The 57,671-nt window shown below is 71.8% G+C and carries 41 protein-coding genes, 1 tRNA gene and 1 pseudogene (1 of these 43 running past the window's edge); 15 read left to right on the plus strand and 28 right to left on the minus strand.

Annotated features, from left to right (window positions below):
- On the minus strand, positions 1–863 hold the 5' portion of the coding sequence (selA, locus tag ACSDR0_RS19800; RefSeq protein WP_435290318.1) for an L-seryl-tRNA(Sec) selenium transferase. The gene continues 427 nt to the left of window position 1, outside the view; only the first 863 of its 1,290 coding nucleotides appear in the window; the start codon lies at positions 861–863; its stop codon lies off the left edge, out of view.
- Positions 864–876: 13 nt separating this feature from the next.
- Positions 877–970: transfer RNA gene (locus ACSDR0_RS19805), tRNA-Sec, on the minus strand.
- An 85-nt stretch (positions 971–1,055) separates the two neighbouring features.
- Between ACSDR0_RS19805 and selD the strand changes: the two genes are divergently transcribed.
- A complete protein-coding gene (selD, locus tag ACSDR0_RS19810) occupies positions 1,056–2,102 on the plus strand; it encodes a selenide, water dikinase SelD (protein ID WP_435290319.1) in 1,047 nt (348 codons plus the stop codon).
- A 76-nt stretch (positions 2,103–2,178) separates the two neighbouring features.
- Here the strand turns inward: selD and ACSDR0_RS19815 are convergent, their stop codons facing one another.
- The 12 genes from ACSDR0_RS19815 to ACSDR0_RS19870 all read right to left on the minus strand — a co-directional run bounded on the left by ACSDR0_RS19815 (position 2,179) and on the right by ACSDR0_RS19870 (position 21,216).
- Complete coding sequence (locus ACSDR0_RS19815; RefSeq protein WP_435290320.1) at positions 2,179–2,814, minus strand: maleylpyruvate isomerase family mycothiol-dependent enzyme; 636 nt, start codon at positions 2,812–2,814, stop codon at positions 2,179–2,181.
- A gap of 70 nt (positions 2,815–2,884) precedes the next feature.
- Entirely contained in the window at positions 2,885–4,165 is a 1,281-nt protein-coding gene (locus ACSDR0_RS19820; protein WP_435290321.1) for an RNA polymerase sigma factor, read from the minus strand.
- Positions 4,162–4,476 carry a YciI family protein gene (locus tag ACSDR0_RS19825; protein ID WP_435290382.1) on the minus strand — a complete coding sequence of 105 codons (315 nt, stop codon included), beginning with the start codon at positions 4,474–4,476 and terminating at the stop codon, positions 4,162–4,164. The genes ACSDR0_RS19820 and ACSDR0_RS19825 overlap by 4 nt, the downstream gene beginning before the upstream one ends.
- A 102-nt stretch (positions 4,477–4,578) precedes the next feature.
- A complete protein-coding gene (gene nrfD, locus ACSDR0_RS19830; protein ID WP_435290322.1) occupies positions 4,579–5,709 on the minus strand; it encodes an NrfD/PsrC family molybdoenzyme membrane anchor subunit in 1,131 nt (376 codons plus the stop codon).
- Between the two features lie 127 nt (positions 5,710–5,836).
- Complete coding sequence (locus ACSDR0_RS19835) at positions 5,837–6,619, minus strand: 4Fe-4S dicluster domain-containing protein (protein ID WP_435290323.1); 783 nt, start codon at positions 6,617–6,619, stop codon at positions 5,837–5,839.
- On the minus strand, positions 6,612–9,806 hold the full coding sequence (gene fdh, locus ACSDR0_RS19840) for a formate dehydrogenase (protein ID WP_435290324.1): 3,195 nt from the start codon (positions 9,804–9,806) through the stop codon (positions 6,612–6,614). The genes ACSDR0_RS19835 and fdh overlap by 8 nt, the downstream gene beginning before the upstream one ends.
- A 33-nt stretch (positions 9,807–9,839) precedes the next feature.
- Complete coding sequence (locus ACSDR0_RS19845; RefSeq protein WP_435290325.1) at positions 9,840–10,340, minus strand: flavin reductase family protein; 501 nt, start codon at positions 10,338–10,340, stop codon at positions 9,840–9,842.
- A 9-nt stretch (positions 10,341–10,349) separates the two neighbouring features.
- Positions 10,350–11,573, minus strand: a complete 1,224-nt coding sequence (locus tag ACSDR0_RS19850; RefSeq protein ID WP_435290326.1) for a styrene monooxygenase/indole monooxygenase family protein — start codon at positions 11,571–11,573, stop codon at positions 10,350–10,352.
- 192 nt (positions 11,574–11,765) lie between these two features.
- Complete coding sequence (locus tag ACSDR0_RS19855; RefSeq protein WP_435290327.1) at positions 11,766–12,755, minus strand: AraC family transcriptional regulator; 990 nt, start codon at positions 12,753–12,755, stop codon at positions 11,766–11,768.
- Between the two features lie 276 nt (positions 12,756–13,031).
- On the minus strand, positions 13,032–17,258 hold the full coding sequence (locus ACSDR0_RS19860) for a caspase, EACC1-associated type (RefSeq protein ID WP_435290328.1): 4,227 nt from the start codon (positions 17,256–17,258) through the stop codon (positions 13,032–13,034).
- Positions 17,251–17,619 (minus strand): effector-associated constant component EACC1, encoded by a 369-nt coding sequence (locus ACSDR0_RS19865; RefSeq protein WP_435290329.1) that lies wholly within the window; start codon positions 17,617–17,619, stop codon positions 17,251–17,253. The genes ACSDR0_RS19860 and ACSDR0_RS19865 overlap by 8 nt, the downstream gene beginning before the upstream one ends.
- A gap of 3 nt (positions 17,620–17,622) precedes the next feature.
- Positions 17,623–21,216, minus strand: a complete 3,594-nt coding sequence (locus ACSDR0_RS19870) for a hypothetical protein (RefSeq protein ID WP_435290330.1) — start codon at positions 21,214–21,216, stop codon at positions 17,623–17,625.
- Between the two features lie 544 nt (positions 21,217–21,760).
- On the opposite strand from ACSDR0_RS19870, the gene ACSDR0_RS19875 reads away from it, so the two are divergent.
- The gene (locus ACSDR0_RS19875) at positions 21,761–22,738 is read left to right on the plus strand and encodes a dienelactone hydrolase family protein (RefSeq protein ID WP_435290331.1); all 978 of its coding nucleotides are present in this window, start codon (positions 21,761–21,763) and stop codon (positions 22,736–22,738) included.
- Positions 22,739–22,938: 200 nt separating this feature from the next.
- Here the strand turns inward: ACSDR0_RS19875 and ACSDR0_RS19880 are convergent, their stop codons facing one another.
- The gene (locus ACSDR0_RS19880) at positions 22,939–25,077 is read right to left on the minus strand and encodes an amylo-alpha-1,6-glucosidase (RefSeq protein ID WP_435290332.1); all 2,139 of its coding nucleotides are present in this window, start codon (positions 25,075–25,077) and stop codon (positions 22,939–22,941) included.
- A gap of 188 nt (positions 25,078–25,265) precedes the next feature.
- Here ACSDR0_RS19880 and ACSDR0_RS19885 point away from each other — a divergent pair, with 188 nt between their 5' ends.
- The 6 genes from ACSDR0_RS19885 to ACSDR0_RS19910 all read left to right on the plus strand — a co-directional run bounded on the left by ACSDR0_RS19885 (position 25,266) and on the right by ACSDR0_RS19910 (position 31,788).
- Complete coding sequence (locus ACSDR0_RS19885; RefSeq protein ID WP_435290333.1) at positions 25,266–26,402, plus strand: LacI family DNA-binding transcriptional regulator; 1,137 nt, start codon at positions 25,266–25,268, stop codon at positions 26,400–26,402.
- 48 nt (positions 26,403–26,450) lie between these two features.
- Positions 26,451–27,722 (plus strand): sugar ABC transporter substrate-binding protein, encoded by a 1,272-nt coding sequence (locus ACSDR0_RS19890; RefSeq protein ID WP_435290334.1) that lies wholly within the window; start codon positions 26,451–26,453, stop codon positions 27,720–27,722.
- Between the two features lie 69 nt (positions 27,723–27,791).
- Positions 27,792–28,901 (plus strand): carbohydrate ABC transporter permease, encoded by a 1,110-nt coding sequence (locus tag ACSDR0_RS19895; RefSeq protein WP_435290335.1) that lies wholly within the window; start codon positions 27,792–27,794, stop codon positions 28,899–28,901.
- The gene (locus ACSDR0_RS19900; RefSeq protein WP_435290336.1) at positions 28,901–29,785 is read left to right on the plus strand and encodes a carbohydrate ABC transporter permease; all 885 of its coding nucleotides are present in this window, start codon (positions 28,901–28,903) and stop codon (positions 29,783–29,785) included. Before ACSDR0_RS19895 ends, ACSDR0_RS19900 begins: the two co-directional genes overlap by 1 nt.
- 76 nt (positions 29,786–29,861) lie before the next feature.
- Positions 29,862–30,092, plus strand: coding sequence for a zinc-ribbon domain-containing protein (locus ACSDR0_RS19905; protein ID WP_435290337.1), 231 nt, complete (start codon positions 29,862–29,864; stop codon positions 30,090–30,092).
- A gap of 166 nt (positions 30,093–30,258) precedes the next feature.
- Positions 30,259–31,788 (plus strand): N-acetylmuramoyl-L-alanine amidase, encoded by a 1,530-nt coding sequence (locus tag ACSDR0_RS19910; RefSeq protein ID WP_435290338.1) that lies wholly within the window; start codon positions 30,259–30,261, stop codon positions 31,786–31,788.
- 105 nt (positions 31,789–31,893) lie between these two features.
- On the opposite strand, the gene ACSDR0_RS19915 is transcribed toward ACSDR0_RS19910, so the two are convergent.
- The 8 genes from ACSDR0_RS19915 to ACSDR0_RS19950 all read right to left on the minus strand — a co-directional run bounded on the left by ACSDR0_RS19915 (position 31,894) and on the right by ACSDR0_RS19950 (position 42,449).
- Positions 31,894–32,718 (minus strand): carbohydrate ABC transporter permease, encoded by an 825-nt coding sequence (locus ACSDR0_RS19915; RefSeq protein ID WP_435290339.1) that lies wholly within the window; start codon positions 32,716–32,718, stop codon positions 31,894–31,896.
- Positions 32,715–33,689 carry a carbohydrate ABC transporter permease gene (locus ACSDR0_RS19920; protein WP_435290340.1) on the minus strand — a complete coding sequence of 325 codons (975 nt, stop codon included), beginning with the start codon at positions 33,687–33,689 and terminating at the stop codon, positions 32,715–32,717. Before ACSDR0_RS19920 ends, ACSDR0_RS19915 begins: the two co-directional genes overlap by 4 nt.
- Positions 33,686–35,080, minus strand: a complete 1,395-nt coding sequence (locus ACSDR0_RS19925) for an ABC transporter substrate-binding protein (RefSeq protein WP_435290341.1) — start codon at positions 35,078–35,080, stop codon at positions 33,686–33,688. The genes ACSDR0_RS19920 and ACSDR0_RS19925 overlap by 4 nt, the downstream gene beginning before the upstream one ends.
- 284 nt (positions 35,081–35,364) lie before the next feature.
- Complete coding sequence (locus tag ACSDR0_RS19930) at positions 35,365–37,179, minus strand: substrate-binding domain-containing protein (protein ID WP_435290342.1); 1,815 nt, start codon at positions 37,177–37,179, stop codon at positions 35,365–35,367.
- 106 nt (positions 37,180–37,285) lie between these two features.
- Positions 37,286–38,551 carry an enolase C-terminal domain-like protein gene (locus ACSDR0_RS19935; protein ID WP_435290343.1) on the minus strand — a complete coding sequence of 422 codons (1,266 nt, stop codon included), beginning with the start codon at positions 38,549–38,551 and terminating at the stop codon, positions 37,286–37,288.
- Positions 38,552–38,576: 25 nt separating this feature from the next.
- The gene (locus ACSDR0_RS19940; RefSeq protein WP_435290344.1) at positions 38,577–39,452 is read right to left on the minus strand and encodes an NAD-dependent epimerase/dehydratase family protein; all 876 of its coding nucleotides are present in this window, start codon (positions 39,450–39,452) and stop codon (positions 38,577–38,579) included.
- Between the two features lie 186 nt (positions 39,453–39,638).
- On the minus strand, positions 39,639–41,024 hold the full coding sequence (locus ACSDR0_RS19945) for a serine hydrolase domain-containing protein (protein WP_435290345.1): 1,386 nt from the start codon (positions 41,022–41,024) through the stop codon (positions 39,639–39,641).
- A gap of 375 nt (positions 41,025–41,399) precedes the next feature.
- On the minus strand, positions 41,400–42,449 hold the full coding sequence (locus ACSDR0_RS19950; RefSeq protein WP_435290346.1) for an aldo/keto reductase: 1,050 nt from the start codon (positions 42,447–42,449) through the stop codon (positions 41,400–41,402).
- 355 nt (positions 42,450–42,804) lie between these two features.
- Here ACSDR0_RS19950 and ACSDR0_RS19955 point away from each other — a divergent pair, with 355 nt between their 5' ends.
- On the plus strand, positions 42,805–44,043 hold the full coding sequence (locus tag ACSDR0_RS19955; RefSeq protein ID WP_435290347.1) for an alginate lyase family protein: 1,239 nt from the start codon (positions 42,805–42,807) through the stop codon (positions 44,041–44,043).
- Between the two features lie 168 nt (positions 44,044–44,211).
- On the opposite strand, the gene ACSDR0_RS19960 is transcribed toward ACSDR0_RS19955, so the two are convergent.
- Positions 44,212–45,525 (minus strand): hypothetical protein, encoded by a 1,314-nt coding sequence (locus ACSDR0_RS19960; RefSeq protein ID WP_435290348.1) that lies wholly within the window; start codon positions 45,523–45,525, stop codon positions 44,212–44,214.
- A gap of 439 nt (positions 45,526–45,964) precedes the next feature.
- Between ACSDR0_RS19960 and ACSDR0_RS19965 the strand changes: the two genes are divergently transcribed.
- The 3 genes from ACSDR0_RS19965 to ACSDR0_RS19975 all read left to right on the plus strand — a co-directional run bounded on the left by ACSDR0_RS19965 (position 45,965) and on the right by ACSDR0_RS19975 (position 49,447).
- Positions 45,965–46,933: an aldo/keto reductase gene (locus ACSDR0_RS19965; RefSeq protein ID WP_435290349.1), complete on the plus strand. Its 969-nt coding sequence runs from the start codon at positions 45,965–45,967 to the stop codon at positions 46,931–46,933.
- A 400-nt stretch (positions 46,934–47,333) separates the two neighbouring features.
- The gene (locus tag ACSDR0_RS19970) at positions 47,334–48,614 is read left to right on the plus strand and encodes a GTPase domain-containing protein (protein WP_435290350.1); all 1,281 of its coding nucleotides are present in this window, start codon (positions 47,334–47,336) and stop codon (positions 48,612–48,614) included.
- A 14-nt stretch (positions 48,615–48,628) separates the two neighbouring features.
- Positions 48,629–49,447: a hypothetical protein gene (locus tag ACSDR0_RS19975; protein ID WP_435290351.1), complete on the plus strand. Its 819-nt coding sequence runs from the start codon at positions 48,629–48,631 to the stop codon at positions 49,445–49,447.
- A 68-nt stretch (positions 49,448–49,515) separates the two neighbouring features.
- Here the strand turns inward: ACSDR0_RS19975 and ACSDR0_RS19980 are convergent, their stop codons facing one another.
- From ACSDR0_RS19980 to ACSDR0_RS19990, 3 genes and pseudogenes are all read right to left on the minus strand, one after another.
- Entirely contained in the window at positions 49,516–50,448 is a 933-nt protein-coding gene (locus ACSDR0_RS19980) for a site-specific integrase (protein WP_435290383.1), read from the minus strand.
- A 150-nt stretch (positions 50,449–50,598) separates the two neighbouring features.
- Positions 50,599–51,858, minus strand: a pseudogene (locus ACSDR0_RS19985) (RNA polymerase sigma factor); the annotation flags it as partial.
- 48 nt (positions 51,859–51,906) lie between these two features.
- Positions 51,907–52,239, minus strand: coding sequence for a YciI family protein (locus tag ACSDR0_RS19990; RefSeq protein WP_435290352.1), 333 nt, complete (start codon positions 52,237–52,239; stop codon positions 51,907–51,909).
- Between the two features lie 289 nt (positions 52,240–52,528).
- Between ACSDR0_RS19990 and ACSDR0_RS19995 the strand changes: the two genes are divergently transcribed.
- Entirely contained in the window at positions 52,529–53,230 is a 702-nt protein-coding gene (locus ACSDR0_RS19995; RefSeq protein ID WP_435290353.1) for a DUF998 domain-containing protein, read from the plus strand.
- Between the two features lie 831 nt (positions 53,231–54,061).
- Here ACSDR0_RS19995 and ACSDR0_RS20000 read toward each other — a convergent pair.
- Positions 54,062–54,712 carry a DUF998 domain-containing protein gene (locus tag ACSDR0_RS20000; RefSeq protein WP_435290354.1) on the minus strand — a complete coding sequence of 217 codons (651 nt, stop codon included), beginning with the start codon at positions 54,710–54,712 and terminating at the stop codon, positions 54,062–54,064.
- A gap of 182 nt (positions 54,713–54,894) precedes the next feature.
- On the opposite strand from ACSDR0_RS20000, the gene ACSDR0_RS20005 reads away from it, so the two are divergent.
- Positions 54,895–56,178 (plus strand): MFS transporter, encoded by a 1,284-nt coding sequence (locus ACSDR0_RS20005; RefSeq protein WP_435290355.1) that lies wholly within the window; start codon positions 54,895–54,897, stop codon positions 56,176–56,178.
- Between the two features lie 380 nt (positions 56,179–56,558).
- The gene (locus tag ACSDR0_RS20010) at positions 56,559–57,374 is read left to right on the plus strand and encodes an SAM-dependent methyltransferase (RefSeq protein WP_435290356.1); all 816 of its coding nucleotides are present in this window, start codon (positions 56,559–56,561) and stop codon (positions 57,372–57,374) included.
- Positions 57,375–57,671: the final 297 nt, after the last annotated feature.

Consider the following 57,671-nt stretch of genomic DNA (forward strand, 5'->3'; position numbering starts at 1 on the left):
CCCAGCAGCAGCCCGGCCTGCGGACCGCCGAGCAGCTTGTCGCCGCTGGCGGTGACCAGGTCGGCCCCTGCCTCCAGGGCGCCGGCCGCGTCGGGCTCACCGGGCAGCAGCGGCTCCCGCGCCAGCAGGCCGGAGCCGATGTCGGCCACCACGGGCACGCCGAGCCCGGCCAGTTCGGAGATCTCGACCGAGCCGGTGAAGCCCTCGACGCGGAAGTTCGACGGGTGGATTTTGAGGACGAACCCGGTCTCCGGCCCCACGGCCGCCCGGTAGTCGGCGTACGAGGTGCGGTTGGTGGTGCCCACCTCGCGCAGCCTGGCGCCGGTGGAGACCAGCAGGTCGGGGATGCGGAACCCGTCGCCGATCTCCACCAGCTCGCCGCGGCTGATCACGATCTCCCGCCCGGCGGCGAGCACGGTGGCCACGAGCACGAGGGCGGCGGCGTTGTTGTTGACCACGTGCACGTCCCCGGCGGCGGGCACGGCCCGCGCGAGCGCGTCCATCGCCCCCCGCCCCCGGCGGGCGCGGGCTCCGGTGGCCAGATCGAACTCGACGTCGGCGTAGCCCGCCGCGACGGCCGTGGCCTCCGCCGCCGCGGCCGACAGGGGCGCGCGGCCCAGGTTGGTGTGGACCAGCACCCCGGTCATGTTGATCACCGGCCGCAGGCTCGCCGGGTACGGAGGGAGCGCCGCCACGGCCGCGTCCGCGACCTCCCCCGGATCGAGCCCGCCCTGCCGCGCGCGCCGCTGTGCCCGGACCACGGCGTCCTTGACGACCGTCCGCCCGAGCCGCCCCGCCGCCGCGACCAGCCGCGGGTCGGCGAGAACGGAGTCGGTGCGCGGCACGAGCCTGCGTGGATCCACTCTCCGAACATAAGCGGAGGCGGACGGGAATCGAACCCGCCAGGCCGAGGACCTCGGCCTCGACGATTTTGAAGATCGCGAGGGCCACCAGGCGCCCATACGCCTCCGGGGGAGAACATACCCGCGGGCGGGTACGTGCACCGGGACGGCATGCCGGACCTCGGCGTGCGGATCTACCAGGGGAGATGCGGAATGGCGGAGACCACCGCGGAACGGAGCGCCCCTCTCCCGGAGCGGGGCGCGGTGCGGCTGACCCGGTACGCCCACGGGGGCGGCTGCGCCTGCAAGATCCCGCCCGGCGAGCTGGAGGCCGTCGTCGCGGGGCTGCTGGAGGAGGCGGACGGGCCGCGCCCGCGCTTCAACGGCGAGCTGGTCATCGGGCTGGACGACGGCGACGACGCCGCCGTGGTCCGTGTCGAGGGCGGCCGGGCGATCGTGGCCACCGCGGACTTCTTCACCCCCGTGGTGGACGACCCCCGCGACTGGGGGCGGATCGCGGCGGCCAACGCCCTGTCGGACGTGTACGCGGTGGGCGGGAAGCCGCTGGTGGCGGTCAACCTGCTCGGCTGGCCCCGTGACGTGCTGCCGATGGAGCTGGCAGGGGAGGTACTGCGCGGCGGCCTGGAGGTGGCGCGGGCGGCGGGCTGCCACGTCGCGGGCGGCCACAGCGTCGACGATCCCGAGCCGAAGTACGGGATGGCCGTCACCGGGCTCGCCGATCCCGGGCGGCTGCTGCGCATCGACGGCGGCCGGGCGGGCCTGCCGATCTCCCTGACCAAGCCGCTCGGCGTCGGCGTGCTCAACACCCGGCACAAGGCGACCGGTGAGGTCTTCCCGCAGGCGGTGGCCGCGATGACCACGCTGAACCGCGACGCCTCCCGGGCCGCGCTGGCCGCGGGCGCCGGGTGCGCCACGGACGTGACCGGGTTCGGCCTGCTCGGCCACCTCTACAAGCTGGCCAGGGCGAGCGGCGTCACGGCGGTGGTCGACGTGGCGGCCGTACCGTACCTGGCCGGGGCCCGCGAGGCCGTCCGGGACGGCCACGTCAGCGGCGGCACCCGCCGCAACCTGGGGTGGGTGGCGCCGCACCTGGACCCGGGCCGCTTCGGCGAGGAGGACCTGCTGCTGCTCGCCGACGCCCAGACCTCCGGCGGCCTGCTCGTGGCGGGCGAGGTCCCCGGAGCGCCGGTCGTCGGCGAGCTCGTCCCCCGCGAGGGCCGGACCCTGCGGCTGCGCTGACCCGGTCCGGACGCGAGCCGGACGCGGGCCGGCCCGGTCCAGAACAAACCGGGCCGAACCGAGCCGCGAATGGCCTCTACGCGACGAACCGACGGCTCGGCTCGCCGCGCAACCGCCCCTCCGGCAGCTTCCGGCCGCACAGGACCAGGATGAGATCCTGCGCGGCTCCGTACATCGGCGTCCCGTCCCCGATGGACCAGTCGAGGTCGTCGGCGCGCAGTTCGATTCCCCGCACGTCGACCCCGAAGAATTTGAGGCTCTTCGACGTGTCGAAGCCTCCCAGGACGATGCGCAGCCGATCCTCGGGGACGCGCCGGTCGAGGCCCAGGGGCACGGTGAAGTCCAGGCCGTGGATCACCTCGTGGCTCAGCGCGCCCACGAATCCGCCCCCCGGCGGCTTCCACGCGTGGTCCGCGTTGTCCCGGAGCATCGCGGCGAGCTCGCCAGAGGACAGGGAGGCCGCGTCGCGCCGGGCGCATCGGTCGGCCATCCTGGCGAAGTTCCCCCGCGACCTGAGCATCTCGATCACGAAGCGTGGGGCCGAGTAGTGGAACGGCATCGTCATGTGGGCCACGACCTCCCGCACCCGCCACCCGGCACACAGGGTCGGCTCGTCCCACGTCCGCTCCGGCAGGCCGGTGAGCACGTCCGCCAGGTCGCGGCGTTCGGCGGCGATCGCCCTCCTGACCTCGGTCTCCGTCGTCATGTCCATCGGTGTCCTCTCTCCGGGAAGGTGTTCGCCCTACCGACGAACGAGCCCGGCGCCAACGGACACCCCGGGACTACGAACCGGCCACCTCGGCGAGCCTGCGTCCGAGATAGCGGCGTTCGGTGTCGGTCGCCGCCAGCCCCAGCGCCTCGCGGTAGGCGGCCTCGGCCTCGGCGGCGCGGCCCAGGCGGCGCAGCAGGTCGGCCCGGGTCGCGGGCAGCAGGTGGTACCCGGCCAGCGTCCCCGACTCCCGCAACGCCTCCACGAGTTCCAGTCCCGCGGCCGGTCCCGCGGCCATCCCCACCGCCACCGCCCGGTTCAGCTCCACCACCGGAGACGGCGTGAACCGGGCGAGCTGCCCGTACAGCGCGGCGATCTGGGCCCAGTCGGTGCCGGCCGCGTCGGTCACGGTGGCATGGCAGGCGGCGATGGCGGCCTGCACCTGGTACGGGCCCGGGTGGCCGCGCCGCAGGGCGCGGTCGAGCAGCGCCTCGCCCTCGCCGATCGCGGCGGTGTCCCACAGGCCGCGGTCCTGCTCCTCCAGGGTCACCAGGTCACCGGCCGCGTCGAGCCGGGTGGCGCTGCGGGCGTCGTGCAGGAGCATCAGCGCCAGCAGCCCCGCCGCCTCGGGTTCGTCGGGCATCAGCCGCGTCAGGACGCGGGCCAGCCGGATCGCCTCGGCGCTGAGGTCGTGCCGCAGCAGGTCGGCACCCGCCGTGGCCGAGTATCCCTCGCTGAACAGCAGGTACAGCACGGCCAGCACGGCGGGCACGCGCTCCGGCAGCAGGTGCGCGGGCGGCACCCGGTACGGGATCCCGGCGTGCCGGATCTTCAGTTTGGCCCGGAGCAGGCGCTTGGACATCGTCTGCTCACCGACCAGGAACGCCCTGGCGATCTCCGCGGTGGTCAGCCCCGCCAGGGTGCGCAGGGTGAGCGCGACCCGGGCCTCCGGGGCCAGCGCCGGGTGGCAGCAGGTGAAGATCAGCCGCAGCCGGTCGTCCGGCACGCCGCCGTCCTCCTCCGGCCCGGGTCCGTACGACATCGGCTCGGGTTCGTACGACATGACGGCCACCTCTCGCAGCTTGGCGGCGCCGACCGCTTCGCGGCGCAGCCTGTCGACGGCACGATTGCGCGCGACCGTGGTGAGCCACGCGCCGGGCCTGCGCGGGACCCCGTCCTCGGCCCAGCGTCGCAGGGCCAGCGCGAAGGCGTCCTGCGCGCACTCCTCGGCGAGGTCCCAGTCGGCGGTGATCCGGATCAGGGTCGCCAGGACCTGCCCCCACTCGTCCCGGAACGCCTGGGCGACCGCCGCCTCGACCTCCGTGGTCGTACCGGCCGGATCCTCCCTGGTCATGACGGCAGGAGCGGCCGGATCTCGATCGAGCCGTAGCCGGAGACCGGGTGCTTCGAGGCGATCTCGATGGCCTCGTCGAGATCGGCGCACTCGATCAGGCAGAACCCGCCCATCTGCTCCCTGGTCTCGGCGAACGGGCCGTCGGTGAGCAGGAGCGCGTCGTCGCGCACCCGCACGGTCGTGGCGTCGGCCGGTGGCCGCAGCCCGGCGCCGCCCCGCAGCACCCCGCGACGCTCCATCTCCTCGGTCCATCCGCCGCAGCCGTCCTGGGCGTGGGCCTCAGCGGACTCGTCGCCGCACATCAACAGCATGTATTTCACGCGTTCTCCTCCTCGTGGTGCCGCCCCCATGGTGCCGCTCCACCATCACGACGAACGGGAACACCGGCAAAGGACGCCGTCACTCAGGATTCTTCACCCGCCCGCCTCCAGGCGCTCCCGCTGGGGCACCACCGTGTACTTCGGGTCGGCGGCCGAGGCCCTGCCCGCGGCCAGGACGCCGAAGCGGGTGCGGAGGGCACCGGCGCTGAGGGCGAGGCCGGACAGCGCGGTGAGGGCACGGCCGCGCCCGGCGACCGTGGCGAGCAGGGCGCCGCCCACCGTGAGGACGCGGGCCGTCCGCATCAGGCGGCCCGACCTGCCCAGCCGGTACGGCTCGCCGACCAGGCCGAGCCGGTGCTCCATCACCGCGCCCGCGACCGTCTCGACGGCGGCGCCCAGCACCGCGACGGCGCGGGCCGGGCCCGCCTCGCGGCGCGGGGTGGCCAGCATGCCCACCGCGCCCGCGCCGGCCAGCGCGCTCCCGGCGAACAGGAACGGCAGCTCGGGGTGGCCCTCGTGCCAGGCGGGCACGGCGGTGTCGGCCACGAGCACGGCGGTGTACGTCGACATCAGCGGCCCGGTCACCACGGCCGCCAGGGCGGCCGCGTCCCCGACGGCGGGCAGGACACGGGCGATCCTCCCCGGGAGGGCGGGGATCCGCAGGCCAGCCCGGCCGGGAATCCGCGGGACGGGCCAGACCGGGACCCGCGCGACAAACCGGGCCGAGACTCGCAAGATAGACCAGAACGGAACCTGCGGAACAGATCGAGCGGGGACCCGCGAGACGAACCGAACCAAGAGCCGCAGGACAGATCGGGCCGAGACCCGCGGGCCGGACCCGGCGGTGACGAGCGCGGAGGCGGCCGCGAGGGCCGTCAGGCCGCTGTGGGCGGCCAGGAGCCAGGAGCCGACGCTCATCGGCGAGGTGGGCTTGAACACGCGCAGCATGTTGAGGAACCGCTCCGGCCTGCCGAGCTCGGCGACCAGGAAACCGGCACCGGCCGCGGCGCCGGCGGCCGCGGTGACCCTGGCGGTGAGCCCGAGCCGGTCATGCCCGGTGAGCGTCGCCACGGCGGAGATCACCGACGCGGCACCGGACGTTCCGCCCAGGTAGAGGTAGAGCGGCATGTGGGGTTCGTGCCAGATCGGGGCCTTGATGATCGGCTGCCCGTAGTAGGAGCGGAACTCGGCCTCGGGCACCATCACCTCCTCGCCGCGCCTCACCACGACCACCCCCGCCCTGTCCACGGCCGCCCGTCGCCGTCCACGCGGCCCCCGGAAGGACCCGCCACCGGTACCTCCCCGTCCCCGGCGGGAACACCCCGGCCGGGAGGGATCCCGTACCGGCGCATCACCGGTTCCTTCCCGCGCCCAGGAAGGACACCGCCACCACCCCGACCATGGAGAGCGCCGCCCCGGCCGCCCAGCGCCACATGGCGGGCAGGTCCCTGGTGGTGACCACCGGGTCGGGCGGCAGGCCGTACACCTCGGGCTCGTCGAGCAGCAGGAAGAAGGCCCCGTCCCCGCCCACGCCGTCGTCGGGGCTCGCCCCGTACAGGCGGGCCTCCGGCCTGCCCTCTCCGTGCAGCCGCTCCACCCGTTCCCCGGCGCGGGCCCGCAGCTCGTCCAGCGGCCCGAACTGGATGGAGTCGGTGGGACAGGCCTTGGCGCAGGCCGGTTCCAGCCCGCCGAGCTGGCGGTCGTAGCACATCGTGCACTTGAACGCCCGGCCGTCGCGCTCCCTGCGGTCGATCACGCCGTACGGGCAGGCGGGCACGCAGTAGCCGCAGCCGTTGCAGACGTCGGCCTGCACCACCACCGTGCCGAACTCGGTGCGGAACAGCGCCCCGGTCGGGCAGACGTCCAGGCAGGCGGCGTGCGTGCAGTGCTTGCACACGTCCGACGACATCAACCATCCCTCGACGCCCTCCTGGCCGCTCCCGCCGCCCGGCTGCTCGATGAAGGCCACGTGGCGCCAGGTGTCGGCCCCCAGGCTGCCCGTGTTGTCGTAGGAGGTGGCCCGGAAGACGAACCCGTCGTCGGGAACGTCGTTCCACTCCTTGCAGGCGACCTCGCAGGCCTTGCACCCGATGCAGATGCTCGTGTCGGTGAAGAACCCCATCCGCTCAGCCATCGCGGTACTCCTCGATCAGGTCGAGCAGCGCCCCGCCCGTGGGGCGCCTGCCGGGCCGCAGGTCACAGGTCACGGCCTTGCCCTCCTGGATGTAGACGTTCGGGTCGAGCACCAGGGGCATCAGGTCGTTGACGACGTCGCCGGTCACCAGGCCGCCGCCGCCCCAGCCCCAGTGGTACGGGAGGCCGATCTGGTGGACCGTCCTGCCCCGCAGGCGCAGCGAGCGGACGCGCCCGGTCACCAGGACGCGGGCCTCGATCGCGGTGCGGGACGTCACGATCGTCGCCCAGCCCCCGTTGACGAGCCCCAGCTCGGCGGCGAGCTCCGTCGACACCTCGCAGAACAGGGCCGGCTGCAGCTCGGCGAGGTAGGCCAGCGGCCGGCTCATGCTCCCCGCGGTGTGGTGCTCGGTGAGCCGGTAGGTCGTGAGCACGTACGGGAAGCGCGGCGACCCCGGCGGGTTGTAGGGGCTCTCGGGGCGCGGGTAGGTCCGGCGCGCCGGGTTGGCCCGCTGCCCGTACAGCGTGTTGGGCACCGGCGACTCGTGCGGCTCGTAGTGCGCGGGCAGCGGCCCGTCCGCCAGGCCCGCCGGGGCGAACAGCCAGCCCTTGCCGTCGGGCTGCATGATGAACGGGTCGGTCCCGGCCAGCGCGGCCTCGGCCAGGGCGCCCTCGGGCGGCACGTAGCCGGGCGGCTTGTCCCTCTCGAAGTCCGGCACGTCGATGCCGGTCCACTCCCGCTTCTCCTCGTCCCACCACACGCAGGCCTTGCGCTCGCTCCACGGACGGCCCTCGGGGTCGGCGGAGGCCCGGTTGTAGAGGATGCGCCGGTTGGCGGGCCAGGCCCAGCCCCACTCGGGCGCGATCCTGGTCTGCTCGCCCCCGGGCCTGCGCCGGGCCGCCTGGTTGACCTCGTCGGCGTGGACCCCGCAGTAGATCCAGCAGCCGCACCGGGTGGAGCCGTCGGGCTTGAGCTCGGTGTAGGCCGACAGGGTCCGCCCGTCGGGGCCGGTCCCGTTGATCTCGCGCAGCACGGCCTGCGCCGACGGGTCGGCGTGCTCGCCCTCCTCGGGGTAGTCCCAGGTCAGCTCGCGTACCGGCCGGTCGATCTCGTCGTCGGTCATCCGCCGCCTGATCCGCTTGCCGAGGTGGTAGTAGAACGACAGGTCGCTGCGGCAGTCACCCGGCGGTTCCAGGGCCTTCTCCCGCCACTGCAGCAGCCGCTGGGTGTTGGTGAAGGTGCCGTCCTTCTCCACGTGGCTCGCGGCGGGCAGGAAGAACACCTCGGTGGCGATGTCCTCGGTGCGCATCTCCCCGGTTTCGAGCTCGGGGCCGTCCTTCCAGAACGTGGCCGTCTCCACCAGGGTCAGGTCCCGCACCACCAGCCAGTCGAGGTTGGCCAGGCCCAGGCGCTGCGCCCTGCCTCCGGAGGAGCCGACCGCCGGGTTCTCCCCCACCACGAAGTAGCCCTTGACGGTGCCGTCGATCTGTCCCATCACGGTCGTGAAGTGGCCGTGGTCGCCGGTCAGGCGGGGCAGGTTGCCGAAGCGGAAGTCGTTCTCCTCGGTGGCGGCGTCGCCCCACCACGCCTTGAGCAGGCTGACCATGTAGCAGCGCTTCCTGCCCCAGAATCCGGTGTCGGCCCCGGTCTTGGCCAGATAGTCGTCGAGCCCCTCGTGCCGGTGGGCGTGGGGCATCGGCAGGTATCCCGGCAGGAGGTTGAACAGGGTGGGGATGTCGGTGGAGCCCTGGATGCTGGCGTGGCCGCGCAGCGCCATGATGCCGCCGCCGGGGCGGCCCATGTTGCCCAGCAGCAGCTGCAGGATCGAGGCCGTGCGGATGTACTGCGCGCCCACGGTGTGCTGGGTCCAGCCGACCGCGTACGCCCAGGCGGTGGTGCGCTCCCTGCCCGAGTTCGCGGTGATCGCCTCGGCCAGTTCGGCGAAGCTCTCCGGGGGGATGCCGCACAGCTCCGACACCGTTTCCGGGGTGTAGCGGGCGAAGTGCCGCCGCAGGATCTGGTAGACGCAGCGCGGGTGGCTCAGCGTCGGGTCCGTGGGCGGCCTCGACGGCGCGGCGGCGCCGCCGGAGCCGTACTGCTCGGGGCCCGCGGCCTCGGCGTGCCGGGGACCGCCCTCCAGCCGCTCCCCGTCACCCTCGGCCGCCCCCTCCCCGTCGCCCTCGCGCGCGTACGCCCAGCTCGACGGGTCGTACGCGCGCGTCTGCGGGTCGAAGCCGGAGAACAGCCCGTCCAGGTCCTCGGTGTCCCCGAAGTCCTCGGAGACGATCGCCGAGGCGTTGGTGTAGGCCAGCACGTACTCGCGGAAGTCCAGCTCGTTGACCAGCACGTAGTTGATCAGCGCGCCGAGCAGGACGATGTCGCTTCCCGCGCGGATCGGCAGGTGGCGGTCGGCGATCGCGCTGGTGCGGGTGAAACGCGGGTCGATGTGGAACACCTTCGCCCCGCGCGCCCTGGCCTCGACCACCCACTGGAATCCCACCGGATGGCATTCGGCCATGTTGGAGCCCTGGATGACGATGCAGTCGGACTCGGCCAGATCCTGCTGGAAGCCCGTGGCGCCGCCACGCCCGAAGCTGGTCCCCAGACCGGGGACGGTGGAGGAGTGTCAAATACGGGCCTGGTTCTCCACCTGGATCGCGCCGAGGGCGGTGTAGAGCTTCTTCATCAGGTAGTTCTCTTCGTTGTCCAGCGTCGCCCCGCCCAGGCTCGCGATGCCCATGGTGCGCCGGACCGTCCTGCCCTCGTACTCCTGCTCCCAGGTCTCCCGGCGGGTCCGCACCACCCGGTCGGCGATCATGTCCATGGCCGTCTCAAGGTCGAGCGGCTCCCAGTCGGTGCCGTGCGGCCGCCGGTAGAGGACGCGTGTCTGCCGGCCGGGATGGGTGACGAGCTGCCTGCTCGCCGCCCCCTTGGGGCACAGCCGCCCCCGCGAGATGGGCGAGTCGGGATCGCCCTCGATCTGGGTGACCCGGCCGTCCTTGACGTAGACCAGCTGGCCGCAGCCGACCGCGCAGTACGGGCAGACCGACCGCGCGACGCTGTCGGCCTCCTCGGTGCGAGGCCGCAGCGCGTCGGTACGCGCCGAGCGCGCGGCGTCGCCCCTGGCGTCCTCTCCCAAGAGCTGCCGGATCACCGGCCAGCGGGAGATCCCTCTCCCCCGTGTCACAACGGGGCCTTACCCCTCCCCACCTGCTCTGAATCACCTGCCCGGCTCGCAGAGCGCCATCTCGCGGTCCGGCGCGGAGAGCGCGCGGTAGCTTCCCGAGTGGAAGACCAGCGGCTGGCCCTCCTCCCGGTGGAAGTGCTCGACCTCCCCGACGAAGATCAGGTGGTCGCCCCCGTCGTACGTGGCCACCGCGCGGCAGGCGAAGTGGGCGACGGTCCCGGCGAGCACCGGCACCCCGCCCGAGGCGAGACGGGTCTCCACCCCGGCGAACTTGTCGGGCAGCGGCGTGGCGAACCGCCGCGACAGGTGCTCCTGGCCGGCGGCCAGGACGTTGACCGCGAACCGCCCGGCCTCGGCGAAGGCCGGCGCGCTGGGGGCCCGCCGGGACAGGCACCACAGGACCAGCGGCGGGTCGAGCGAGACGGAGGTGAAGGAGTTGACGGTCACGCCCAGCCGGTCACCCCCCGGGGTGGCGGCGGTGACCACCGCCACCCCGGTGGCGAACTGCCCGAGGGCGTCGCGCAGGGATCTCATGACGTCCCCTCACCTCCCGGCCCGCGCCAGGTACTCGGCCGCGCCGGCCGGGTCCAGGAACCAGCCGGCGTAGTCCGACGGGTCGTCGAAGCCGTTGACGAAGCGGGAGGCCACCTCGGGTAGCCCGCCCGCGGCGCCCAGGATCTCCAGCACGTGCGGCGGCGGGGGCGCGAGGAGCGCGTTCGTCCAGGTGGTGACGTGCCGGGCGTCCTCCCAGTAGCGCTCGAAGACCCGCTCCATCCACGCCGCGTCGTACGGCCGCTCGCCGCGCTCCAAGATGTCGGACAGGTAGGAGGCCGCGCACTTGGCGGCGTTGTTGGACCCCTGCCCGGTGATCGGGTCGTTGAGCACGACCACGTCCGCCACGCCCAGGACCGGGGCGCCCGACGGCAGCGTCGCCACCGGCCTGCGCACGACCGGGGTGAAGCGGCCGGACAGGACGCCGCCCTCGTCGGTGAGCTCGACGCCGGCGGCACGCTCGGCCTCCCACGGCAGGAAGGTCTCCAGGATCCGCCTGCTCCTGGCCAGGTGCTCGGCGGGGGTGACGACGTCCGCCCAGCAGTCCATCGGCCCGCCGGGCACGCCCTCGAACACCATGATCTCGCAGGGACCGGTGACGGTGAGCGCGGGGAACACGAAATACTCGCCGATCCCGGGGATCACGTTGAAGCACACCGCGGAGTGGTCGGGCCGCGGCGCGAGGCCGTTGACGTAGGTGAGGGCCAGGGCCCGCTGCGGGGCGCGGTACGGCGAGCGCGGCGCGTCCCGTTCGAAGAGCGAGGCGATCGAGCCCTTGCCCGCGGCGACCAGGACCAGGTCGTACTGGGCGGCGTAGTCCTCCAGGTCCTCCACGGTGGCGTCGTGGATGACGATCTTCCCGCCGAGCCGTTCCACCTCGGCCATCCAGGCGGGCATCTTCAACCGCTGGTCGACCGAGCGGGCGGGGGCGTCGAGCCGGGCGGCCCAGCGGATCACCGGGTCGCCGCCGGGGCCGGCCACCGCGAACTGGATCCCGTCGATCGGCGGGCAGCCGTCCGCCCACAGGTCCAGGCCGAGGTCACGCTCGTGGCGGAGCGCGGTGCCGAACATGGCCTGGCTGGACATGACCCGGCCATCGCGGATGTCTTCCGGGGTCCGGTTGGAGACGACGGTGACGTCGTAGCCGTTCCGCAGCAGGCCGAGGGCGAGGTGGAGGCCCGCCTGGCCGGCGCCGACGACGAGGATTCTGCGCATGGTGACGTGTCCTTTCGAGGAGGCTCCGAGAAGTCCCGAGGAAGGCTTTCGAGGAGACTTCGAGGAAGCGATGGAGGTGAACGATCGAGCGGCGCCTGGTGAAAAAGTACGACGGCCGCCGTCGCCCGTGCCATCCGCTCAGCGCGGGTTCCATCCATCTGGCGCGGACATCCGGCTGCGGGACGCGTACCGTCAGTCGCCGCGCAGCGTCTGTGACGGCGCCCGGCCGTATCGGGCGCGGTAGAGGGCGGCGAAGCGCCCCTGGTGCGGGAAACCCCAGTGGGCGGCCACGTTCGTCACGGTGCACCTGGCGGGATCGCCCGCCGTCAGCTCGTCGTGGACCCTGCCCAGGCGCACATCCCTGAGATAGGTCATCGGGGTCAGCCCGAGATGGCGGCGGAAGCCCTCCTGGAGCGAGCGACCGCTGACCGCCACGGCGCGCGCGACGTCGTCGGTCGTCAGCGGCAGGTGGGCGTGGTCGTCGATGTACCGCGTCGCCCGGCGCACCACCTTGGGCAGGGCGGGGGGCCGGGGGGCGTTCAGCCGCTCCAGGTAGTTGGACGGCTGCCCGGTGAGCAGGGAGGAGAGCATGGCGTTCTCCAGGTGGGCGATCGCCAGCGGCTGCGCGGCGAGCCCGTCGCCGTGCTCGGCCTCCCTGACGATCAGGTCGGCCATGGCCTTCCAGGCCCGCGCCCAGCCGGCGGTCATGTCCATGCCCAGGCCGAAGACGAGCGGCCGGTCGAGCCGCTCCCCGAGCATCCGCTCCAGGGCGTCCTCGACGGCCGGCCGGTCGAATTTGACGATCAGCTGGGGGCAGCCCGCTCCCCAGCGCATGTCGAGGTACTCCGACGGCGACGGCAGGGACGCGAGACCGGGCGTCGACACGATCTCCTGGCCGCCGCACCGGATCAGGCTGCGCCCGGCCAGCGGGATCTGCACCAGGAAGAAGGAGTCGAGCTCCCCCGGCTCGATGCGGACGTCCGCCCCGTAGTCCAGGTAGTTCACCCGCACGGTGCCGAGCTGGACCGAGTTGAGCCGCGCGGCCAGCCGGGAGAGGTCACCGGCGAGCTCCAGCCGGTGGGGGCAGAACACCCGGGCCACCAGGTCGCGGGCCTCGTCGAGGTCCGCGGTGTCGAAGACCGGCCGGTTGCCGAGCGGGACCGGCCCTCGCGTCTCGCCCATCGACACTCCAACCCTCTGCCCGTACGTCCCCGCACGTGCCGTCGCATGCGTACGGCGACGCGAGATCGCGCGCGGCCGATCCCCACATGATCTACCGGCCGGACCCGGCCGACTATGGAGAATTACGCAAAGACGCCGGGGACCGTGTCCGATAGTGGACACGCCTCGCGGACGAGGCGCGCCGAGTCCGCGTGAGCCATCGCGGATCACCACGAAAAAGGGCTCCGTTCACCGCCCCACGGGATTCCCTCCTGTCACGCGTGGTCCGACGCGGAGTCAGGCGCACGGATCGAGGGGGGGCGTGTCGCCGCCGTATCGCCGCCATTCGGCGGGCGACGGGCCGCCGCCGATCGCGCACGCCGCTGCGAGCGGGTCGCGGATCACCCGGACCAGTTCCGCGATGTCCCACAGGACGGTACGGCTGGTGTTGTCCTGAGTGAGCAGCGCGTCGCCGCCCGGGTGGAACTCGACGGGCGAGACCGGCAGCCCGTGCCCGGTGAGCACGGTGATCTGACGGGGTGATTCCGGGATGGTGATGTCCCACAGGATCGTCGTCTCGTCGAAGCCGGCCGTGGCCACCAGCGGGGCCGTCCGAGAGAACGCGGCGGTGTACACCGACGAGGTGTGCTGTTCCATCGAGGCCAGCCAGACCGGGTCGGAAGGGACGGTGATCCGCCACAACCCGGCTGTCCCGTCGTCGGAGGCCGTGACCAGAAGGGCGCCGTCCGGGCTGAAGACCACGTCGTAGACCTCTCCGGTGTGCCGCTGCGGCAGGACGGCCCGCCGTTGGGGCGCGGCGGGGTCGCCGACGTCCCACAACTCCACCTGGCCGGCGAATCCGGCCAGGGCGAGCAGGGTTCCGTCGGGGCTGAAGGCGGCCTCCCGGTTGTACTCGCGCGGGATGCGGGCGAGCTGGCGCGGGTTCTCCCCCACCTGCCAGAGGATGATGTCGTGGCCGTACTGGTTGGTGGTGACGGCCACCCGGCCGTCGGGGCTGAGCTCGAGCGAGTACACCGGCTGCCCGGTGAACAGCGTCCCCAGCAGCACGGGGTCGCGCGGGTCGTCCAGGTTCCACACGTAGGCGGCCGTCGTCGGGGCGTTGCCCGAGTTCACGCCGATGAGCGCGCGACGGCCGTCATGGCTGACCGCCGGCGCTCCGAGCACGCCGCTGGACAACACGAAACTGCTGAGCCGGACCGGCGCGAGGGGTTCGGAGGTGTCCCACACGGTCACGCCGTTGGCGTCCTGCCGTCCGCCGAGCCCGATGCGGCCGTCACCGCTGAAGGCGTTGATCCCGGTGTTCGCGGTGGGCGAGGGCCCGAACGGGCCGTGCGCGACCGGGCGGGCGGCGGGACGCAGGTCCCAGATGACGGTGGTGCGGTCGAGGCTGCCGGTGGCGATCCGGGTGCCCGCCGCGTCGACCGCGACGCCGGTCAGGCCCCGTGCGTGTCCGGTCAGCCGGTCGAGCCGCACCGGTTCGGCCGGTTCGGAGACGTCCCACATCACGGCGGTCCCGTCGTCCGCGGCGCTGAGCATGGTCCGTCCGTCGGGGGTGAACGTGACGCCCCGGACGGCGGAGGTGTGCCCCTTCAACGTGCTGACTTCGACCGGCCGGTCCGGGTTGGTGACGTCCCACAGGACCGCGCCGGCGTCCTCCCGGCCGACCGCGAGCAACCGGCCCCGGGGTGCGAAGGCGGCCGCCCACGTGTCGCCCGTGGCGGTGCCGAGCGGGGCACGCGGCACGATGTCCGCGGGGTCGCGCACGTCCAGGAGCCGCGTCGCCCGGTTGGTGGCCACGGCGAGCAGGGCCCCGTCCGGAGAGAGGGGCAGGGCGTGGACGGGGCCCGCCGCCTCATAAGAGGCGATCTGTCGGGGTTCGTCGGACAGGTCCCAGATGATCACCCGGTGGTCCCACGAGCCGGTGGCCAGCCAGCGCCCGCCGGGGCCGAAGACGGCGCTGCGCACGTTGGCGTAACGCGTCGGGTGCGAGCCGTGCGGCTGGGACAGGTGGATCCGGCGGGGGGCGCGCAGGTCGCGGATATCCCACAATGTCAGCCAGCCGAACCAGTGGCCGAGCGCGAGCAGCCGCCCGTCGGCGCTCATGGCGACCGCCGAGACGCCGCCCATGTGCGACCCGGCGTCAGGCGACGGGTCGGGCGCGGAACCCAGGCGAGCGGGTGCGGCCGGGTCGGAGACGTCCCAGAAGGTGACCGTGGCACCCGCCGCCGTGGCGATGACGCCGGGCGACCGTGGGTGGTAGGTGGTGAACACGGGGAACTCGGGGTCGGTGATCGATCCGGCGTACCGGTTCTCGGCGAGGGAACGGACCAGACCGGCTCTGGCCTCCGGTTGCCCCGCGTCGAGGGCGTAGGCCGCCGCGCCCAGCCGCAGTGACAACCCGGCCCGGACCTGGCGTTGCTCCTCGGCGGAGAACAACAACGCGCGCTGACCGGCGGCCTCGCGCTGCACGACCTCGCCCCGCCACGAGAGCACCGCGACCAGGAGCATGGCCAGCACGACCGCACCGGCCAAGGCCAGCCGCACCAGCCGCCGCCGTGACCGCCGGGTGCTCGCCGCGAGGAAGGCCGAGGCCGTCGCGCTGAGCTGGTCACGGTTCCGGCGGCCCCAGTCGACGGCATCGTGCAGCCTGGCCCCCTCGTAGAGGTGGTCGGGCGGACGGTGACCCTTCTCCCAGTCACTCGCGGCACCCTCCAGGTTCTGCCGCAGGACGAGCTCCTCCCGGCTCTCGGAGATCCACTTCTTCAGCAGATCCCAGTCGTTGATGAGGGCGTCGTGGATGAGTTCCACCATGCCCTCGTTGATCACGACGAGCCGGGCCGCGACCAGATGTTCCAGCACCCGCCGTCGTGGCCCCGGACCGGCGGGCAGCAGCCCCGCCAGTGGAACCGGCCGCCGGTGGGCGCGGAACTCCTCCACCCGCACCAGGCTGACGATCAGGCCGCGGGCGATCTCCGCCCCCTCGGAGCCCAGGCCGTCGATGGTCTCGCCGGCGGTTTTGGTGAGGGCGCCGACGATTCCACCGCTGGCCTCGTACCCGGCCAGGGTCAGGGTGCGGTTCTCCCGGTGGGTCCAGGTCGACAGCAGCGCGGTGGCCAGCAGCGGCAGACCGGTACCCGAGGTGACCTGGCCGATCTCCCGAACGATCCGGTCCGCCAGCCCTTCGGCCACGGCCAGCCCGGCTCGGGCGGCAGGCTCGGTGATGGCCTCGCGCAGGTCTTCGTCGGTCATCGGGGCGACGATCACCGGGTGTCCCATCGCGGGCACCAGCTCCGGGTAGGGTGCGCACCGGTCGAAGTGGTCACCGCGCAGCGCGATCACGACCCGCAGCCCGGCCAGCGCCGATACGAATACGGTCCGGTCGCGCTCCGACTCGCAGACGGTGAACAGTTCCTCGAACTGGTCGACGATCAGGACCTGATCCGGTCGCAGCACCCGCCTGACGGCGTCGAGCCGCCCGAGCGGGTCGGCGCCCGGCGTGATGGTTCGCGATCCGCCCTGCAGCGCCGCCGCCAGACCGGCGTTGAGCAGCGAGGACTTGCCTGACCCCGACGGACCGGTGACCATGATCATCTCGCCGGTGCCGAGGTTCTCGACCCGGCCGAGCAGGATCGCCCTCAGTTTCGAGCGACCGAAGAAGAGGTCGGCGTCGGCGGCCGAGAACGGGGCCAGGCCCGGATAGGGGCTGGCGTGCCCGTCCTCGGCCGGAGGTGGGAGCGGGGAGCCGGACCTCACAGCCGGGTAGGCGGGGTTGATCATCACCGGGCGGGTGTCGAGGTGCCCGGCGACCTTCCGTTCCGGCACCGGCAGGGCGCGTTCCCGCATCCGCCTGGCCAGCCAGCCGAACACGTCGTCCACGCCGAGCCGCCGGGGCGCGCGCTTCTCGCCCTCGGTGAGCAACCGGATCAGCTCGCCGGTGAACGTGGTGTGCCGGTCACCGGGTGGCGCCCAGGCCACCACGTCGTGGCCCACCGCCGCCATCACGAAGTGCCCCTGCCGCCCCGCCAAGACGTCCACGACCTGCCCGGCCCGTACGTCGGCGCGGCCCGCGTAGCAGCAGTCGAGCACGACCAGCACCAGAGGGGCACGGCACTGGGCGAGGATGTCGCGCACCGCGTCGTAGGGCAGCGTCTGGAAGCTCGCCACCTGCGGCACCAGGTCAGCGGTGGCGTGGGTGGCCAGGTGCAGCCGGTTCTCGGTGTCCACCAGTCCGTGCCCGACGTAGTGCAGCACCGCCACGTCGGTGGCCTCCTCGGCGAGCGCCCGCAGCGCGTCGGCGAACTCGCGCGGCCCGGCCGGATCGACCAGCGATCGCAGGTTCTCCGGCGGCAACCCCGCCTGTTCGGTCAGGCAGCGCCCGAGATCGGCAACGGTGCTCGCGACCGCGCCGACCTCCGGCAGTTTCGAGCCGGGCTCGTACGTGCCCGACCCGGCCACCAGCACCCGGACCCCGCTCCCCGACAGCAGGGTCGCGTCCTCAGCCACCCTCGGCGGGTCCCAGCAGCTCTGCCATCCGCGCCGTCACCTCCCGCAGCTCGTCCACCCGCAGGGACCGCACCCCCTTGGCGGTCACCTCGATCTCCCGCTCCCCGTTGCGGATCCGGACGGTGACCTCGGCCTTGCGGGTGTTCAACCAGGCGATGACCACCCCGGCCGCGGTCGCCGCCGCACCGCCGGAACCGAGCACGAGTTGCAGCAGGTCGACGGACCCGCCCAGCTCGTGCGCGGCCGGGGGCCTGGCCGCCAGGTGCACGTTCCCCCGCAACCCGGCCTCCTCGACCAGCCAGGCACGCAGGTTCCGCAGCTGGTCGGAGTCCGACCCGGGCATTTCCACGATCACGGTCACGGTTCATCCCTCGCCGTCGGTCCAAGCCGGTCCAAGTGCCCGCAGTGTGCCGGTGCCCCGGCCGCCGAGCATGTCCTCGTACTGCGATTCGTAGTCGACGAGCCCCGCGCCGTTCACCGTGAACGGGGCCGCCGCCGAACTCGCGAAGGCCAGGTACGTGTGTCCTCCGGGGAACAGGCGCAGCGGCTGGGCCACCCGGGTCTCCCTCCAGCCCGCCCCCGCGACGCCGAAGTGGGTGTAGGTCACCGCCGTCGCGTCGACCGTGACCGCCAGGCCGGTCGCGGCCACCCTCGCCGTGCCCGTTCCGGTGAGCCGCTCCGACCACTCGGCGTCCACCTCGATCAGGCCGTCGGCGGTGACCCGGAACCGCGGGCTGGGTGTGCTCACCCCGGCGGCGATGTAGGCGTGGGAGCCGGGGAACAGGCGCAGGGTGCGGGGTTGCCGGGCGTCGTGGTGGCCCGCCGCGGTGACGCCGAAACTGGCGTAGGACAGGCCGGTGCCGTCGACGGTGATCGCGTGGCCGCGCGCGGTCAGCCGGTCGGTACCGTCACCGGTGACCATCCCGTCGTAGGTGGGGTCGTAGTCGATCAGCCCGCCGCCGGTGACCCGGAACGGCACGCTGGTGACGCCGGCGACGACGTAGCTGTGCGAGCCGGGGAACAGCCGCAACGTCTGCACCTGGCGCGCGTCCCACCAGCCCGTTCCCGACACGCCGAGGTTGGCGTAGGACAGGCCGGTGCCGTCGAAGCCCACCGCGTGCCCGCGCGCCGTCAGCGTCGCGGTGCCCCGGCCGGCCAGCAGTCCCGGATCGTCGTAGTCGACCGTGCCTTCGGCCGTCACCCGGAAGCCCGCGCCCACTCCTCCGACCGGAACCAGGTATGTGTACTCGCCCGGCGGCAGCGACAGCGTCTTGGCGGCCCGGCCACCGTGCCAGCCGTGTCCGGAGACGCCGAAGTCGGTGTACGACAACCCGGTCGGGTCGATCGTGATGGGATGCGTGACCGTCGGCGCCACGACCTGTGTGGTCCGCGCGGCCTCGTTGTTGCCGCTCACCGGGTCGGGTCCGGAGATGTCGTCCACCGAGACCCGGGTGGTGAGCGCGGCGGTGGTTCCCGGGTTCACCCGGACCGTGATGCCGACCTCCCGAGAGGCTCCCGGGAGCACCGTGCCGATCCGGCAGGTGACGGTGCGGCCCGAGACGGGACACGCCGGGTTCGTGCCGGCCGGGGTGACCGTCGTGGGCAGCGTGCCGGTGAGCACCACCGACATCGCCGGGTTGCGGCCGTGGTTGGTGACGGTGGCCGTGTAGACCAGGCGGGTGCCCGAGATGACCGGATCGTGGTCGGCGGCGAGCGTCACCCCGAGATCGGTGGTGGTCTTCGCCCGCCGCACGGTCGCGATCTCCTCACGGGTCGGTGAGAGTTCCGGTTCGGACGACCCGGCTTGGCCGATGAAGTGCCGGAACGGCAACGAGATGTGGGCCCAGTCGTCGTGACCGTGCAACAGGTCCTGGTCGGAGGTGTTGGAGGCGCAGTCGCGCGGCAGGCCGTTGACGCTGTCGGCCGTATTGATGTTGACGAACGGCATCAGCGGCATGTTGAACGGATCCCAGTCGGTGGGCCGGTCGAGCCGGTTCCCGCCCTTGCGGCCGGTGGAGTCGACGAACTCGAACCGGTTGTCGTGGTCGGTGGGATCCAGGACGGCCGTCTCGCTGAGCATGGCCTCGTTCAGGGTCGGCAGCCTGGCCTGGCCCCGGGCCAGGCCGTTCAGGCCGAGGCGTGGCGGCGAGAAGTCGATGATGGAGCGACCGGTCACCCGGGAGATGCCCGCGCCGTGGTCGTAGTTCATGACGCTGACGTAGTTGGGCTTGCAGTTCACCGGCACGTTGCCGCCGTGGTCGAGGTTCAGGTTGTGGCCCAGTTCGTGCATGATCGTGGCCGGTTCGCCATCATGGATGATCATTTCGTTGCCGCCGTGCTGGCCTTTGCCTCCGGAGGCGCAGCCCGCGGGTGCCGCCGACTGGATCCCGTAGTGGAACACCTGGCGACGGGTGAGGTGGAAAGCGGTGTTCCGGACGGCCGCGAAGTCGTCGTCGAGGCCGCAGGCGCCGACCGAGGGGAACACCTGGCCGCCGCGCCGGTCGTCCGGGTGGAGCGGGTCGCCGACCAGGCAGTCCTCGTCGTTCGCGTCGGCGCGTCCGTCTCCGTCGTCGTCCGCGCCGTTGCCGCACGTGGCCGGTGTCGGCGGGTCTTCCACGTGGGCGTCGAGACTGACGCAGTCGGGATCGGCCCCATCGGCGAAGCCGTCTCCGCCGTTGTCCCCGCCGTCGGCGCAGGTGTAGTCGGGCACGCCCTCACTCGCCGTCGGATCGACCCGGTCACCCGCGTCGACGTGCAGGGTGATGCCGGGCCGGCCGTCGGGGTTCGGCGGGGCGGCGACGCCCGGGACGCCCCGGCGGTTGGGGAGCTCATCGGCCAAACCGCCCGCGTCCGCAGGAGCCGCGGCGAAGGCCCTTCTCACGGCGCTGATCCCGGCATGGGTCGGTGCCTGGCCCTCCTGCCAGTCGAGTTCGAGGAAGATGTCCTTGTGCCGGGGGTCGGCGCCCATTTCAGGGAAGTTGACGTCGACCCGGTGGTCCGGGTCGTCGCCGTCGTACCCGTGGATCTCCCAGTCGTTCCTCAGGCCGTCTCCGTCGGCGTCGGCGTCCGACGTGCTGCGGGCCTGGTTGGTGTTCCAGACGCGGTTGGCGTTGATGTCGAAGCGGTTGAGGACCTGGTCGCCGGTGGGCGGTGAGGCGAAGTAGGTCCGCCCGGAGTCCGCGTCGAGGATGACCATGCCGGCCAGGTCCCAGTTGTCGGCGTCGATCTCGTAGTTGTTGTCCCGTGAGACGTGCTCGAACTCGAAGCCCTGCACCAGGTCGCGCCGGGGCACGCAGGGCGTGAGGGTGCCGGTCCATTCGAAGGTGGCGCCGCCGTGGTCGCCGGTGCCGCCCCGGTGGAACGGCTCGGGGTCGGGTTCGCCGTCGCCGTCGGAGTCGTCGAAGACGACGGGACGACCGGCCAGGCGGATGATCTCGGTGGAGTCGTCGCGGATTCCGTCCTCGAAACCGGTGCTGACGGCGAACGTCAATCGGCAGATCGCGGCCGCGGCCTTTTCCTCGACGGGATTCGCCGAATTGGAATTCCAGGTCTGGAACTGGTTCTTGTAGAAACGGTGCAGCCGCCTTCCCGGATGGCCCGCCCGGAAGAACACGTGACCGGTACCGGCGTCCGCGACGGCGAACGTCCGCAGGTCCCAGTTGTCGGCCCCTTCGGCCTCGGTGACGTGCCGGATCGTGAAACCGCCCGCCAGGGCCGATCGCGGCGCGCACGCGGGCAGCCGGGCGTCCCAGGTGAACTCGGCGTTGGCGCTGTCGCCCGTGCCACCCTGGTGGAACGGGTTGGCGTCGGGTTCGCCGTCGCCGTCGGAGTCGGTGAAGACGAAGTCCTGCCCGGCCAGGCTGACGATCTCCCTGGAGTCGTCCCGGAGACCGTCCTTGCCGGTGCCGACGGTGAACCGCACCGAGCAGATCGCGGACGGGTCGACGGCGTGGGCCACGCGGGGCACGATCAGCAAAGGAAGACATAAAGCGATAACGGCCATAAGCCGGGCACGCAGGGCCATCAAGAGCTCCTCGGCGGGTGGTCGATCACCCTACTTTCGCAAAACTTCGCGATATTCAAAGCCTTTTGTTGACGATGCGGACCGAATAGCGATTTTTGTCACCCCAGCGTGAGTCCCAAAACGGCGTTGACGCTCGGGCTCCGGAACGTGTCCACGTCGTGCGACACCGGCTGAATCCCTGGACTTCGCTCATTTCCAGTCCCACCGCCGGTTGTTTCCCCCGTGGCAGGTCCACTGGCCGGCCCGAGCCCAGGACTTCGAGGCGCTTACCGCTGTGGAGGCCGCGCGACCGGGTGTTTCATGAGCGGCCACTTACGAAACACGCCTGGGCGGCCACGGCGATCACATTTCGTAGCCGCGGTTATGGAGGACTGCTTCGGAGCCGGTGGCACGGACCCGAATGGAAAGCCCTCCGTCGGGCGACGACATGTGGCCCGGCTTTGCCGTGGCTTTCATCCGCCGGTCCTACCGTGTGCTGGTGACGTCTTTTCACCGGTACCTCGCCGAGGAGGTCGCGGTCGACCACGCGGAAGGGATCATCCCTCGGCGCGAGGCGCTGCACCGCCTGACCCTTCTCGGCCTGGCGGCCCCCGCCGCCGACGCACTGCTCGCGGCCTGGGGGGCCGACCGGGGAGCCGGTCGGGGAAACGCGGCCACACCCGCCGACACGATGTCCACCTCGACGTCCACCTCGACGTCCACCTCGACGTCCGGTACCGCGACGGCGTCCACCGCGCCTCCGGACGGGGCCCCACCCCCGGCCCCCTCGCCCCTGCCGACCGAGGAGATCATCTTTCCCGGCACCGAGACCGGCGTCACCCTGCGGGGCGTGTGGGCCGCACCCGTGGCACCCCGGGGCGCGGTGCTGGTCGTCCACGAGAACCGCGGGCTGACCGATCACATCCGGTCGGTGGCCGGGCGCCTGGCGGCCGACGGCTACTGCGCGCTCGCCATCGACCTGCTCTCCCGCGAGGGCGGCACCGCCTCCTTCGAGGACCCGGCGCAGGCCACCGCGGCACTGGGGCGCATCTCCCCCGAACGCCTGGCCACGGACATGAAGGCCGCCCTGGGCGAGCTGGAGCGGGGCGCCGCCGGCAAGAGGCTCGGCGTCACCGGTTTCTGCTTCGGCGGCGCCATGACCTGGCTGCTGCTCTCCTCGGACGAGCCGCGCCTGTCGGCGGCCGTCCCGTTCTACGGCCCGCTCCCCGACGACGCCGACCTCTCCGGGTCGAGGGCCGCCGTCCTCGCGATCTACGCCGAGCGGGACGACCGGGTCAACGCCACCCGCGACGAGGCCAGGACCGCCCTGGAAAGAGCGGGCCTGGAACACGAGATCGTGACGTTTCCCGGCGTCGACCACGCCTTCTTCAACGACACCGGCCCGCGCTACGACGCCGGCGCCGCCACCGAGGCGTACCGGCGCGTCCTGGACTGGTTCGGCCGCCACCTGGGCTGAGCGTCCCGTCACCCGCCTGCCGCCGACGCCCCGACGACGTCGCGCGCCGTGGCGGTCAGCGATCGCTCACTCCAGGAGGGCTCCCCCCGCCACCTGTCCTGAGCGTCCCCGCGCCCACACTCTCCGCCCGCCCCGGTGGCCCGGCGGGCACACCCGGCTCACACCGAGGCACACTCGGCCCACGCCAAGACACGCCCGGCTCACACCGGGGCGCGCTCGGTGGAGATCCCCCCTGGCAGGCCGGTCACGACGACCTCGCCCTCCCGGTCGACGGCCGCGCTCACCTCCGCTCCGGCGACCCGCAGGCCGCGTACGGAGACCGCGCCCAGGGGGGCGCCGGCGAGCGGGCGCAGCAGCATCCGGCCCTCGGGCACGTCGGGGTAGAGGCCGAGTGCCGCGTGCACGACGGTCACCGCGGCGGCGGCGGACCACGCCTGCGGGCGGCAGGCGGCGGGGTAGGGCACGGGACGGCCGAGCGCCGAGCGGTCGTCGCCGCCGAACAGCTCCGGCAGCCGGTAGCCAAACGTCTCTCCGGCCGCGAGCAGCCCCTCGGCGAGGGTCGCCGCGTGCGTGGCGAATCCCGCGCGGGCCAGCCCGGCGACCACGATCGCCGTGTCGTGCGCCCAGATCGATCCGCAGTGGTAGGACAGCGGGCTGAAGCCGCCCGCGTCCGCCGACATCGTCCGCAGGCCGAAGCCACCGGCCATCTCCGGGGAGACGAGGAGGTCGGCGATCTGAGCCTCCTCGGCCCCGGTGAGCAGGCCGGTGCCGAGCAGGTGCCCGATGTTGCTGGTCAGCGCGTCGACCGGGCGCTTGTCCCGGTCCAGGGCGAGGGCGGGGAACCTGCCCCTCGGCCCGTCCACCCAGAATCGGGCCCGGAAGCGCTCGGCCAGCGCGGCGGCGTGCTCGCGCCAGCGGGCGGCGCCGGGGCGGCCGAACGCCTCCAGCAGGTCGGCGCCCTGCCTGGCCGCCTGGTGGGCGTAGCCCTGGACCTCGACCAGGGCGATCGGCGGCCGGGCCTGGCGGCCGTCGTGGAAGCGCAGCGCGTCGCCGGAGTCCTTCCAGCCCTGGTTGGCCAGCCCCCGGCCGCTGGTGTCGACGTACTCGATGAAACCGTCCCCGTCGGGGTCGGCGTGCCCGCCGAGCCAGCCGAGGGCGGCCTCCAGGTGGGGCAGCAGCGCGGCGATCTCCTCGGCGGGGGCGCCCCAGCGCCAGGCATCGTGCAGCAGGCTGATCCACAGCGGCGTGGCGTCGATCGTGCCGTAGTAGGTGGCGGGCAGGTGCAGGCCGTTGCCCTCGACCGCGAACTCGTGGCGGCGCAGCTCGTGCAGTATCTTCCCGGGGGCCTCTCCGGAGCCGGGGTCGATCTTCGTTCCCTGCCTGCGGGCCAGCACCCGCAGGGTGCCCATGGCCAGCTCGGTGCCGAGCGGCAGCAGCATGCGGGCGGCCCAGATGCTGTCGCGGCCGAAGAGGGTGAGGAACCAGGGCACTCCCGCGCCGAGGAAGGCGTCGCCGGGGGCGGCGGTCTCGGCCAGCCGCAGCGAGCGCAGGTCGTCCATGGACTGCTCGAAGAGCCTGCTCAGCCGGTGGTCGGCGGCGACGATCCGGGGCTCCCCCTCCCCCACCGCCCACTCGGCGGGGCGGGCGGGCGCGGTCACCACGGCCTGCGGGTCGCGCACCTCGACCCTCCAGGACAGCGTGACCCGGCCGCGGGGTGCCAGCTCGACCGGCCAGTGCAGGAAACCCGTGCGCGCGTACTCGGCGGACTCGGCCCGCGCGCCCGCACCGGTCGCCACGACCCGGACGCCACCGGAGTTCCAGGAGATCTCACCGGGCGCGGTGCACTCGGCCGCGGCCTCCGCGGTGTCGCCGCCGGACTTCACCACCTCGATGGGGGCGAAGTCACACCCCAGCTCCAGGGTCACGACGGCGGCCACGGGGACGGTGGCGCTGGAGACGATCTCGACACGCTCCTCCATGCCACCCGCTACGACCTGCCGGAACCGCTCGATCCGTACAGTGGGATCGGGGGTGGGATCACCCAGCCATCGGGCCAGCGTGACGAACCTGGTGGCCCCCGGCCCCTGCGGGGCGTGGCCGACGACCTCGGGCTCCCGGCCGTCGATCGTCAGGGTGGCCTGCGACAGGGCGCGGGAGTCCGCGTGGAACACGCCCTGGACACCGGCCGGGCGGATCTGCCCGTCGCCGCCGCTCAGCGCGACGGTCGGCGCCAGCACGGTGCCGACGAGGTCGTGCAGCAGGGGCTGGAGACGGTGGGCCGCGGTGGAACCGGCCACCGTGTCCGCCTGGAGGGTGGGGGATGAGGCGTCGTCGAGCACGACTGACTCCCTGAGATCGTGTCGAGCCGGTGACGTCTTGACAGACGACGGCCGGGGGGTGCACATTGCGAAACATTCTCTTTACTTGAACGATCCAACCATTACGCTCCGTTTACTTGAACGATCCAATCATGCCCCATGTTCCTTTGAACGTTCAAACCCTCAGAAAGGTGCAAATGGTCACAAAGGTGACGATCACTGACGTCGCACGCCGCGCCGGGGTGTCGCGCCAGACGGTCTCGAACGTGCTCAACAGTCCCGAGCTGGTCCGTGAGGAGACCCGCGACCGGGTGCGGGAGGCCATCGAGGCGCTCGGCTATCGGGCCAGCCAGGCCGCGCGGCAGATGCGGACCGGCCGCTCGCGGCTGATCGCCACGCGCATCGAGCCGGACCGGGACGGGATCAACGGCTCGGTCCTGGACCGGTTCCTGCACGGGCTGACCGCCTCGGCCGCCCGCGCCGGATACCGGATCCTGCTCTACGCGGCGGGCGACGAGCGTTCGGAGATCGACACCTTCGACGACCTGGTCGGCAGCCACGAGCCGGATGCCTTCGTGCTCACCAGCACCTACCACGGCGACGGCCGCCCCGCCTGGCTGCGCGAGCGGCGGCTGCCGTTCGTCACGTTCGGGCGGCCCTGGGGAGACGCCGGAGACGCGAACGGTGTCTCCGGCCGCGAGACGGCCGCCGACCCGGGGCACCCCTGGGTCGACGTGGACGGCGCGGCGGGCACCGCGGCGGCCACCCGCCACCTGCTCGACGCGGGTCACCGGCGGATCGGGTTCCTCGGCTGGCCGCCCGGCTCCGGCGTGGGCGACGACCGCAGGTCCGGCTGGGCCGGGGCCCTCACCTCCGCCGGGATCGACCCGGCCGGACTGGACCAGGCCACGGACGACGGGGTGGCCGACGGCGAGAAGGCGGCCCGCGACCTGCTGCGCGCCGAGCAGCCGATCACTGCGCTGGTCTGCGCCAGCGACTCGCTCGCCCTCGGCGCGCTGCACGCCGTCCGTTCCCTCACGGCCTCGGGACAGCTGACCGCCTCGGGACGCCTGACGGCCGAGGGACGTCTCACGGTCGCGGGGCAGGCCGGCGGCGAGGAGGGCCTCCCGGTCCGCGTGATCGGCTTCGACGACACGCCGGTGGCGAAGGCGGTGGGGCTCAGCAGCGTCAGCCAGCCGCTGGCCGAGGCCGCGGCCGGGTGCGTCGGCCTGCTCACCCGGCTGTTCGACCCGCCCTCCCCGGGTGATCCCGGCGCCCCCGGGGCCGATGGGCCCCGCACGCACGTACTGCTCCAGCCCTCCCTGGTCCTCCGGCAGTCGTCATGACCACCTGAATCTCCTTCAGATCACCCCCCGAAAGATTGGAAAACGACGATGGAACAGCCGATCAAGCGGCACGGCCTCCGTACCGTGGCACTCTCCGCGCTCGCCGTGGGCACCCTGGCGACCTCGGCCGCCTGCGGCAGCGGTTTCGACGACTCCGCCGACCAGGGCAGTGCCCCGCAGAGCAGCGGGCCCGCCACCCTGCAGGTGCTCATCGGCTCCTCGGGCGACGCGGAGACGAACGCGCTGCGCGCCGCCGCCAAGACGTGGTCGGCGTCCTCGGGCAGCACCGCGACGATCACCCCCGCCCAGGACCTGACCCAGCAGCTCGGCCAGGCCTTCGCCGGGAGCAACCCGCCGGACGTGTTCTACGTCGACGCCGCGCGCTTCGCCGACTACGCGAGCGTCGGGGCGCTGGAGCCGTACGCGGACAAGATCTCCGACGCCGCCGACTTCTACCCCGGCCTGCGCGAGACGTTCACCTACAACGGCACCTTCTACTGCGCGCCCAAGGACTTCTCCACGCTGGCGCTGATCATCAACGACGACCTGTGGAAGAAGGCCGGGCTCACCGACGCCGACGTGCCGACCACCTGGGAGCAGCTCACCGCGGTGTCCGAAAAGCTCAAGGAGAAGGCACCGGACGTCACCCCGCTCGTCATCGGCGACACGCGCGACCGGGTCGGCGCGTTCATGGTGGGGGCCGGTGGCTGGATCGTCAGCCCCGACGGCAAGCGGGCGACCGCCGACAGCCCGGAGAACGTCGCGGGCCTGGGCTATGTGCAGGGCCTGCTGAAGGACAAGCTCGCCCAGTTCCCCAAGCAGCTGGACGCCGGGTGGGGCGGCGAGGCCTTCGGCAAGGCCAGGGCCGTGATGACCGTCGAGGGTAACTGGATCAAGGGCGCGATGAAGGCCGACTACCCGGACGTCAAGTACAGCGCCCACGAGATGCCGGCCGGCCCCAAGGCCAAGGGCACCCTGTCCTTCACCACCTGCTGGGGCGTCGCCGCCAAGAGCAGGTACAAGGAGCAGGCGATCGCCTTCGTCGAGGCGATGACCAAGGCCGACCAGCAGATGGCCTTCGCCAAGGCGTTCGGCGTGATGCCCTCGCGCCAGTCGGCCAAGGACACCTTCACCCAGGCCTTCCCCGAGGACGCGCCGTTCGTCGACAGCGCCGAGTACGCCCAGGGGCCGGTCAACGCCCCCAGGATGGACAGCGTGCTGGCCGACTTCGACACCGCGATCCAGCAGCTGCCCGCCGGTGACCCCAAGAAGATCCTGGCCAACCTGCAGAAGAACACCCAGGCCGCGCTCGGCAACTGAGTCAGACCGGTGCGCGGCCCCGGCCCTGGAGGGGGCCGGGGCCGCGCACCGGACGTGAGGGAGACTGACGTGGCCGAGACAACGACCGCACCGCGGCGACCCGCGCGCCGCCTTGGCGACAGGGCCAGGGAGAACATCGCGGGCTGGCTCTTCGTGGCGCCGGTGGTGGTGATCCTCGCCCTGTTCATGCTGCTGCCGATCCTGATGGCGCTGTGGGTGAGCCTCACCGACTGGAACGGGCAGGGCAGCCCGTTCCGGGCGCAGGTGCCGTTCGTCGGCGTGGACAACTACACCGCGCTGTTCACCCAGGACAACCTGAGCCGCCTGAACTTCATGACGAGCCTGCGCAACAACTTCTACTACGTGCTGGTGGTGGTGCCCGCCCAGACGGTCCTGGCCCTCGGCCTGGCGCTGATCGTCAACCGCCGGATGCTCAAGGGCAAGACCTTCTTCCGCACCGCGTTCTTCTTCCCCTCGGTGACCAGCTCGGTGGCGATCAGCGTCCTGTTCCTGTTCATCTTCAGCAACTCCGGCGCGGTCAACAAGCTGATCGCGATGGCCGGCGTCGACGGGCCCCCGTGGTTCTCCGACGCGCGAGGCGTGCTGCACCTCCTGCTGGGCTCGGTCGGCCTGGTCGATCCCGAGGCGCCCCCCGAGGCGCTGACCGGTGGCGGCCCGTTCGGGCTGTCGTGGTGGGACTGGCTGTCGGGTCCCAGCGTGGCCATGTGCACGATCATCATCCTGGTCGTCTGGACCACCTCGGGCACGTTCATGCTGATGTTCCTCGCCGCGCTCCAGGACATCCCGGTGACCCTGGAGGAGGCGAGCATGCTGGACGGCGCCAACTCCCGCCAGCGCCTGCGCCACGTGACGCTGCCGATGCTCAAGCCGACCCTGTTCCTCGTACTGACGCTCGGCCTGATCGCCACCTGGCAGGTCTTCGACCAGGTGTACGTGATGAGTCAGGGCAAACCCGCGAAAACCACCCTGACCCCGGCCTTCCTGTCGTACCAGACGGCCTTCAAGGAGCTGGACTACGGCTCCGGCGCCGCCATCTCGTTCATCCTGTTCGTGCTCATCGTGGTGCTGGCGGCGTTCCAGCGGTGGGTCATGCGCGACAGGGACGCCAAGGACGGCCGGAACGCGAAACGCCGCGCGCCGCGCCAGAGGAGGGCATGATGTCCGCGGCCAAGACTCGCGCCGTCCCCGCCCGCCCCGAGGAGCGGGGCGGGATCGGCTCGCTGCTCTCCAGTTTCGGCGGGTACGCCGTCCTGGTCTTCTTCTCGCTGGTCTTCCTCTACCCGTTCGTCATCCAGGTCGCCAACTCGTTCAAGACCGACCCCGACGCCACGGCCAACCCGCTCTCGCCGATCCCCGACCCGGTGACGCTGGCCGGTTTCGAGCGCGTGTTCGCCGACACCGGCATGCCGCTGTGGCTGGGCAACTCGCTGCTGGTGACCGTCGTCATCACCGTCGGCCGGGTGTTCCTCGACTCCCTGGCCGGATACGCGCTCGCCAGGCTGCGCTTCCGGGGGCGCAAGGCGCTCCTCACCGCGGTCGTCGCGATCATGGCGGTCCCGGGGGTGGTGCTGTTCATCCCGAAGTTCCTGGTGCTGAACCAGCTCGGCATCTACGACAGCTACACCGCGCTGATCCTGCCGATCATCGCGGACGCGACCGGGGTGTTCATCATGAAGCAGTTCTTCGAGTCGATCCCGGTGAGCGTGGAGGAGGCGGCGCGGATCGACGGGGCGGGCCGTTTCCGCATCTTCTGGTCGGTGGTGCTGCCGATGGGACGTCCCGCCGTCATCACCCTGACGATCATCTCCTTCCAGAGCAGCTGGAACGAGTTTCCGCACACCCTGGTGGCCGTCCAGGACCCCGGCCTCTTCACGCTGCCGCGCGGCCTGGCCGACCTGGTCAGCGGCTCCCTCGGGCTCGGCACCCAGTATCCGCTCAAGCTCGGCGCGGCGGTGCTCGCGACCATCCCGGTGGCGATCATCTTCGTGATCTTCCAGCGTTACTTCATCCGCGGCGCCAACGAGGGCGCGGACAAGGGGTGACAAGGGGCGAGGGAGGACTGACGGAAGGCCGACGGAAGACAAGGAGTAGCACGCCCGTATCGGGTATGTCTGGATGATGCTCATCTTCGGTTTGCGTACGGTGGCCCATCGGCTCGGGGTGGCGACCCTGCCCTGCCGCAACTGCGGCAACACGGCGGCGCAGGTGCTGTCGCGCCGGGTCACCAAGTTCAGCCTGTTCTTCATCCCGCTGTTTCCGGTACGGACGAGATACGAAATGCAGTGCACCTTCTGCGGTGCCTCGTACACCGTCTCCAAGGACGAGGCGACCCGGCTGGCGGTCCGCTGAGACCCCCGCCCACCTGCACACATAACGGCCTATCAGATTAAAGGGGGAAATTGTCTGAAACAAACAAAGAAGTGTTAATTATTTACATTTGTCGCGTTTCTGCTTTACGGTGCCGAATCAGCCGGTGTCCGAATGGGACCCGGATCCCGATTCTCAAGGAGACTCCGTGCAGAACGCCCGGCCGCGCTCGCACAGCCGGTCAGCCGCGATCCTGTCCGCCGTCCTCGCCGTCCTGCTCCTCGTGCCCGCCCAGGCGGCGGGCGCCCGGTCCGCGGGCCCCCTGGCGGACGCCTTCGCTCGTGCCTCCACCGCGTACGACGTGCCGCGCGACCTGCTCGTGGCGCTCGCGTACGCCGAGACGCACCTCGACGGGCACGACGGCGAGCCGAGCGCGAGCGGCGGGTACGGGGTCATGCACCTGGTCAGCAGCCCCACCGTGCGCGCCCTGGAACGCGCGGCCGAGCTGACCGGCGCGCCAGCGGCGACGCTGAGGAAGGACGACGCGGCCAACATCCTCGGCGGCGCCGCGGTGCTGCGCTCCCACGCCGACGCGCTCGGCCTCGACGCCGCCGCCAGGAAGGACGCCGGGCAGTGGTACCCGGCCGTGGCCAGATACGGCAACGACTCCAGCCCCGAGGTGGCCAGGCTGTACGCCGACACCGTCTACGACCTCCTCGGCAGGGGCGTCCGGGCCACCGTCTCGGGCGGCGAGGTCGTCACGGTCGCGGCGGTGGAACTGCAGGCGGATCGCGGCGTCTACGAGGGCGTGCGGGAACTGGCCGCCAAGGCCCCGAGCCCCGACTACCCGGCCGCGAGCTGGGTGGCCGCCAACGCCGGCAACCGGGCCACCGCGAGCAGGCCCGGAAGCTCCAAGATCGATCGGGTCGTCGTCCACGTCACCCAGGGGGCGTACGCGGGCACGATCTCCTGGTTCCGCAACCCCCGCGCAAAGGTCTCCGCGCACTACGTCGTCCGCTCCTCCGACGGCGACGTCACCCAGATGGTCCGCGACAAGGACGTCGCCTGGCACGCCGGGAACCGGTCCTACAACACCAGGTCGATCGGCATCGAGCACGAGGGGTTCGTCAGCGACGCCTCCTGGTTCACCGACGCGATGTACCGCGCCTCCGCGGCCCTGACCCGCGCCATCTGCGACAAGTACGGCATCCCCAAGGACCGCTCGCACATCATCGGGCACAACCAGGTCCCCGGCGCCACGCACACCGACCCGGGCTCCCACTGGGACTGGGCCAAGTACATGCGGTACGTCACCGGGAGCACCGCCCCCTGGTCGGCGACCGCCGACAACTCCACCTCCGGCGCGTTCACCGCGAGCGCGAACTGGACCGCCTCCACCCAGGCGGCCGGACGCCACGGCCCCGACCACCGCCAGGCGAAACCGGTAACCGCCAGCGACGTCGCCTGGTACCGGTTCGCCGTCCCCGCCGCGGCCACCTACCAGGTCGAGGTCTGGTACCCGGCCGCCCCCGGCCACAACGGCTCCGCCCCGTACATCGTCGCCACCTCCGCCGGGAGCAAGACGGTGTACGTCGACCAGCGCGCCGGTGGCGGCGCCTGGCGAAGCATCGGGACGTTCGCCCTGAAGGCCGGGACGTACAACGCCGTCGGCGTCAGCCGGTGGACCTCCGGCACGGGACTCGTCGTCGCCGACGCCGTACGCCTCACCCGGCTCTGAACCCCCGCACAGGCGCCGGCGCCGCACGCCTGACCGGCTCCGAGCTCCCCGGACCGGCGGGCGGCCCGCCCCACCCCACCGGAGGCGGGCCGCCCTGCCCGGGGGTCACCCCTTGACGGCTCCCACGAGGCCGTTGACGAAGTAGCGCTGCAGGAGGAGGAAGAGCGCGATGACCGGGATGACGATGATCAGGGACGCGGCCATGACCTCGTTGTAGTGCGGCACGTCGCCCGACAGCAGGGTCTCCAGGCCGAGCGGCAGGGTGTAGAGGGAGGGGTCGTTGAGGGACACCCGCGTCAGGACGTACTCGTTCCAGGTCGGCACCGCGGTCAGCACGGCGACCGTGATGAGAGTGGGACGGGCGAGCGGCAGGTAGACCGACCAGAAGATCCGGAACTCCCGCGCCCCGTCCGCGCGGGCGGCCTCGCGCAGCTCCCGGGGGATCGAGCCGAAACCGTTGGTGAGCAGCAGCACCGTCAGCGGGGCGGTGCCGTTGACGAACGGCAGGACCAGCCCCAGGTGCGAGCCCAGGATGCCGAGGTTCTTCTCCAGGATCACCACGGGCAGCAGCACCGTGATGCCCGGGACGAACAGCAGCGAGACGAAGAACCAGAAGAGCACCTTCCTGCCGGGGAAGTCCAGCACCGCGAAGGCGTACGAGGCGAGGCTGTAGACCACCAGCACCCCGGCGACGGTCATCGCGGTGACCTGGAGGCTGTTGAGGAAGTAGTCGAAGAAGTGCAGGCGGCTCCAAGTGGACACCAGGGTGTCCAGGGTGGGGGCGGCCGGGATGAGGTCGCCGCTCCGCAGGATCTCCTCCCTGGTCTTGAAGGCGCCGGACAGCATCCACAGGAACGGGTACAGGCTGATGAGCGCGTACGCCACCAGGGCGGTGCGGGCGATGGTCCGCACGATGCGCGACCCGATCATCGAATCCTCCTGAGCAGCCGCGCGTTGACCAGGGTCAGCAGCAGGGCACCGGCGAAGAGCAGCCAGCCCAGCGCGCTGGCCATCCCCAGGGTCTGGGCGAGGCCCTTCATGAACGAGAGCCGGTAGACCTGCAGGCCGAGCACGTCGGTGTGCCCGCCGGGCCCGCCGTTCGTCATGATCAGGAAGATCTGGAAGCCGTGCAGCGCGTCCCGCACACCGAGCAGCACGATGGCCGCGGTCAGGGGCGTCAGCAGCGGCCAGACGATACGGCGCAGCACCTGACGCGGCGCGGCCCCGTCGATGTGGGCGGCCTCGATCACGTTGGGATCGATGGCCTGCAGCCCGCTGAGATAGAGCAGGGTGGCCACGGGAACGCTCGACCAGACCAGGATCAGGATCAGCGTGGGAAGCGCGGTGTCCGGATTTCCGAGGAAGCCCTGCGGCTGCGACAGGCTGCCCAGGCCGGCCGACCGCAGGAGCACGTTGATCGCCCCGTCGGGCTCCAGCACGTAGCGCCAGGCGTAGTAGACCGCGATGCCGCTGGTGACGTAGGGCAGGAAGTACACCGAGCGGAGCACCCCGCGCAGCCGCCGGACGGAGTTCAGCGCGATCGCCAGCGGGAGCGAGATGGCCACCGTGAGCGCCGGGACGGCCACCATGACCTGGAAGGTGTTCCAGGCCGCCCGGCGCAGCTCGGGGGCGAGCGCCGGGTCGGCGTACAGCAGGTCGAGGTAGTTCTGGAAGCCGGTCCACTTCCACTCGGGGGTGAACCCGTTCCACTTGGCGAAGCTCAGCGCGAAGCCGGTGCCGATGGTGTAGACCCCCATCAGCAGGAACAGCGCCACCGCGGGGAGGACGAAGGCCCACCCGGTCAGCCACCGCCCCCAGCGGCTCCGGCCGCGCCCGCGGTCACGGCGGGGCGACTCCTCAGGGAGCCGCCCCGCGCGATCCTCGGTGGTGAGGGTGCTCACTTGGTGGACTTCCACATGGAGCCCATGATCTTGTCCATCTCCGGCCCGGCCTGCTGCGGGGTGACCTCCTTGAGCGGCGTCAGCCTGACCATCAGGTTCCCGGGCTTGACCTGGTCGTAGTCGGAGGGGAAGAAGGTGGTGTCACCGGCGTCGTAGGTGGCCTCCGGGGCGCCGGTGAAGTACTTCTGCAGCGACGCGAGGTCGGTCCCGAGCAGGGTCTCGGCCTCCGTGCCCAGGTCGGTCGCCGGCAGGTCGAGCGAGGTCTTGGCGACGATGCCCGCGCCCTTGGGCGAGGTCACGAAGTCCAGCCACTTGACCGCCGCCTCCCGGTTCTTGCTGGTGGCGGTGATGCCGAGGGAGGTCAGCGCCAGGGGCGCCATCACGATCTCCTTGTTGAGCCCCTCGGTGGAGGGCGGGATCGGGAAGGCGAGCACCTTGTCGGGGGTCATCCCGTTCTGCGCGAGGAACGCCAGGGTGAAGGTGCCGCCGACGTTGAAGGCGGACTTGCCCTGCGCGAAGGCGACGTCCGCCTCGTCGATGCCGAGCGACGTGGTGCCGGGCATCCAGTACGGGGTGAGCTTGCTGTACAGCTCCAGCGTCTTGACCCCGTCGGGCGAGCCGAAGCCCTGCGTGGTGCCCTTGGCGAACAGTGTGTGGAACCTCTCCTTGCCCAGGTAGGAGTAGGCCAGCGGCTGGTAGGCCCAGTTGAAGCCGGTCTGGGTGACCTTCAGCCCCAGGGAGAGGCCGCCCTGCTTGGGGTCCTTGTCCGTGGTGGCCTTGAGCGCGGCGAGGAAGTCCTCCCACGTCTTCGGCGGCGTGTCCGGGTCGAGCCCGGCGGCCTTCAGCTTCTCCTTGTTCGCGTAGACGATGCCGAACGCGCCGGCCGTGAACGGCACGCTGAACAGGGTGCCCGCCTTGACCTGCTTGTACGGCGAGTCGTTGGCCGCGAGGTCGATCCTTTTCTGGGTCATCAGCCCGGCCTCGCGGGTGGTCGGCAGGAGCCGCTGCTTCCAGGCGTCGGAGACGTCGGCGGCCAGGTCGACCAGGAGGCCCGAGGAGCCGATCTCGAGGTCCTCGCCGCCCGCGTGCAGCTCCAGCACGTCCGGCAGGTCGCCGGTCTGCGCGGAGCTCTGCACCTTGCTGACGAACACGTCGTCGGGGGTGATCGCCTCGATGGTGACGGCGATGCCCGTCTCGCTCTTGAACTGCTCGGCGGCCTTGGTCAGGGCGTCGGCGTGGGTCCGCTTGAACGTCCACATCTTCAGCGTCTGGCCGGCCGCCGCCTGCCCGCCGGTCTGGCCGCCGCTCTGTCCCCCGCCGGAGCAGGCGGCCGCGGTGAGTCCCACCGCGAGCGCCAGACCGGTGGCGAAAACCCGCTTCCCTGCTCTCATGTCGCTTCCTTCCCCATCTGTGCGGTACGTGCGGCGCGGGCGACACGGTCCGCGTACGACGGTCCGGTGCTCCCGTGTCTGTCGGGCTCCGGCACCTGGCGGGCGCGGTCGGGTGATAGGGATGGGCCGGTTGACATCGGCATCGTCACTTCCTCGGGGGGTCGCGGAGGATGAGTCCGGGCTCTCGCCCGTGCCCCGGCAGGGATCCGGATCACAGGGAGACGTCTACGCAAATCGTTAAGATTGGTTCCGAAACTTACACGCAACACAGCGCGTGTCAAGGGTCACGCCGACCGGCGGCGGACCAGCCGGGCCGGGATGACCGTCTCGGCGGAGGGCTCCGCCGTCCCGCCCCGCAGCCGTTCCAGCAGGCGGCGGGCACACGCCTGGCCGATCTCCCTGGCCGGGTTGGCCATGGTGGTCAGGCCCGGCGAGACGAGGCTCGCCGCCTCGATGTCGTCGAACCCCATGACGGCCAGGTCGGCGGGCACCCGAAGCCCCCGCTCCTCGGCCATGTCGAGCGCGCCGATGGCCATGATGTCGTTGGCGCACAGCACGGCGTCCGGGGGGTCGGGCAGGTCGAGCAGACGGGCGGTGCCCGAGGCGCCGCCCGTCCGGCTGAAGTGCGTGTGCGCCACGAGCCGGGGATCGGCGTCCGAGCCGGCGGCCAGCAGCGCGGAACGATAGCCCGCGACGCGCTCGGCCGCGGGTCCCTCCGCGTGCGGGCCGCAGACGAAGCCGATCCTGCGGTAGCCGCGTTCCAGCAGGTAGCGGGTGGCCTCGGCGGCCCCGCCCTCGTCGTCGCTGTGGACGACGTCGACACCGGCCTGGACCAGGCGGCCCCCGAGCCGCACGACGGGGATGCCCGCCCCGATGACGGGCAGCAGGTCCTCGGCGTGCGTGTGGAAGACCGCGAAGGCGAGGCCGTCCACCTGCCGGGCGATCATCTGCTCGATGGCGGCGCGCTCCATCTCCCGGTCGCCGTCGGTGTTGCTGATGATCTCGTCGTAGCCCGCGGGTCCCAGCACGTCCTGGAGCCCGCGCGCCAGCGCCGGGTAGAAGGGGTTGGTGATGTCCGGGATGATCAGCCCGATCGTCTGGCTCCTGCTCGTGCGCAGCCCGCGGGCGAGGACGTTGGGCCGGTATCCCAGCTGGTCGATCGCGGCCAGCACGCGCCGGCGCGTCTCGTCGGCCACCGGGCGGCGCCCGTTCAGCGCGTGCGACACCGTCGTCGCGCTCACCCCCGCCAGCTGCGCGACCCTGGTGATGCTGGGACGGTCGGCGCGGATCGGCGCCCGGACGTCCCGCTCTCCGGCGCCGGTCTCCCCGCTGCCCGCCGGGGCCCGCCCTCCCGCCCCCCGCACGGGCCCGCCCGCCGGGAGTCGCGCCGCCTCACCGGGCGGGGCCTTCCGTGACCCGCCGCGCGCGAGGTCCGGCGGCTCACGGTCCGGCCGATCACGATCCGGCCGATCACGATCCGGCGGCTCACGGTCCGGCCGATCACGGTCCGGCCGATCACGGGAGAGGAGGTCGAGTGCCGCGTCCAGCTCGCGCCGCCCGAGGGCCGCGGCGTCCTCGAAGGCGGCGCCGGCGGCGATCCTGAGCAGGGTGGACTCCCAGACCTCGCGGACGGCCGCCAGGATGAGCGCGGCCACCACCCCGGCCCCGAGCCCTCTCCCCGAGCCGGGGTCGTCCGTGACGGCACCGGACTCGATCGCCTCGCGCAGCGCGCGCTCCTGTTCGGCGAACATCTCCCGGGAGTACGAGCGCAGCGCCGGACTGTCCCGATAGACCCGGGCATGGACGGCGACCGCCCCGGGGCCGGCCACGCCCTCCCCCTCGTCGGCCACGGGCCGGGACATGACGCGACGGATCGTGTCGACGGGCCGCTCCCCCGCCACACGTTCCCGCAGGGCCCGCTCGGGAGCGGGCCAGCCGAGGGGGTCGGTCTCGAAGAAGATCTGCTCCTTGACCGGGAAGTGGTTGAAGACGGTCTTGGTCGAGACGTCGGCCACCGCCGCGATCTCGGCCACCGTCACGGTCTCGAAGCCGCGCTCGGCGAACAGGCGGCGGGCCGTGCCCGCGATGGCACGCCGCATCTCCCCCTTCCTCCGCTCACGCCGCGTGGGGGGTCGCTCCTCGGAGGGTGCCGGGACCATGGGCAGATCTTACATCGACACACTCCTTACACCCACTATAAGTTTCTCAGGGCGGCTCGATGCCCCCGTCGGGCCGGCGCACCCGGGCCGACCAGCGCTCGTGGAGGTGCTCCAGCGGCGGATACTTGGCCGCCAGCGCCTCGTCCAGGTCGATCCCCCAGCCGGGCGCGTCGTTCGGGTAGAGATATCCGTTGACGGGACCGATCGTGCCGGGGAAGACCTCGTGGACGGCCTCGGGATAGAGGTGCCCCTCCTGGATCTGGAAGGCGGGGGTGGTCACGTCGAGCGCCACGTTGGCGGCGGCGCCCACCGGCGAGACGTCCGCGGGAGAGTGCCAGGCGGTGCCCACGCCGGTCAGCTCGCAGAGCGCGACCAGCTTGCGGGCGGGGGTGAGCCCGCCCACCGACGAGACGTGCAGCCGCAGCAGGTCGACGCCGCCCTCGCGGACGATCCTGGCCGCGTCGGCGACGGAGCTGAGCTGCTCACCCGCCGCGATGGGCATCGGGGCGGCCGCGCGGACCTCGGGCAGGCGGTCGTAGAACTCCGGCGCTATCGGATCCTCCAGGAAGAAGAGCCGGTACGGTTCGAGCGCCCGCGCGAGGGCGATCGCCTGCTTGGGAGTGAGCCGCGAGTGCACGTCGTGCATCAGGCCCGGCTCCTCCCCCAGTTCCCCTCGGGCCCGCTCGAACAGCTTCGGGGTGTCGCGCAGGTAGCGCTGCACGTCCCACCCGTCGGGGTACGGGGAGCCGGGATAGCCGCCCGGCGAGCCCGGCGAGCCGTAGTGGCCGAGTCCCGGCGCCCCCGTCTGGAGCCGTACGTGGCGGTATCCGGATGCCAGGATCGCCTGGGCCTCCTCGATCGTCTCCTCCACGGTCGCCGCGCCCGCGTGCAGGTAGGTGTCGGCCGCGGCGCGCACCCGCCCGCCGAGGAGCTCGTACACGGGCATGCCCGCACGCTTGCCCGCGATGTCCCAGAGTGCCTGGTCCACCCCGGAGAGGGCGCTGTTCAGGACCGGGCCGCCCCTCCAGTAGGAGGAGAAGTGCACCATCCTGGTGATGTCCTCGATGTCGGCCGGGTGGCGGCCGATCAGGAGGGGGCCGACGTGGTGTTCCACCGCGGCGGCCACGGCGTGGAAGCGCTGGGTGAAGGTCGCGCAGCCCAGGCCGTAGAGGCCGGGATCGCTGGTGTCGACCCGGACCACCACGAGGGGCACGCCCTCGGGGGCGGTGACGATCGGCCGCACCCCCGTGACGCGGAGGGCGTCCCTGGCGGGCCAGGGGGCCTGGGTCTCGGGCATGGGAAGGGATGTCATGCGGCCTCCGGTACGGGAAGAGGGGTCACGCGGTCTCCGCCGCGTCCGGCGTCGGGAAGGGATACCGGACGGTGAGGCCGAGCAGGCGGCGGGCCTCTCCCAGGTCGATCGGGACGGCCCTGCCCGGCAGCGGCGCCCGCCGCTCGACCCCGGGGTGGAAACGGTCGAGCAGTTCCTCGGTGGGCTGCGGGGCCAGCGTGTCCTCGGCCGTCACGAAGATCGCGCGGTAGCCCTCGATCGGCCGGGTGAGCGCCTGCCAGGTGGCGAGTGCGGCGTCCCTGCCGTCGAGGTAGGTCCACAGCTCGGCGGCGCCGGAGCCGGGGTCCTCCGCGTACTCCTCCGCGCGCTTGTCGAGCTTGTCCCCCGGCCCGCCGAGCAGGGGGAAGCGCAGCGCGACGACCGTCATGCCGTGGCGGCGCGCCATCATCGCCGCGGTCGCCTCGTCCGCCTGCTTCGACAATCCGTACGGGTCCTCGACCTGCAGGGGCAGTGCCTCGTCGATGGGCAGGTAGGCCGGGTGCAGCGGGCGCGAGGCCCAGGGGAAGCCGAGCACGGAGTAACTGCTCGCGATGGCGGCCCGGCGCACCCCCGCGTGGCCCGCCTCCTCCAGGACCACGAAGGTCGCCCGGGTGTTGCCGCAGAAGACCTCCTCGGGCGTGCCGAGGACCGGTGCGGGGATCGCGGCGAAGTGCGCGACGGCGTCCACGCCGTCGAGCGCGTCGCGCACCGTCGCCGGGTCTCCCACGTCCCCGACGATCACCCGGCCCGCCACCGGCCCGCCCGGGTCGTGCAGGTCGAGGGCGGTGACGGCGACGCCCCGGTGCGCGAGCAGGTCGAGCATCAGACGCCCCAGCCTGCCCGCGGCCCCGGTCACCAGGACCCGCCCGGGAACCTCACTCATGCGTCACCACCTGCGGCGGGATGGGCGCGCTCGTTTCGCAAATCGATTTGTACATATGAGATCAGCTTGCTCCCCCGCCATTGCCGTGTCAATAGCGGCACACCCCGGGCGCGTCCGAGGCCCGGTTCCCGCAGAACCGGATGCGGCGGTCGAGGTCCGACCGATGCGGGAGCGGATGCCGAGCTTTTACGCGGAGGCCGTCGCGACCCTGGTGAACAACCGGCCGGCGAGGTCGACTCCCGCGACCGTACCGCCGGCGTCGCGGGTGAAGAAGCCACGCTGTCCCTTGAATGCGCCGCCGGTGATGACGTACTCGTCCCCGTCGCCGGGCAGCAGGCCGAAGTCGAACGGCGCGTGGTCCGCGGGCAGTTCGATGTCCGCCCCCGCCCGGATCTCCGGCTTGATGAGCACCTCCAGCCGCAGCCCCTCCCCCTCCGCGGTGACGGTGAACGTCATGGCGTCGTTCTCGTACCTCCCGGTGACCTCCCGGGCCCGCGCCTCGTCGTAGGGGATCGGCTCGGGGTCCCGGTCGGTCACGCCCAGGTAGGTCTGGAGCGCCCAGCGGACGACGGCCTGGTTGAAGGGGATGCCGTCCGGGCCGGCGTTGGACAGCGAGACGACGGCGAAGTCGCGTCCGGGCACGGTGAGGAACTCGGCGAACTGGCCGTTGGCCGACCCGCCGTGCCCGACCGTGCGCACCCCGTCCACATCGCGCAGGAACCAGCCGACGCCGAGGGCGTCACCCAGCGAACTGGCGCGCAACGCGACCGTCGGCTCCCTCATCCGCCCGAGCAGCCCGGCGGGCAGGACGCGGGTGCCGTCCTCGGCGCGGCCGTCACCGAGATGGAACCGGGCCCAGCGCAGCTGCTCGGCCACCGAGGAGGCGAGGCCGCCGCCGGGGTTGTCGCCGCGCCAGTGCTTCCACGGCCGCGCGACCGACAGCGTGCCGTCCTGGCCGCGGTCGTGCCCCACGGCGAAGCGCCGGGTCATCACCTCTCCGGGCGCGAAGAAGCTGTTCGACAACCCCAGCGGCTCGAACAGGAGCGAGGTGATGGCCCGCTCATAGGGCAGGCCGGTGACCTTCTCGATGACGCGCCCGGCCAGGTTGTAGCCCGCCTGGCTGTAGGAGGCCCGATCCCCGGGCGACCCGATCAGCTCCAGCTCGGCCATCTTCGCCACGTAGCCGGCCAGCGCGTCGTCACCCTCACCGGTGTCGACGATGACCCCCCAGTCCAGCCCCGCGGTGTGGTTGAGCAGGTTCAACACGGTGATCCGCTCCGCGGCCCGCTCGTCGGCGAGCACCAGCTCGGGAACATACCGGCGCACCGGCGCCTCCAGCTCGACCAGCCCCCGCTCGACCAGGCGCATCAGCGCGGTCGCCGTGTAGGTCTTGGTGACCGACCCCAGCACGAACAACGTGTCCCGGCCGACCGGCAGCGGATCCTCCACGCTCGTCACCCCGTGGCACGCGTAGACCTCCCGGCCGTCCACCCACACCCCGACGGCGACCCCCGGGATGCCGAACTTCGTAGCCGTCGCCTCGACGAACTCGGACAGCGTCTCATCTGACATTTCAATCCCTTCCACTTCGCCTGGCGCACGACGCCGAGGCCCCAGGGCCTCGCAGCGACTTGCACTATGTTCAAGTAGGACGTTAGAGAAGACTTGAACATAGTGCAAGTCATTTCTTGAACTAAGTGCAAGCGAGCCCGTCCGGGCCGCGGGACACGAGTGGATCCGGCCGGGCGCCGATACGGCCTCGGTATCGCGGCATCGGCATCGATATTCGGCATCGGCTCGCGCCCGCTGCCGCGCGGCGTCTACGGCACCACGGCGGCGATGACCACGGCGACAAGACCCCCGAAAGCCACCTCGCCCCTCATCCAGGCGGAGCCGTCGCGCCGGTCCGAAACCTCCCTCCCGTAGATCCGAACCCCGTACCAGGCTCTAGCCGGCGGCGCGTTCCGCGAGCGGGCGTCGCCGCCGCGCGGTGTCGGTCAGCGAGGGCGGGCGCCAGGCGCCGTCCGGGCTGTACAGGTTGGTCCCGGGCGGCACGATCTCGTCGATCCGGTCGAGGGTCGCGTCGTCGAGGGTGAGCGAGGCGCCCTTCAACAACCCCTCCAGCTGGTCCATGGTCCGCGGTCCGGTGATCACCGAGGTGACGCCGGGATGCGCCGCGGCGAAGGCGACGGCGAGTTCGGGGAGCGAGCAGCCGATGTCCGTCGCGAGCTCGACGAGCTTTTCCACGGCGTCGAGCTTGGCGGCGTTCCCGGGGATCGAGGGATCGAAGCGCGCCGGTGTGAGCGAGGGGCGGCCGATGGAGAGGTCGACGGGCCGCCCCTTCCTGTACTTCCCGGTGAGGAATCCCGAGGCGAGCGGGCTCCAGGTCAGCACCCCCATCCCGTAGCGCTGACAGACCGGGAGCACGGCGGCCTCGATTCCCCGGGCGATCAGCGAGTAGGGCGGCTGCTCGGTCCTGAAGCGCTGGAGGCCACGACGCTCGGCGACGTTGTGCGCCTCGACGATCTCCTCGGCCGGGAAGGTCGAACACCCGAAGGCGCGGATCTTTCCCTGGCGCACGAGGTCGCCCAGCACGGAGAGCGTCTCCTCGATGTCGGTCGAGTGGTCGGGGCGGTGGATCTGGTAGAGGTCGATCCAGTCGGTCCCCAGGCGCCGGAGACTCTCCTCGACCTCCTTGAGGATCCAGCGCCTCGAGTTGCCACTGCGGTTGGGGCCCTCCCCCATCCGGAAGTGCACCTTGGTGGCGAGCACGACGTCGTCACGGCGCCCCTTGAGCGCCTTTCCCACGATCTCCTCGGACTCCCCGGCGGAGTACATGTCCGCGGTGTCGACGAAGTTGACGCCCTGGTCGAGGGCGGCGTGGATGACGCGGACGCAGTCGTCGTGGTCGGGGTTGCCGACGGCACCGAACATCATGGCCCCGAGGCAGTGGACGCTCACCTCGATACCGGTACCGCCGAGGACGCGATAGCGCATATGCCGTGCTCCCTTGATGCTCGTTCCGGACGTGATGTCGTAACGCCCCGCATCGTAGGATCTAGAGTCGACTCTAGGTCAAGCCCGCGTTCCGGACGCCATGGGCGAGGCCGGTTCGAGCATCCGGCAGGTCGCCGGCCGCCACGTCGAGCACCCTCTGGCCCACCTCTGGCACGCCCCCGGCGGCCCGGAGGAAGACGCCATAAGAGCCCCCTATGAGAGATTTAAAGGTTAGGAAACTTTCCTAAAGATATTGACGGATCGCTGTAGGGATGTGTTGGATGGGCGGTCATCAAGCCCCCGGCCGAGACCTCTCGCCACCCCCTTGGCCTGTCAGGCCAGCGAGGAGCTCCACATGCTCAGACGCATCCGAACGACGGCAGCCGCGATTCTGGGTGCCGCGGCTCTCGCCGTCACCCCTCTCTCCGCCCCCGCAGCCGGTGCCGCGCCACTGCCGAACCTCCCGGTCGCGCAGGCGGAGGCCGTACAGGCGAAGGCCGCCCCGGCGACCTTCACCCACCCGGGAGTCCTGGTCAGCAGGGCCCAGCTCGACTTCGTCCGGTCGAAGGTCAACGCCGGCGCCCAGCCCTGGAAGGGCGCCTACGACCAGATGATGGGGCATTCCCTGGCGTCGCTGTCGCGGACTCCCAAGCCGCGCGCGATCGTGGAGTGCGGCTCGTACTCCAACCCCAACAACGGCTGCACCGACGAGCGCCAGGACGCGCTCGCCGCGTACACCATGGCGCTGGCCTGGTACGTCACGCAGGACAGCAGGTACGCCCAGAAGGCCATCCAGATCATGGACGCCTGGTCCGCGGTGATCAAGGACCACACCAACAGCAACGCCCCGCTGCAGACCGGCTGGGCGGGGTCCTCGTGGCCCAGGGCCGCCGAGATCATCCGCCACACCTACACCGGCTGGTCCGCCGCCTCCGTCAGCCGCTTCTCCACCATGCTGCGCACCGTCTACCTGCCGAAGATCATCAACGGTTCCAACAGCAACGGCAACTGGGAACTGAGCATGATGGAGGCCGCGCTCGGCATCTCCGTCTTCCTTGAGGACCGGACGAGCTACGACAAGGCCGTGGCCAAGTTCCGCGGGCGGGTGCCCGCCTTCATCTACATCTCGTCCGACGGCGCGCTCCCCAAGGCGCCTCCGGGAAGCAGCATCGACACCCGCGCCGAGATCATCAACTACTGGCAGGGCCAGTCCACCTTCATGGACGGCCTCACCCAGGAGACCTGCCGCGACTTCACCCACACCGGGTACGGACTGTCGGCCATCTCGCACTTCGCCGAGACCACCCGGATCCAGGGGCAGGACCTCTACCCGGAGATCAGCGAGCGGCTGCGCCACGCGCTGGGCATGCAGGCGAAGTACCAGCTCGGCGCCGCCGTGCCGTCCTCACTGTGCGGGGGCACCCTCCACCTCGGCCTGGGCCCGATCACCGAGGTCGGCTTCAACGCCCTGGGCAACCGGATGGGCATCGCCATGACGAACACGCAGCGTCTCACCGAGCAGCAGCGCCCGGCCGGGACGAACGTCCTCTTCGTCGCCTGGGAGACCCTGACCCACGCCGCCAACCCCAACTGACATCGGCTTTCGAGGAGCCGGCCCGACTGACCCGGGCCGGCCCCTCCCGCGTGGAACCTCCCCCGGACGCGCCTGTCCGGTCACCTCCCCCGGCCCGGTGAGGTCGAGGACCCGCCACCGGGACCGGCGGTGCGCAAGCTCCCGCCGGCGCCCCGCCGCCCCGTCCGGTCAGTCCGTACGCCGCACGCGGATTCCGTGGGCGTCGGCCCGCTGGACGCCGCCCGCGTCCACGTTGGAGATCCGGATCAGCCCCTCGACCTTGCCCTTCTTGCCGTCGCCGGTCAGCTTGAGGATCAGCATTCCCGGGTCGCTCCCGTGGGAGGAGTGCGGGTCGCCGGAGAGCGGGTTCGGCCCCCGCGTCGAGGCGAAGGCCCACTTGCGGTCCGGGGAGACGGCGAAGAGGTCGACCGTCGGGTCCGCGCTGAACGGCGAGACGAGGTCCACGGTCCCGACGTGGGCGCCGCTCGCCCCGTCGAAGACCTCGGCGACGTTGGCGTCACGGTCACCGGCCCACACGTGACGCTCCCCGTCGGACGCGAGAACGCCGTGGGCGTCACGGTCCGGCGAGTCGTCGTTGAAGAGTTGCTGGACCGCCGGGGTGTTGGGCGGGTTGGCGGGCGAGTAGCCGCTCATCGGCAGCCGGAAGACGCTGAACTGGTCGAGGTTGGCGGGCGTACCCCCGCCCCCGTTGCCGAAGACGGTGCCCTTGGCCTCGATGAACCCGCACCCGTTCGCGGGGATCCTTGTCGTGTCGTACTCCGCCACGATCGACATCGGCGTCGTGTGCCAGTCGACCACGAGCATCCCGCCACCCCGCAGGCTGACGAAGACCGGGCCGTTGTCCGAGGCGATGAACGGGCAGATCGGCGCGTTGTCCGGGCGGAGCTGGGGTGACTGGCACGGCGCGCCGTTCGGGGTGGTGCAACCGGCCAGGTCGATCGTCGCGGCCGGCTGCTGGACGAAGGTGCCCGAGGCGTAGTCGGTGCTGACGCGCTCCAGCTTCTTGCCGTTCTGATTGGAGATGATCAGGTATCTGTCGTCCTCGGTGGGCCAGAGGGCGTGAGCCTGCCGCACCCCTCCCGCTCCGGTCTCGGTGATGAGGCAGGTGAGCGGCTGCCGGGTGCGGGCGTCGAAGACGACCACGTGGCCGCTGGCGACGAACGCGAGCGCGGCGTGGGTGTCGGCCTTGTTGAAAACGATCATGTGGGGTCGTACGGGCACGCTGCCGGTCCTCGCCAGGCACAGCGACGAGGTCGCGCCACCCAGGTCTATGACGTCGACGGGCGGCGTGGCCGACAGCTGACGAGTGACGTCGCCGCCGGAGTACACGCTGATGGTGCCACCGTGAGCGAGCCCGTTGGTATTGGACTGGTCGACCAGCCACACCTCGTACGACTTCTCCGCCGCCACCTGTGATGACGCCCCCGCCCCCAGAACGAACAGCGCCAGCACCGCGACGATCGCGGCCCGCCACTTCCCCATACGCCCTCCAAAACCGCTCCGGCCGGAGCATCTCCCCGTATCCCTGCGGAGTCGGTCTTTCTACTTTTAATGCCAAATCTCCACAAGTCCAGCAATTATGTGATTTGTAAAGAAAGCGGGTCAAGTTCCTCCGTACGCGAGGGCGGAGCGCGGGCTTTCGAGAAGCACCTAACCCCAGAAGGGAGCAAAAAATAACACTATTTCGGCATATGAAGTTATAAGGCATCGGCGACGGTGGCGACCGGCGGCACGGTGTGGTACTGGCGAGGGTCGCGGGACCTGGCCGTGCCTGGCCGTGCCTGGCCGTGCCTGGCCGTGCCTGGCCGTGCCTGGCCGTGCCTGGCCGTGCCTGGCCGTGCCTGGCCGTGCCTGGCCGTGCCTGGCCGTGCCTGGCCTCGCCCGAATGCCCTCGAACCCCGCGGTCGCTATATTTGCGCCCATGAACGCGCTGGTCCGACGCCCGCTGGGCCAGACCACCCTGTCGGTGACACCGCTCGGCCTGGGCCTGGCGGCCCTCGGCCGTCCCGCCTACATCACACTCGGCCGCGCCGAGGATCTCGGCGACGACCGGGACGTCGCCGCGATGCGGTCGCGCACCTGGGCCGTGCTCGACGCCGCGTGGGCGGCGGGTGTGCGCTACCTCGACACGGCGCGCTCGTACGGGCGGGCGGAGGAGTTCCTCGCCGGGTGGCTGCGCGAGCGCGAGATCGCCCCGGGAGCCGTCACGGTCGGCTCGAAGTGGGGATACACCTACGTCGGCGACTGGCGGCTGGACGCCGAGCGGCACGAGGTGAAGGAGCTCACCGCCGACCGGCTCCGCGTCCAGCTGGAGCAGACGCGCGCACTGCTCGGCGAGCACCTGTCGCTCTACCAGATCCACTCGGCGACGGCCGAGAGCGGCGTGCTCGACGACGAGGGCGTGCTCGACGGGTTGCGCGCGCTGCGGGCCGAGGGGGTCGCGATCGGGCTGTCGACGAGCGGGCCGCGCCAGGCGGACACGATCGAGCGGGCGATCGGGGCCGGACTGTTCGACACGGTGCAGTCGACGTGGAACCTGCTGGAGCGCTCGGCCGGCGAGGCACTCGGGCGGGCGTACGAGGCGGGGATGGGCGTGATCGTCAAGGAGGGCGTGGCGAACGGCCGGCTGACCGCTCGGGCGGCACCCGCCGCGCTCGTGGCCGCCGCGCGCGAGCGCGACACCACGCCGGACGCGCTCGCGCTGGCGGCCGTACTGGCCAGGCCGTGGGCGGGGACGGTGCTGAGCGGCGCGGTCTCGGCCGGGCAGCTGCGCGACAACCTCGCCGCAACCGGGATCGAGTGGGACGCGGAGCTGGACGGGCGGCTCGCCGGGCTGGTGGAAGACCCGGAAGGTTACTGGGCCGGGCGCGGCGCGCTTCCCTGGAGCTGACGACGCCGGGCGTCGAGCGTCACCTGGAGCAGGCCGGGCGCGGGCTTGGCCGCCTCGACGCCCTCCGACGTGGTCCACGCCCGGCAGCGTGACCGTCCACCCCGATTGATTTACCCCTTTAATCACCAAAAGTCGGAAATATCATAAAAAACGGGGCACGTCGTTTCCGGCCGTCACGGGTTTCCGGCCGCCCTCGGCAGGCCTTTCCGCGATCCGTGTCCGGAGCCGGATCGATGTCCACCGTGTGAACAACACGGCCGATCGGATTACATCCTCGATACACCGTGGTCCCCCTCCTTGACGGCCCGCTCGCCACACGAGAAAGATGGCTCCCGGGGGACAGCGAAAACGATCATTTCATGGCCGATGTTGCGTAAACACAGTCAGGCGGCGCGGGTCCATGCCTCTTTTCACGGCGTTTCTCATTGTGGCGGTCCTCGTCGTCGTCGTCATCGTATGGCGAGGACTCGCGAAACAGCGGACCACGGCGCTGGCCACGAGAACCGAGCTCAGCGAGATCGCCCGCCAGGAGCTGCTGCCCACCGTCAAGGTCGTGGCCCTGGGCGCCTCCGGCGCGGGGAAGACCGCGTTGCTGGCGAGCATGTTCCACCGGTTGCAGACGTCCGCGTACACCGACTATTACCTGAAGGTCCCGCACGACCAGATGACCGTGCTCAACAGGGCGTACCGGCAGGTCAGCGACCCTACGGGGAAATGGCCCGACAGCACGCGCACCGGGGAGACGCGCGAGTTCACCTTCACGTGCATAGCCCACGTAGACGGGGGTCATCATGAGGTGGCGCAGATCAACTACCTCGAATACGCCGGCGAGCTCCTGACCGAGGAACAGGAGGGCGGGGCCTCCGAGCAGAAGGCTCTGGTCGAGTACGTCGACTCGGCCGCCGCGGTGCTGATCCTCCTGGACGGCTTCCGCATCAAGCAACTCCTGGAGGACTCCCTCGACGGGGCGATCCATCTGGAGAGCGCCCTGAGCGCCTACGTCAATCTGATATTCGCGAAAACGTATCCGGTCCATTTCGTCATCACCAAATGGGACCTGCTCAGCGAATCCGAGGAGCATGACGACCAGCGGCTGCGCACGGTTCGCGACCTGCTTCTCTCCTATCCGGCCTTCGCCGCGCTGGTGCGGGCGAAAAGCGGCCGGCGGGTCGTACGGCTGATCCCGGTCAGCGCCGTCGGCCGAGGATTCGCGCGGGTCGACGAGAACGGCCACGTGGTCAAGAATCTGACTTCCAGGGTCCGGCCCGCCTACGTCGAGCTTCCGCTTTCCGTGGTGATACCCGACGTCTTCCAGCAGCTTTCCCATTCACTGGAGCAGACCGCGAAGGAAAGGGTCTTCGCCGAGGTCGAAGACCGGGTCAAGCTCGATTCACGCGATTTCCTCTCGCACATGGGCCAGCGGTTGAGCCGGCCGACGGCGCGGGCACTGCGAGCGGCTTTCTCCGTCGTTCCCGGCGTCGCCGGCGGCGACCAGCTTCTTGACCTGTGGGTGCAGTGGTCCAGCCGCCCGCTGACCGAGCGCCACGAGAATTTGCTGGGCCAGTTGACCGCCGCCAACAAGGAGGCCGCGCTGATCTACAGATCCCGGCAACGGGTCCTGGACGAGTTCCAGCGGCAGGTCGGCGTATTGGAAGCGAAGTTCCCGGCCTCCAGACTGTGAGGGAGAACGCGGCGGTGAGCGGCGACGACGACGGCCGGGCCTCCGGGTGGCCCTTCCTGTACGCCCGGGGAAGGAGACGTGGTCACCGGATCCTGCTGGCCCCCGACTTCCTCGTCGGGCAGGAGGAGCACGGCTGGCTGGGCGAGCGGGTCGGGCGCGTGACGAACCCCCCGGCCGGATTCGATGAGTTCACCACGCCGAGCGGTGTGCCGCTCCTGGTGCTCGTACGCCACGAACACCTGACACCGGCGGATCTCGGCCTGGCGAGTGACCCGTCGGACCGGGGAAAGACCCTCGACGAATTCGGCCGCGTGCTGCACTTCTCGTACGGGCTGGTCTGCCTGCCCGGCCGCGTACCGGCGGTGACGGAAGCCGGCCTGCGGCGCACCCGTGACATGGCGTTGGAGGTCTACCGGGATTTCCTGGACGGCGAGGAGGCTTTCCGCACCCGCCCATCCACCGCCCTCGGCCTGCGCGCGCCCGCTCCCGAAACCGTCACCCCCGCGCCCGGTGTCCCCGCCCGTACCCCCACCACCGAAGCCGGGATCAGGACCGGGGCCGGGAGCGGCGGCCGCGTGGCCGGAGTGCCAGGCCCGCCTCACCGCTCACGCCGTGGTCTGATCGTCGTGATCGGCGCGATCGTTCTGACGATCGCCGCCGGAACCCTGCTGTGGTCGCTCAGGCGACCACCCGAGCCGCAGGTGCCCGCCGCCTGCGCGGAGGTGCGGGTGACGACGGCTCGCGACCTCCCGTGCCCCACCCCGGGCATCACCGATTCACCGCCGGTCTGGACGATCCCGCCCCCCGCTCCGGGCCGCGAGCCGCCGGGCTGAGCACGGCGGACGCGTGTTCCTGCTCGCCGCGCAACGGTCCGGCAAGCGTGGAGCGACCGGCCGGAGTCCTATCGGGTCCTGAGCTGGTTGAGGGTGTAGCCGGTGGCCCGCTTGAACAGGTATTCGGCCCGTTCGTAGGAGAGCCTGCGGCGGCCGGTCTCCGGGCACAGGTCGGCGGGTGCGGGCGGCCTGCCGGGGCCGGGCCTGCGGTCGGACAGGAACAGCGGGCCCCGGCCGCGGCCCGCGATGAGGTGAGGGAGGAGTTCGGCGGTCCCGGAGCGCCAGTGGACCCAGCCGGACCCGGTGGCCACCTTCCCGCGCATCCCGGCCAGGTCGAGGTCCTCGACGTTGAGCGAGAGCGCCGAGCCCACTTTGGCGGCGCTCTCGTAGAGCAGCAGCCACAGGGCTCGCTCGCGCGGGGCGATGTCCGGCCGTTCCCACAGCGCCTCCGCGTGTGGCCCGTCGATGGGGCGGGTGCGGCGCCGAGGCTCGGGCCGGCGCCCGAGTGCCGCGGCAAGGTCGCGGGACACGCCACCGGTCAGGTCACCGGCCGGGCCACGGTCCGACCCGCCGATCACACCGCACTCCGGCTCACCGGCCGGGCCACGGTCCGACCCGCCGATCACACCGCACTCCGGCTCACCGGCCAGGCCATGGTCCGACCCGCCGGCCGGGCCACGGTCCCGTTCGCCGGTCGGGCGGCGGTCGAGGCCACCGGCCGGCGAGTCCTGGGCGGCGGCCCAGGCGCGGAAGGAGCGGACGGCGGCGCGGTGGCGGTTCCAGGTGGCGGGGGCCGCGCCTTCCCACGCGGCCGTGAAGACCTCCGCGACCCGCGCGGCGGTCACGTCCGGCAGTGGGATGTCGTCTCCGAGATCGCGGCGCAGCCGGTTCATGGTCTGGCGGTAGGAGCGGACGGTCGAGGCGTCCAGGTCATCACGGGCGAGGAAGGCGCTCGCGGCCTCGGCCAGGGTGACCACAGTCCTTGACCTGGTCTTTCCCACCCTGGCCCTGCCTGACGTGACCGTTCCCAGCCGGACCGGGAACGACCCGGCCGTTTCAGGCCCCGCTGCTTCGTGCCTCGCCGTTCCAAGGGCGACTGTTTCGGGACCCGCCGTTTCAGGCCCGGCCGTTCTCCGCGTGGCGAGGTCGGCGCAGGCCGCCGCGCGTTCCGTGAGGAGCGTGCGTTCCGGCACGTTGAGGGTCAGGGCGGCGGCACGTTCGAACTCCCGCCGGGCCTCCTCGTGGCGGCCGAGCCTGGCCAGCAGGTCACCGCGGACGCTGGGCAGGCGGTGGTAGTCCTTGAGGGCCGTCTCGCCGACCAGTGTGTCGGCGAGCGCCAGACCCGCTTCAGGGCCGTGGGCCATGGCCAGCGCGACCGCGCGGTTGAGCTGCACGACCGGCGTGGGCAGCACCCGGGCGAGCGCCGCGTAGAGGGCGGTGATCTGCACCCAGTCGGTCTCCTCCGCCGTACGGGCTTGCGCGTGGCACGCGGCGATGGCGGCCTGCAGCACGTACGGGCCGAAGGGCGCGCCGCACTGCCTGGCGCGCAGCATGGCCGCGAAGCCCCGGCGGATGAGGAGCCGGTCCCAGCGCCCGCGGTTCTGCTCGTGCAGCGCGACGGGCTCTCCCGACGGCCCCGTCCTGGCGGCCGACCGCGACGCCTGGAGCTCCATCAGCGCGACCAGGCCGTGCACCTCGGCCTCACCGGGCGCGAGTCCTGCCAGCAGGCGGCCCAGGCGCAGCGCCTCCTGGCAGAGGTCCTGGCGCATCCAGTCGTCGCCGGCGCTCGCCGCGTACCCCTCGTTGAACACCAGGTAGATGACCCCGAGGACCGACGACAGGCGCGCCGCCCGGTCCGGTCCCTCCGGGACCTCGAAGGGAATCCGGAGGGTGGCGAGGGTGCGTTTGGCCCGGACGACGCGCTGCGCGACGGTCGACTCGGAGACGAGGAACGCTCGCGCGATCTCCTCGGTGCGCAGGCCGCCGAGCAGTCGCAGCGTCAGAGCCACCCGGGACTCGGCGGACAGCGCCGGGTGGCAGGAGACGAACATCAGGCGCAGGACGTCGTCGCCCACCTCGTCGTCGAGGGCCGCGTCGATGTCGGCCTCGGCGGTCCCGGCGGTGTCCTGCCGGGTGGCGAGGTCGTGGGCGAGCCGCTCGTGCCTGAGGTCCAGCCGCTCCTCGCGGCGCAGGTGGTCGATGGCGCGGCGCTTGGCGACGGCCATGAGCCAGGCGCCCGGATTGTTCGGGACGCCCGACCCCGGCCACTGTTCGAGGGCGGCCAGGAGCGCGTCCTGCGCGAGTTCCTCGGCCAGCCCCACATCGCCCACCATCCGGACGAGCCCGGCGACGATCCTCGCCGACTCCATCTTCCAGACCGCGTCGACCGCGCGGTGGGTGTCTTCGGACATCACGTGCCCGATCAGAGCACCCGCCCGGCCGGGTACGCAAGCGTCCGGTCAGCCCTCCGGGCCGAAGACCTGCTGGATGTCTCCCTCGCCGTCACCGACGATCTTCCAGAAGCGCCGGGCCATCTCGATGGCCTCCTCCTTCGAGCGCGCCTCGACGAGCGCGAAGCTGACGATCGCCTCCTTCGCCTCGGTGAACGGCCCGTCGGTGACGGTGATCTCGCCGCCGGAGGACGAGATGTGGGTGCCGGCCGGGTCCAGGCCGCCGGTCGCCAGCAACACTCCCGCCCGGGTCATCTCCTCGATGAAAGCGGCCATCTCGGCGTGCATCGCCTCGGTCGGGGGTGCCATGTCGCCGCCCTTGGTCGTCATCAGGAATCGCATCGCCATATCTCCTTCGGTGGTCGGGTGACCGATCCTCGCCGGTCCTCGGCTACGCGTCGAATGGATCGGGCGGAAATCGACACGTGCCGCCTGACCAGGGCGGCGACCCGATGTGACAGGGAATGCATATGACAGGGAATGTACACCGATCCCGGGTGATCGCAGCTCAGGGGTGCCATGGAGGCGCGGCGTCGATTCCCGCCCCTCTCGTTCGACGCGTCAGCGAGGCCGGGCGAACCGGCGGACCGAGAACGGCGACGGACCCCCGTCGCGCCGAGAGGAAACAGACATGACCGCCATCCAGTCCGGCCCCGCCACCGGCTCCGGCAGCGACTCCGACAGCGGCCCCGCCACCGGCTCCATCGCCCCCGCGACGCGCGCCCTGCTCACCTGCTCCGTCGCCGCCGCGCCCCTCTTCGCCGTCGTGTCGCTGGCGCAGGCCTTCACCCGTGAGGGCTTCGACCTGACGCGCCACCCCCTGAGCATGCTGAGCACCGGTGACCTCGGCTGGCTCCAGATCGCCAACTTCCTGCTCAGCGGCGTCCTGACGGTCGCCGGGGCCGTCGGCCTGCGCCGCGTGCTGCGCGGCACGCCCGGCGGTACGTGGGCGCCCCGGCTGATCCTGGTCAACGGCGTCGCGACGGCCGCCGCCGGTGTCTTCGTGATGGACGCGGGTGACGGCTTCCCCACGGGCACCCCGCTGGAGCAGCCGGCCGCGATGAGCTGGCACAGCGTCATGCACATGGCCGCCGGGTCCATCGCGTTCACCGCGCTCATCGCCGCCTGCTTCGTCCTGGGCCGCCACTTCTCCCGCGCGAACCGCCCCGGTTTCGCCGCGGCCTCGCGGCTCAGCGGCCTCGTTCTCGCCCTCGGCGACGGCTGGGCGATGTCGGGCGGGTACGCCGGTTCCCTGACCCTGGCCGTCGGCGCGATCACCGCGATGGTGTGGGTCGCCGTGGTGGCGGCGGACAGACGGGCCGCCCTCCGCTAGGCCGCACGCCGGGCCCCCATCGCGGGCCGGGGCTCCCTCGCGACGCGAGGGAGCCCCGGCCTGTCTCGTCGAGGGTCCTGCCGCTTTGAGCGGGCTGACCACCACCATCTCCGACACCCTGAACATCCAGGCCGTGTGGCGTCGCGGGACGCGCGTCACGCTCGGACCGAAGTCCAGCCCGGACAGGAACCGGCCCGCCCCCACGTCCTGATCGACTCCCGGAGGATGCTCATGCCCGGCACCAACCGTCCAGGCCCCACCTCGGCCGGACGTTCCCCCGAACCCGAACCCGGCACCGGCACGCCGGTCGAGACGACCGAGACGACCGCCGCTCCGCCCTCAGGCATTTCACCCCGCGGCATCCTGACCGCCCTGGGCGCGCTGGGTGTCACCGCGCTGGTCGGCGGGGCCCTCGCGGCCGGCTCCGGCCCCGCCGCACCGGTCGCCGCCTGCTCGTCTCCAGGCTCTTCTCCAGGCGCCGTCGGCGCCCGCCCCGCAGCCGGAACGCGGTACGTCGCCTTCCCTGTCATGCGAGGAAACCGGTGGTGCACACCCTCAAGGCGTGAAGGCGAACCCCCGGTTCGTCCCGATCGGCCACCGAGAACCGGCCCGGCCGGACATGCGACCGAACGCCCCCGGCCCGGACCTCCCTGGCCGGGGGCGTTCGGTCGCGGCTCGGAACGGGTGCCCCCGGCGGTTCAGGCCGTCCGCGGCGATGTCCGGCCCGCGGAAACACACGCAGGTCGAGTGTCGGTGCGTGCCGCCCTCGAAGTAACGTGCGGCTCCATGCTCCGTGCGGCTCCGCGTGACTTCGGCCCGTCCTCCGACGGGTTAACGCGGTATGGCACCAGGTACGGCTACGGCGGCCGCGTCCGGAAGACCGCGCATCACACGGGCGGCCAGAGCCGCCACGAACGCGAACAGGACCGCCGACGCGAGCAGCAGCCGCACGCTCAGTCCCTCCGGATCAGGCCACGCGGTGAGCAGCACGGCCGACACGGCGGTCGCGACACACGCCGCGACCCAGCCCCACCACCTGAGCGCGGCGAACCGGCGCGCGAACACCAGGCATCCCACCGTCATCCCGCCGACCGCCAGCATGGGCCCGAGACCGTGCAGGGCACCGTGCCAGCTGATCTCGGGTGCCCCGGCCGGCGCGCCCGGCGGGAACCCGGCGCCCGCGTCGGTGACGAAGACCCCGCCGACGATCAGTCCGGCCCCGAGAAGACCGACCAGCAGCGGACCCCAGGTGCCGCTCCGGCCCGGGCGCAGCGCCCGCCACATGCCGGCGGCGCAGGCCACGTACAGCACGCCGGTCACGGTGAAGTTGACGATCTGGATCCATCCCCGAGCCCCGAGGCTCAGCAGGCTGATCGGGTGGTGGCTCAGGTCGTACCCCTCGCGGGTGAACGCCTGGATCAGCACCACCGCGACGAACAGCGGGCCTGCAACGACGCCGCACGCCAGCAGCTTGTACTTCACGGCTCTATCTCCTCGCCGGGCACCCTCGCGGTGCCACTCGGCGGAGACGTCGGAGTCGCCGGCCCGTTCCGGACATCCGCCCGTCCCCGAGTCACCGCCACCCGCCGCACGCGCTCGGCCGAATCCGCGAGAAACGTCAGGACCGGTTTGCCACCTCCGCGAATGATGTGAAGGATGCGCAGATGATCTCCTCCGGCCCTCCGCGACGCCGCTCGGCGTCGTTCCTGACCGGCGCCCTGAGCCAGCAGCTCGGCATGTGCGTTCCGACCGGCATGATCGGCTTCGTCTTCATGCTCTCGCTGGGCACCTGGTACCACCAGACGGGTCTCATACAGGCGGCCGCGCTCCTTTCCCCGCTGCTGCTGGCCCTCCCCCTCGGCGTGCTGGTCGACCGGCGGCGGCGCGGGTCCGTCCTGGTGGCGACGGGCCTGGTGAGCGCGCTGTCGCTCGTCTCCCTCGCGGTCGCCTTCTGGCTGCGGGTGACCGGCACGGTGTACATCGCGGTGGTCATGGCGGTACTGGCGACCGCATGGGCCGCGGGAGAGATGGCCAGGGACGCCCACATGCCGTCCGTGGTCGGCCGCGAACGGCTGGTCCCGGTCAACGCCGCGCTGTTCTGCGTGGTGTCGATCGGTTCCCTCTCCGCTCCGCTGATGCTCGGTGACGATTCCGGCATCGTCGTGCCGGTGGTCCTGGTGGCGATGGCCGTGGCGTCCGCCGCCTCGGCGCTGCTGTTTCGCGGCGTCGACCCGCCCGAGGAGCCGGTCGAGCCGGCGGAGCCGGGGACGGGCTGGTGGCGCGAGGCTGTCGCGGGTGTGCGCTTCACCCTGACCCAGCCGGTGCTCCGGGCGATGACCGTGTACCTGGTGGGGTCGGCGCTGATGGAACCGCTGATCGACGGGGTGGGCGGACGCCGGCCCCGCGGGGAGGGCGACCACGAGGGCCTCCTGGTGGCGCTGTCCGTAGTGATCTACGCCGCGCCCGTGGCCGGAGCCCTGGCGGCGGTGCTGCTGCACCGGCGCGTCGGCACCTTCCGGCTGGCGTGGCTCGCCGTCCCGGTGACCCAGCCGTTCGCGCTCCTGCTCGCCCTGACCGGCACGGCGGGCGGCCCGCTCTGGTATCTGCTCGGCGAGTTCGTTCCCCGGGCCGGCTGGGCGGTCACCGTGGTGGCCCTGCTCAGCCACCGGCAGGTGATCACACCCGGCCGCCTGCTGGGCCGTACGGCCGCCACGCTGGTGCTGTTCACCGGCCTGGCGGCGACCGCCGGGGAGTTTTTGAAGTTGCCCCTCATCTACCTGACCAACGTCTTTCTTTCCGAGGCCGGCTTCCCGGAAAGACTGCCGGTCCTGGCGCTCGGCACGTTCGGCGTTCTCGCCGCGGCGATCCCGCTGATGAGGGCCGGCCGCCTCGCCGGGCCCGCGTTTCCGGTGACCGCCCCACCGGCGGTCTCCCCGCGCGAGGACTGACGGCGAACCGGCGTTCCCGGCACCGGGACCGTGCATTTATTTTCATCATAAATCTCGACATAAAGGCATATCTTTGGATGCCCGTAACCCCGACACTCTTCCATCCCATATCCTGTCGCCTCCACCACGAGGCAGTGTGATCACGAAGCGGACACGGGCACACACGTTCCGGAGCGGGAGAATTCCCATCCTGATCGCCGCATTCACGCGACCCCGGGCAACGACCCCCCCCCCCGGGGCCCTACAGCCCTGAATTACATATATGGACCGTTTTAATGACTGCTAGAGATGTTGAGGTGATTTGCCGTAAACATCAAGGCTGTGATCAACTACCCCCTATCCCATGTGATGCGAATACCTCATGAACGGACCCCACCCCCATGAGCACCTCTCGCGAATCCGACTGGCAGCCCGTGGAGCTCGATGCCGACCGGCCGCATTCGGCCCGCATCTGGAATTACTGGCTGGGCGGAAAAGACAACTACCCCGCCGACCGCGACGCCGGGAACATGGTCGAGCAGCTCATCCCCGGCATCGTCGACTCGGCCCGCGCCGACCGGGCGTTCCTCGGACGCTGCGTCCAGCACCTCGTCGCCGAGGCCGGGATCCGCCAGTTCCTCGACATCGGCACGGGCCTGCCCACCGCCGACAACACGCACGAGGTGGCGCAGCGGATCGCCCCGGAGTCCCGGGTCGTCTACGTCGACAACGACCCGCTGGTCCTGGTTCACGCCCGCGCCCTGCTCGTCAGCAGCGCCGAGGGCGCCACCAACTACATCGACGCCGACCTGCGCGACCCTCACCACATCCTGCAGGCGGCCGCAGAAACCCTCGACTTCACCAGGCCCGTCGCGCTGATGCTGCTGGGGATCCTGCACCACATCACCGATGACGACGAGGCCGTGAAGGTCGTACAGTACCTGGTCGACGCCGTCCCGCCCGGCAGCCACCTGGTGATCGCGCACGCCACCGCCGAGGTTCACGGCGACGCCATGCACGAGGCGATGCGGCAGTTCATGGAGCGGGGCGGCACCCCGATCGTGGCCCGCGACCGCGTCCATCTCACCTCGTTCTTCCACGGCCTCGAACTCCTGGAGCCCGGCGTGGTCTCCTGTTCGCGATGGCGTCCGGACCACACCCCGTGGGGCGAGCCCGCGGAGGTGTCGCAGTTCTGCGGCGTCGCCCGCAAGCCCTGACGTCTCCCCTCTCCGAGGGCCGGCGCCGTCCCCTCGGCCCGGTCTCCCCGCGAGCCGCCGCCGGATGATCCGGGACGAGGAGGTTTCCACCGCTCGCGCCGCCACGACGACGTCGGCGCGGCTGTCGCCGTCGGCCGGTTCCGCCCGTCCCGCTTGTCCCGCCGCTTCCGGGGCGCCGATCCCCGTTCGGGGCAGGCCGGGTGGAGCCGGACTTCCCGGGTTCCGGTGTCCGACCGGCGGCGAGATCGCCCGACCAGCGAACCGAGTTTATTCAGGACGCTCCGGTGCAGTCCCATA

The sequence above is a fragment of the Streptosporangium sp. G11 genome (assembly GCF_051192615.1).
In the GTDB taxonomy this organism is placed as follows: domain Bacteria; phylum Actinomycetota; class Actinomycetes; order Streptosporangiales; family Streptosporangiaceae; genus Streptosporangium.

Coding starts and splice junctions, on each gene's coding strand:
- selD (WP_435290319.1), top strand. CDS start 1,056: ATGGCGGAGACCACCGCGGAACGGAGCGCCCCTCTCCCGGAGCGGGGC.
- ACSDR0_RS19815 (WP_435290320.1), bottom strand. CDS start 2,814: ATGGACATGACGACGGAGACCGAGGTCAGGAGGGCGATCGCCGCCGAA.
- ACSDR0_RS19820 (WP_435290321.1), bottom strand. CDS start 4,165: ATGACCAGGGAGGATCCGGCCGGTACGACCACGGAGGTCGAGGCGGCG.
- ACSDR0_RS19825 (WP_435290382.1), bottom strand. CDS start 4,476: ATGCTGTTGATGTGCGGCGACGAGTCCGCTGAGGCCCACGCCCAGGAC.
- ACSDR0_RS19835 (WP_435290323.1), bottom strand. CDS start 6,619: ATGGCTGAGCGGATGGGGTTCTTCACCGACACGAGCATCTGCATCGGG.
- ACSDR0_RS19845 (WP_435290325.1), bottom strand. CDS start 10,340: ATGAGATCCCTGCGCGACGCCCTCGGGCAGTTCGCCACCGGGGTGGCG.
- ACSDR0_RS19850 (WP_435290326.1), bottom strand. CDS start 11,573: ATGCGCAGAATCCTCGTCGTCGGCGCCGGCCAGGCGGGCCTCCACCTC.
- ACSDR0_RS19855 (WP_435290327.1), bottom strand. CDS start 12,755: ATGGGCGAGACGCGAGGGCCGGTCCCGCTCGGCAACCGGCCGGTCTTC.
- ACSDR0_RS19890 (WP_435290334.1), top strand. CDS start 26,451: ATGGAACAGCCGATCAAGCGGCACGGCCTCCGTACCGTGGCACTCTCC.
- ACSDR0_RS19900 (WP_435290336.1), top strand. CDS start 28,901: ATGTCCGCGGCCAAGACTCGCGCCGTCCCCGCCCGCCCCGAGGAGCGG.
- ACSDR0_RS19905 (WP_435290337.1), top strand. CDS start 29,862: ATGCTCATCTTCGGTTTGCGTACGGTGGCCCATCGGCTCGGGGTGGCG.
- ACSDR0_RS19915 (WP_435290339.1), bottom strand. CDS start 32,718: ATGATCGGGTCGCGCATCGTGCGGACCATCGCCCGCACCGCCCTGGTG.
- ACSDR0_RS19925 (WP_435290341.1), bottom strand. CDS start 35,080: ATGAGAGCAGGGAAGCGGGTTTTCGCCACCGGTCTGGCGCTCGCGGTG.
- ACSDR0_RS19930 (WP_435290342.1), bottom strand. CDS start 37,179: ATGCGGCGTGCCATCGCGGGCACGGCCCGCCGCCTGTTCGCCGAGCGC.
- ACSDR0_RS19935 (WP_435290343.1), bottom strand. CDS start 38,551: ATGACATCCCTTCCCATGCCCGAGACCCAGGCCCCCTGGCCCGCCAGG.
- ACSDR0_RS19940 (WP_435290344.1), bottom strand. CDS start 39,452: ATGAGTGAGGTTCCCGGGCGGGTCCTGGTGACCGGGGCCGCGGGCAGG.
- ACSDR0_RS19945 (WP_435290345.1), bottom strand. CDS start 41,024: ATGTCAGATGAGACGCTGTCCGAGTTCGTCGAGGCGACGGCTACGAAG.
- ACSDR0_RS19950 (WP_435290346.1), bottom strand. CDS start 42,449: ATGCGCTATCGCGTCCTCGGCGGTACCGGTATCGAGGTGAGCGTCCAC.
- ACSDR0_RS19955 (WP_435290347.1), top strand. CDS start 42,805: ATGCTCAGACGCATCCGAACGACGGCAGCCGCGATTCTGGGTGCCGCG.
- ACSDR0_RS19960 (WP_435290348.1), bottom strand. CDS start 45,525: ATGGGGAAGTGGCGGGCCGCGATCGTCGCGGTGCTGGCGCTGTTCGTT.
- ACSDR0_RS19965 (WP_435290349.1), top strand. CDS start 45,965: ATGAACGCGCTGGTCCGACGCCCGCTGGGCCAGACCACCCTGTCGGTG.
- ACSDR0_RS19970 (WP_435290350.1), top strand. CDS start 47,334: ATGCCTCTTTTCACGGCGTTTCTCATTGTGGCGGTCCTCGTCGTCGTC.
- ACSDR0_RS19990 (WP_435290352.1), bottom strand. CDS start 52,239: ATGCGATTCCTGATGACGACCAAGGGCGGCGACATGGCACCCCCGACC.
- ACSDR0_RS19995 (WP_435290353.1), top strand. CDS start 52,529: ATGACCGCCATCCAGTCCGGCCCCGCCACCGGCTCCGGCAGCGACTCC.
- ACSDR0_RS20005 (WP_435290355.1), top strand. CDS start 54,895: ATGATCTCCTCCGGCCCTCCGCGACGCCGCTCGGCGTCGTTCCTGACC.
- ACSDR0_RS20010 (WP_435290356.1), top strand. CDS start 56,559: ATGAGCACCTCTCGCGAATCCGACTGGCAGCCCGTGGAGCTCGATGCC.